Here is a 57,671-nt window from a genome sequence, read left to right on the forward strand (position 1 = left end):
TCCAGAAATGGCCTAGAAGATGACCTCGGAGAGGTCTATCATCATCTGAAAATGCTTCAAAGCCAATAAAATTCAAAAAAGAGGTCCGGAATGAGACTATTCCGAACCCTTTTGTCTACAAACTGAACAACCTTTTTAAAGGTTGTTATTCAGCGATTTCACTCGTATGATTCATTGGCCGTTTTTTCACCCAGGCGGTAATGAAGCTGGTCTGCATGTATTTCCTCAAGTGCTTTGCCCACATTTTTATGTGATTTGTATCTTTCAAGCTGCGGTCTGGCATTGAGCTGAAGCTTGCGTGCACGCTTGGCAGCAACTGAAACAAGTGAATATTTGGAGTCAATCTTTGTCATTAGGGAATCAATAGAAGGATAAAGCATATTTATTCTACCTCCAGCATTTTTTTATATTTAGGTTCTACACGTTCCCTGCGGCAGTGTTCAGCTACCACTATGGATTTTATTCTTTCACAGGCAAGATCGATTTGATCATTCTCTACAACATAATCATATAGATTCATCATTTCAATCTCTTCTCTCGCGGCATTCATGCGATTGTTAATGATATCTTCTGTCTCTGTCCCTCTCGTGACGATACGGTTCTTAAGCTCTGACAGACTAGGAGGAACCAGGAAGATGAACAGGCCGTCCGGAAATTTCTCCCGTACCTGGCGGGCACCCTGAACTTCAATTTCAAGGAAAACATCTTTGCCGCGGTCGAGTGTTTCTCTTACATAATCAACCGGTGTGCCGTAGTAGTTCCCGACAAACTCGGCATATTCAAGCAGCTTATCCTGCCTGATGAGCTCTTCAAACTCCTCACGCGTCTTGAAAAAATAATCAACTCCATTGACTTCTCCCTCTCTCGGAGATCTCGTTGTCATTGAAATAGAATATTCAAACGCAGTATCAGGCTGAGCAAATATCTCTTTTCTTACTGTTCCTTTTCCTACACCTGAGGGCCCGGATAGAACGATTAATAACCCTTTTTCTTTCATTTATAAAATCCTACCCTTCCTCAATAATTTCATCACGGTCATTTAATCGGTGTGCGACGGTTTCCGGCTGGACCGCAGACAAAATGACATGGTCACTGTCCATAACGATAACTGCACGTGTGCGCCTGCCATATGTAGCATCTATTAAAGAGCCCCGGTCCCGTGCGTCCTGAATAATCCGTTTTATAGGGGCAGATTCGGGACTGACTATTGATATAATCCGGTTGGCAGATACAATATTGCCAAAACCGATATTGATCAGCTTAATTGACATTTGGGTCCTCCAATCATCAGTTATTTAGTTTGACCCCCAGAGCCGGAATCTAAACAACTGCTATTCAATATTTTGAACCTGTTCCTTCATTTTTTCCAATAAACTCTTTATTTCTACCACTTCGGCAGCTATATCTGCACTATTTGCCTTAGAGCCTATCGTATTGGCCTCCCGGTTCATTTCCTGCAGAATAAAGTCGAGCTTTCTGCCTGCCGGTTCTGTAAGCTGAAGTGTATGCTCAAACTGGCTTATATGGCTTTGCAGCCTTATTAGTTCTTCACTGATATCCGCTTTATCAGCGAATATTGCTACCTCTGTCAAAATTCTCGATTCATCCACCTGGCCATCAAGAAATTCCTTCATACGCTTTTGCAATCTTTCCCGGTAAAGCTGTGCAACCTTTGGTGCATACTCTCTCAGTTTGATGACACTATTGCTTAAAAGACTAAGATGGCTGCGAAGATCACTTTCCAGCTCATCACCCTCAGCTATCCTCATTTGCATTAACTGCAGGCATGCCTCTTCAGCTGAAGAAAGGACCAGCTGGGTCATTTCCTCATTGCCGGACTCTTTCTCTTCAATGTTAATCAATTCTTCGCGAATGACATCACCGATGGATAGTTCCGTCTGAATTTGATACTTTGCTTGAATTGCAGTTATGTATTGATAATATTCATCTAATAGTTCCCAGTCAACATTTACTTTTCGGCTGGCCAGGACATCACCGTCAACGGTGATAAAAACCTCGATTCTTCCTCTTTTGATATGCCTGTTAAGCTTTTTCTTTATTTTGTCTTCAATATGCATCAGCTGTCTGGGCATTCTTATTTGAAATTCGGTAAAACGATGATTTACAGTTTTGATTTCAACCGTAATGGAGCCTTGCCCGGAATCTTTCTTGCTTCTGCCATATCCAGTCATGCTTACTGCCATTTCTCACACTTCCTTTAGGGAAAAGCACAGCTTATAAAAAGCACTTACTTTCTGTTAGCGGCATGGCGCCTGTGCAGTTTATGTATAAAAATCAAGTAGTGATGGAGATTTATATGTTTGTGCAAAAAAAGAAAGGTAATAGAGTTCTTCTCTACTACCTAAAGGATTATAACATATTTTATTTTGTTTTTCTTGCGAAAAATGTGCCTGCCAGTAAAAATGTTGGAATGGCTGAAAGTCCTGTGATCATAAACCAGTCGCGCAATTCAATAGGGACAGTGTGGAAAATTGGCTGAAGCGGCGGATAGTATATGACGATTAGCACTAAAACAAGGGAAGAGATGACTGCCCAGACTAAATATTTATTGCCAAATGGATTTCTTGAGAACACTGATTTTTCACTGCGGCAATCAAATACATGGATCAGCTGAGCCATAACCAATGTGGCAAATGCTACTGTCTGTGCATATGCAAGATGATCCGGATTTGCCCGGTATGCAAAAATAAACGCCAGTAATGTCACAAGGCCAATTAAGAATCCCCTTGAAACCACTTTCCAGCCAAGCCCTCTTGAAAAGACACCTTCCTTAGGACTCCTTGGTTTTCGCTTCATCACATTCTCCTCAGGCTGATCAAGTCCCAGAGCCATTGCAGGAAGCCCATCCGTAACGAGGTTCACCCATAGAATCTGAATTGGCACTAATGGCAGCGGAAGGGCCAGAAGCATAGCAAACAGCATTACCAGTATCTCGCCAACATTTGATGCAAGCAAATACCTGATGAACTTGCGGATATTTTCGTATATATTTCTTCCTTCTTTTATCGCGGCTTTTATGGTAGCAAAATTATCATCAAGCAATACAAGTGCAGATGCCTCTTTAGCAACATCTGTGCCTGTTATGCCCATGGAAATGCCAATATCCGCTGCTTTAATGGCCGGAGCATCATTGACTCCATCTCCTGTCATGGCAACGATATGACCTCTATTCTGGAGAGACTTGACAATTTTTAATTTATGCTCGGGAGATACTCTGGCAAATACCGCGACATCCTCAACCACATCTTCGAGGTCTTCTACAGACATCTCCGCAAGGTCTTTTCCTTGAAGTACTTTGGAATCTTCTGTTAAAATACCTAACTGTTTGGCAATAGCCTGTGCTGTAATCGCATGATCTCCTGTGATCATGATCGTTTTAATTCCTGCTTCCCTGCATTCCTTGACTGCTTCTTTAACCTCCGGCCTTGGCGGATCAATCATCCCCTGCAGCCCAATAAAAGTTAATCCCTTTTCCGCCTCTTTTTCATCAAGAATGACATTCTTAGACGGGATTTCTTTATAGCCAATCGCGATCGTTCTTAATGCTTGTGAAGCCAAATCTTCTATGGCTGCCTGAATTTCACCTGAAAGCTCCCTCGAAAGAATCTTGCGCCTTCCCTCCCAAAGAACAGATTCACTTTTCCCGACTAAGACATCGGGAGCACCTTTGGTAACAATAAATTGTCTTCCATTATGATCCTTTACCACAACACTCATCATTTTTCTGGAAGAGTCAAACGGAAACTCATTAATAATCTGAAACTGATTCAGCAGACTGCTTCTGTTATAGCCGGCTTTCATGGCTGCTACAAGGAGAGCACCTTCAGTTGGGTCACCATCAATTACAAACTCATTATTTTTCTGCTGTATTTCCGCATGATTGCACAGCATGCCAAACATCAGCATCTGCTGGAGCGCTTTATCACTTTTCGGTTCAATCTGGCTCTCATTTCGATAAAACTGCCCTTGCGGTTCATACCCTACTCCGTCTACTCTCCATTCTTTTCCTCCGCTCCAGAGATGGGTTACGGTCATTTTGTTTTGGGTCATGGTTCCGGTTTTGTCTGAACAAATAACAGATGCACAGCCAAGTGTTTCAACTGCAGGAAGTTTCCGTACGATTGCCTTTTTCCTGATCATCCTTTGAACACCAAGCGAAAGCGCCACCGTGACAATGGCAGGCAGCCCTTCGGGAATTGCCGCAACAGCTAATGAGACACCGGCAAGGAACATTGTATATAATTCCTGTCCCTGCATCACACCTGCCGCAACAACGAGAATTGTAAGGAAGATCGCTGCCGTAATGAGGATTTTGCCGAGCTGTTCCAATCTCCGCTGGAGCGGTGTGGTCATGGTTTCGGCATTTTGCAGAAGATCAGCAATTTGTCCCATAGCGGTATTCATCCCGGTTCCGACAACCACACCCAATCCATTGCCGCGGGTCACCATTGTACCCATAAAAGCCATATTTTCCATATCGCCAATAGCGAGGTTAGGCGTTTTCAGGGATCCGGTCCTCTTTTGAACAGGCAGCGACTCTCCTGTTAAAGCAGACTCCTCAATCTCAAGGCTATTAGATTCTACTATTCTTACATCTGCACCCACTCTGTCGCCCGTAGAAAATTTAAGCAGATCCCCGACTGCCACTTCTTTGGAAGGAATTTTCCTCCACTCTCCATCCCGAAGAGCAATTACTTGAGGAGCGGATAACTCTTTAAGTGCACTCAGCGACTTTTCCGCTTTCCTTTCCTGAAAAAAACCCAGAAACCCATTTATGATCACAATTGCAATAATGGCAATTGCATCAATATATTCACCAAGCAGCCCCGAAATCAAGGTGGCAGCTAGTAAAACAAGAACCATGAAATCTTTAAATTGACTAAAAAATAAGAGTAAAGCAGACTGCTTTTCTCCCTCTTTCAATTCATTAAAGCCATATTGTTTGTGGCGTTTTTTTACATCATCCTCTGTTAAGCCTGCCTTAATGTCTGTATTTAAGGCCTGCTCAACCTCCCTTTCATTCATTTCATGGAACTTCATCCGGACATCACACTTCCTCCTTTGTGGTTTGAGAAAAGCCATGAGTGCCTGGGTGCAAGGGAATATACCCGAGAATAATGCTTAAGCACTCACAGCCAGACTTTAAGGGCATCCGCCAGATGGCAGACTATCCTCTTCTGCTAAAACAAGGCAGAGTTGTCCAATCTCACTCTAAAGAAAGCATATTCAGCCCTGTCCAAAAAAATGCTATTATTAATAAGAAAAGCTCCAGGCGCCCGCTTATCGGCGACAAGCATAAGACAAGCCGGCATGAAGGTTGTTTTTTAACCTTCTTGACGGATTGACTTATGACCTCGAGCCGATGGCGCCTGGAGCTAGACAGCATTAGAAAAGCTCCAGGCGCCCGCTTATCGGCGACAAGCATAAGACAAGCCGGCATGGAGGTTGTTTTTTAACCTTCTTGACGGATTGACTTATGACCTCGAGCCGATGGCGCCTGGAGCTAGACAGCATTAGAAAAGCGGAAGGCGCCTGAAATATGAAAAACCAAGCAGTTAAACTTGATTTTTATATAATAAATGAAAGAATAATGTATATCTAATGTAATTTTTATAGAAGAGGATGTTCCGATATGTCATTTGATGGTTTGTTCACAAGAGCTATGACGAAAGAGCTCATAGATACTTTAAAGGGCGGCAGAATCAATAAGATTCAGCAGCCATATAAAAATGAAATTATTTTAGTTGTGAGGGCAAATGGGAAGAATAACAAGCTTTTGCTGTCTGCCCATCCAAGCTATGCGAGAGTGCAGCTGACGAATGAAACACACGAAAACCCTTCAGAGCCCCCGATGTTCTGTATGCTTTTAAGAAAGCACCTGGAAGGCTACATACTTGAAGATGTCCATCAAATCGGGCTTGACCGTATTATCGTGCTTGAGGTGAAAGGCAGGAATGAGATTGGCGATACATCTTATAAACAGCTGATTGTTGAGATTATGGGCAGACACAGCAATATTACGCTGGTGGATAAAACCCGGAATATCATTCTCGACAGCATCAAGCATGTTTCTTTTGCCGTTAATAGCCATCGTGCGATTTTGCCAGGACAGGAGTACATTCTCCCTCCATCTCAGGATAAAATGGATCCCTTCGAAGCGGATGAAGAAGCTATACTGCGTAAGATTGATTTTAACAGCGGGAAAGTTGATAAACAGCTTGTGGCGGGTTTCTCCGGAATCTCACCGCTTTTTGCAAAAGAAGTGTTACACCATGCAGGTCTTGTAAACAGGACCACTGTTCCTAAGAGTTTCCGGCATTTTATTGACTTGCTGAAAGTCCATAGAATAAGGCCGGCCATTACAGAAAGGGAAAATAAAGAAAGCTTTTATTTATTGCCCCTCCAGCATCTAAAAGGAGAAAGCCGGGAGTTTAGTTCCCTAAGTGAAATGCTGGACCGCTTTTATTTTGGCAAAGCAGAGAGAGACAGGGTCAAACAGCAATCCAATGATCTTGAACGGTTTATAGTAAATGAGAAAGAAAAGAATGAAAAGAAAATTGATAAGCTGAAAAAAACCCTTCATGAAGCGGAAAATGCCGATAAACATCAATTATATGGGGAATTGATCACGGCAAATATTTATGCGATTCAAAAGGGGATGAAGGAAACGAAAGTCGTCAATTATTACGATGAAAATGGCGCTTCAGTGACGATTCCTTTGGATCCTCAAAAGACTCCTTCCGAGAATGCCCAAAAGTATTTTACAAGATACCAAAAAGCAAAGAATGCCGTAATTGCAGTAAAAGAGCAAATTAAAAAAGCAGAAGAGGAAGCCGCATACTTCGAGTCTCTTCTTCAGCAGGTCGAGACAGCATCACCAAGAGACATTGCCGAAATAAGAGAAGAGCTTGCAGAAGGCGGTTATATTCGTGAAAGGCAGAAAAAGGGAAACAAGAAACAGCAAAACCTAAAGCCTGTTTTGGACCGCTATACCGCCACGGACGGAACGGAAATACTAGTTGGGAAAAATAACAAGCAAAATGACTATTTAACGAACAAATTAGCCGGAAGGGATGAAATCTGGCTGCATACAAAAGATATTCCTGGTTCGCATGTGGTTATACGAAGCAAGGAGCCGGCAGAAGAAACAATTCTTGAAGCTGCATCCCTCGCGGCTTACTTCAGCAAGGCCCGCAATTCCAGTTCCGTACCCGTGGACTTCACCCAAGTCCGGCATGTGAAAAAGCCAAGCGGCGCGAAACCTGGATTTGTTATATATGACAATCAGCAGACTGTTTACGTTACTCCTGATGAAGAAACCGTTCTATTCTTAAAACAAAATCTTTAAATAAATAAAAAAGCAAGCTCCGATTGGACTAACCTAATGAAATAAGACAATATAAAACACCTTCGAAATGTACACTGTAGACAGTACATTATCGGGGGTGTTTTTGCATGGGCAAAAACGTATATTCAAGTGAAATAAAATGGGCGGCTGTAAGAGATAAGCTTGAGGGTAAATTGACGACCAAAGCAATAATGGAGAAGTATGGGATAAAGAATAAATCACAGATCGAGACCTGGGTTCGCTGGTATAAGAAGGGAGAAATTCACCGTTTTGATCAACCGATTGGTAAACAGTATACTTTTGGCCATGGTCCTCAATTTTCTAGTGAGGATGAACGAAAAAACAACCAAATCACTCGGAATGAAATCCTAAAAAAGTACTTAAAGATGAAAAAGGAGTGGATAAAAGAGTAGTAGTGAAAATGGTGGAGGAATTAAGTAAGAAGTACACGGTTACATCCATATTAAAGATTCTAAAAGTAGCACGTTCAAGCTATTACCGTTGGCTAAAGGGATTTACCAAGCACAAAAATGAGCATGAAGATTTAATTATTGAAATCTGTAAGGAAACAAAATATCGAAATGGCCATCGTAAAATTAAGGCTATCTTAAAACGTCAGTACAATATTGAACTAAATCGAAATACAGTGCAAAGAATTATGCAAAAGAACCATATACAATGTAAGGTGAAGCCGAAAAGAAAGTGGAAGTCCCAAGGTGAAAGTGAAGTTATAGCCCCTAATCTTCTAAATCGTGATTTTACTGCAAGTAAACCTAATGAAAAATGGGTTACAGACATAAAGTATATTCAATATGGGAGCGAACCATTGTATCTTTCAACGATTATGGATCTGTATAACAATGAAATCGTTGCATATAAACTATATAATCACCAACAAGTTCCTTTAGTAATTGATACTTTAGATGAAGCTTTAACAAAAAGGAATAATCCCGAGGGGATTATTATCCATACAGACCAAGGAAGTGTCTATACTTCGTATTCATATCAGAACGCTTTAAAGAAAAATCATTTAGTTAGCAGTATGTCCAGACGTGGAAACTGTTGGGATAACGCTGTTATAGAATCGTTCCATTCTAATCTAAAGACTGAGGGATTTCAATATATTAAATTCAATTCTATATCAATCCTTAATGTTATTTCTAAAATTGATCAGTATATGTCTCATTATTATGAGGGCAGAATACAAGAAAAATTAGGCTGCTCTCACTCCAAAGGAATTTGGAATGAGAGCAGCCTAATAGTGGTGTTTTATATATGTCTCATTTAACTAGGTAAGTTCAGATGCTTGCTTTTTTTATTTGACTAAACCTGAGATACCTTCCCCCACTCAGCAGGGTCTTTTCTCCATTCAAGAAGTTTCTTCATATCCTCTTCCTGGATAAAGCCCTTTTCAACTGCTACTTCTGTGAGAGCTTCAATATCAGTCAGCGTATATGCTTTGATGTTCTCTTCAGCCAGCATTTCTTTTCCTTTTTCAAGCTGGTATGTGAAGATTGCAGCCACGCCCAGTACTTCACAGCCTGCTTCCCTTAAAGCTTTGACAGCAGTTATGGCACTTCCTCCTGTTGAGATGAGATCTTCAACAACAACAACCTTTTGGCCCTTGACTGCTTGTCCTTCAATTTGCTTTCCTTTTCCATGGCCCTTTGCCTTGGAGCGGACATAGCACATTGGCAGTTCCATCTTGTCACTGACCCAGGCTGCATGCGGAATGCCAGCCGTGGCAGTTCCTGCAATTAGTTCTGCTTCAGGAAATTCATCCAGAATGATAGCCTGAAGACCTGCTGCAATTTCCTTTCTGACTTCAGGAAAAGACAGTGTCAGACGGTTATCACAATAGATTGGGGCACGCAGCCCTGAAGACCAAGTAAACGGATCATTTGGGTTTAACGCTACAGCCTTTATATCCAGTAATTTTTCTGCTATTTTATGCTTCATTCAGAACACCCTCCCAGGATTGTTTGCATTGAATATACTTTTCGAAAGGATTTTCCGCTCTGGTAATCGACCTACCCACTACAATGGCAGAAGCCCCTTCTTTTCTTGCGAATTCAGGTGTGGCCACTCTCTTCTGATCTCCATTATCGTCTGATGACAGGCGTATTCCCGGTGTTACAGTCAAAAAGGCAGAGCCTACTTTCGAAGCTATCGCACTTGCCTCAAAGCTTGAACAAACTACACCATCAAGTCCGGCTTCTTTGGCGAGTTTTGCATAATGAAGAACAGATTCGTTTAATGAAACAGGAATTAATTGCTCTGAATTCATTTGCTTTTCCGATGTGCTTGTCAGCTGTGTCACAGCAATACAAGATGGTCTTTCTCCTGTGCTGCCTGCCTCCAGTCCTTCACAGGCTGATTCCATCATGGCTTTTCCCCCTGCGGCATGCACGTTAACCATATCGCAGCCAAGCCCTGCAAGACGCTTCATGGCACTTTTTACTGTATTAGGAATATCATGAAGCTTGAGATCAAGGAAAATATCGTGCCCTTGTTCTTTTAAATCATGAACAATGGAAGGTCCCTCCTGGTAAAACAGCTCCATGCCGACCTTAAGAAATAATTTTTCATTTTCAAAGTTTTTCAGAAACTGATGAACTTCCTGTTTTCCTGGAAAATCAAGAGCAATAATGAGAGGTTTTTTCAAATTTATTCCAGCTCCTTCCTGTGCATTCTGAAATATTTTCATACCCCAGCTTACCAATAAGTTCCGGCAGTTCATCGATAATTTTCGGACACACAAAAGGATCTATGAAGTTAGCTGTTCCTACCGCTACTGCACTTGCCCCAGCGTAGAAGTATTCGATGACATCCTCCGCAGATTCAATTCCTCCCATGCCGATGATTGGAAGGGATACCTGCTGGCTCACTTCATAGATCATCCGAAGTGCGACTGGCTTAATGGCTGGCCCTGAAAGCCCGCCTGATTTATTTGCAAGAATCGGCTTGCCGGTTTTTAGATCGATTCTCATGCCAACAAGCGTGTTGATCATCGTTAAACCATCAGCTCCACCATCTTCTGCTGCTTTAGCCATTTCTACAATATTTGTGACATTTGGTGAAAGCTTCACATAGACAGGTACCTCAGAAACCTCTTTTACTTTTTTCGTTAAATTTTTTGCAATTTCCGGAATAGTGCCGAATGCCATTCCGCCTGTTTTCACATTCGGACATGAGATGTTAAGTTCAAGCGCATGTACATTCCGGTTTGCAGATATTTTCCTGGCAACCGCAATATAATCTTCTTCCTGCGAACCGGCTACATTGGCAATGATCGGTACATCGTATTGTTCAAGCCATACCAGTTCTTCATTTACCACTTTATCCAGACCGGGATTCTGCAGCCCAATTGCATTTAGCATCCCTGCAGATGTCTCCGCCACTCTTGGTGTTGGATTTCCAAATCGGGGCTCTAAAGTCGTCGCCTTTATCATGATTGCGCCCAATTTACTCAAATCATAAAGCTGGCTGAATTCCCTGCCGAAGCCAAAGCAACCTGATGCAGGCATGATTGGATTTTTCAATTCCAGTCCAGGCAGACTGACGTTTAATGAATTCATAGAACTACCTCCCCTGCTTTAAAGACCGGTCCGTCACTGCAGACTTTTTTATAGCTGTATCCTTCAGGGTCATCCCCTGTATGGCATACACATGCAAAGCATGCCCCAATGCCGCATCCCATTCGTTCTTCCAATGACAGAAATACCTTTTTATGAGGGAATTGATTTTCAAGCGCCTTCAGCATCGGCGTCGGACCGCAGGAATATAAAACATCGAAATCAATATTCAGCCTTTTAATAACATCTGTAACAAAGCCTTTCGTTCCTGCGCTTCCATCAGCTGTAGCCACGAAGGTCTCGCCCTGCCGCGCAAACTTTTCTTCATAGAAAACTGCACTGGCCGATTGAAAGCCCAGGACGTGAATTACCTTAACGCCGCGGTTTACAAGCTGTTTGGACAGTTCATATAAAGGGGGAACTCCGATTCCTCCCCCTACAAGAAGTGCCGTCTCTCCTCGGCCAGCTACGCTGATCGGAAACCCATTTCCAAGCGGTCCCAGTACATCAGTGTAATCACCAGGTTTTTTTTCTGAAAGCAATGCCGTTCCTCTTCCTTCAGCACGGTAAATCATTTTAAACTGGCTTTCATCAGGTAAAATTTCTGCAATGCTGATTGGCCGTCTCAGCATCGGGTCATAGCCCTCAGATATTTTCAAATGAACAAACTGCCCAGGTTCTTTCATTTCATGAACAAGCTCACCTTGAAGGGTGAGCTCGTAAATGTTTTCGGCCAGTTTTATTTGTGATATTACTTTACATTGTTCCTGTCTTATCAAGATAAAACCGCCTCCCGGACTTCTTCTGGTTTATCCATAGCATCTGCTGAAAAGTTCATTGATTCCATCACTTGAAGTATTGCTTCTGCCGTATCAAGAGAGGTTAGGCATGGCACGCCATTTTCCACTGATTCGCGGCGGATGCGGAAACCATCTCTGGCAGGCTGTTTCCCTTTTGTTAGAGTATTAATAACAAATTGTGCTTCGCCATTTTTTATGACATCCAGAAGGTTAGGGCCATCCGAGCCAATTTTTCCGGTCACTTTTACAGGAATGCCTTCAGATTGCAGGTATAGAGCTGTTCCGCTTGTCGCCATTAGCCTGTAGCCGATGGATACAAATCTTTTTGCCAGCTGCAAAGCTTCTTCCTTATCCTTGTCAGCGACAGTCATGAGTACAGTGCCATACGGCTGGATTTTCATACCGGAAGCAACAAGGCCTTTATAAAGGGCTTTTTCAAGCGTGGAGTCTTTCCCCATCACTTCACCGGTAGACTTCATTTCAGGTCCTAAAGTGATATCTACTCTTCTTAATTTTGCAAAAGAGAACACCGGCACTTTTACGTACACGCCTTTTCTTTCCGGTAGAAGACCTGAACCAAAGCCCTGCTCTGCAAGAGTTTGCCCCATGATAACCTTTGTGGCAATTTTGGCCATCGGCACATTCGTAATCTTGCTCAGGAACGGAACTGTCCGGCTTGAACGCGGATTGACTTCCAAGACATATACTTCTCCTTTAGCCACTACATACTGGATATTCAGAAGACCTATAATGCCAAGGCCTTTGGCCATCTTTCCGGTATACTCGACAAGCTTGTCTTTAATAGCTTCCGAAATATTTTGGGGAGGATAGACCGCAATGGAATCACCTGAGTGAACCCCAGCTCTTTCGATATGCTCCATGATGCCGGGTATAAGGACATTTTCACCATCCGAGATAGCGTCCACTTCAATTTCCTTCCCAGTTAAATATCGGTCTATTAATACTGGGTGTTCGGGATTCACTTTTACAGCATTTTCCATATAGTACAGAAGCTCATCTTCTTTATATACGATCTCCATGGCTCTTCCGCCAAGTACATAAGATGGACGGACAACCACCGGATATCCAATTTCACTGGCAATTGCTACTGCCTGTTCCACAGATAGGGCAGTCTTTCCCCTTGGCATCGGAATGCCAAGGTCTGTAAGAGCATGTTCAAATTTATCCCGGTCTTCTGCCCGGTCTAAGCTTTCGAGAGACGTTCCCAGAATTTTTACTCCTCTTTCAACAAGATCTGCTGCAAGGTTAATCGCCGTTTGTCCTCCAAATTGCACAACTACACCTTCCGGCTTCTCAAGATCGATGATGTGCATGACATCTTCTATTGTAAGCGGCTCAAAATATAACTTATCGGAGATGCTAAAGTCAGTAGAGACTGTTTCAGGATTATTATTAACTATGATGGCTTCGTATCCTGCTTCCTTAATGGCCCATACTGCGTGTACAGTTGAGTAATCAAACTCCACTCCCTGCCCGATACGGATTGGTCCTGAGCCGAGAACGACAACACTTTTGCGGTCAGTTACTTCCGATTCGTTCTCATCTTCATAAGTTCCATAGAAATACGGAGTTTCCGATTCAAATTCCGCTGCACATGTATCAACCATTTTATAAACCGGTACAATCGCATGTTCTTTTCTCCAGCTGTATACTTCCAACTCATTTGAATCCCACAGCCTGGCAATTACCAGATCGGCAAAGCCCATTTCCTTTGCAGCTTTCCCTGTTTCAGGGTCAAAAGGATTTTGAGTTAGTACACTCTCAAAATCTATGATTTTCTTAATCTTATAAAGGAAGAATAAATCAATTTTGCTCCATTCATGGATCGTCTCGATCGTGACTCCTCTTCTGATTGCTTCCCCGATATAAAACAGACGCTCATCTCCAGCTTTCCGGATCCGCTTTTCGATTAATTCATCAGAAATTTGGCTGGAATCCTTCAGCTCAAGGTGATAAATGTTGGCTTCAAGTGAGCGGACTGCTTTCAGGAGAGATTCTTCAAATGTTCGTCCTATCGCCATTACTTCTCCTGTAGCCTTCATTTGGGTGCCAAGCGAACGGTTCGCAGATTCGAACTTATCAAACGGCCAGCGCGGGATTTTTGAAACAATATAATCCAATGCAGGTTCAAAGCAGGCATATGTTTTTCCTGTCACAGGATTCATCATTTCATCAAGTGTCAGCCCCACCGCTATCTTGGCTGCCAGTTTGGCAATCGGATAACCTGTTGCCTTGGATGCCAGTGCTGATGAACGGCTGACACGCGGGTTAACCTCAATGATGTAATAATTGAAGCTTTCTGGATCAAGTGCCAGCTGGACATTGCACCCTCCTTCAATCTCGAGGGCACGGATAATTTTTAAAGAAGTGTTTCTGAGCAGCTGATACTCTCGATCACTCAAAGTTTGGCTTGGAGCTACCACAATTGAATCACCTGTATGGACACCTACCGGATCGAAGTTTTCCATATTGCAGACAACAATTGCATTGTCATTGGAGTCCCGCATCACTTCATACTCAATTTCCTTAAAGCCTGCAATGCTCTTTTCAAGCAAACACTGTGTAACAGGGCTATTCTTTAATCCGCTCGTCACAATTTCAATTAACTCTTCTTCATCATGGCAGATTCCCCCGCCTGTTCCCCCTAAAGTGAAAGCAGGGCGTACAATGACCGGATAACCAATTCTGTTAACAAATTCATATGCTTCATTCAGGTTATGAATAATTTCACTTTCAGGCACCGGCTCGCCAAGCTCGTTCATCAAGTTTCTGAAAAGATCCCGGTCTTCCGCTTTTTGGATAGCTGATAATTTTGTACCGAGGATTTCAACCCCGCATTCTTCCAATACACCTGATTCCGCAAGCTCCACTGCCAGGTTTAATCCCGTTTGTCCCCCAAGAGTTGGAACAAGCGCATCAGGGCGTTCTTTCCGGATAATGCGACTGACAAATTCCAGCGTAAGCGGCTCTATATATACCGCATCAGCAATCTCAGTATCTGTCATAATGGTAGCAGGATTTGAGTTTACAAGGATTACGCGGTAGCCTTCCTCTTTCAATGCAATGCACGCCTGTGTTCCGGCATAATCAAACTCTGCTGCCTGCCCGATGACAATTGGTCCTGATCCGATTACTAAAATGCTTTTTATATCTGTACGCTTTGGCATGCTGCAGCACCTTCCTCTTTGTGTGATTCAATCATTTGCAAGAATTGTTCAAATAATCCGTTTGCATCCTCCGGTCCAGGTGAAGCTTCGGGATGATATTGCACAGTGAATGCAGGGACTTCTTTATGCTTTAAGCCTTCAATTGTTCCATCGTTTAATGCGATATGTGTTACTTCAAGCGGAGTACCTGTAAGTGAATTTTCTTCTACTGAGTATCCATGATTTTGAGATGTTAAAGCGACTTTTCCGGTTTGCAGGTCTTTTACTGGATGGTTTGAACCGCGATGGCCGAATTTCAGTTTTTCTGTATTGGCACCGCAAGCAAGAGCAAAAAGCTGATGGCCCAGACAAATTCCGAAAATCGGTACTTTTCCAAGCAACCCTTTAATCATTGTGATGGCTTCAGGAACATCTTTCGGATCTCCAGGACCATTTGAAAGCATAACTCCATCCGGGCTCATGCTGAGTATTTCTTCAGCTGCTGTGTTATAAGGCACAACAATTACATCACAATCCCGTTTGTTCAATTCTCTTAAGATCCCGTGTTTCATTCCGAAATCTACAAGGACTACCCTTCTGCCACGGCCAGGGCTCGGATAAGGTGTCCTAGTAGACACTTGCTTAACCTGATCGTTTCGCAGCTTGGTTGCTCGCAGTTTTTCAATGATGACTTCCGGGTTTTCACTTATACTGCAAATTGCACCTTTCAGCGTACCATGCTGCCTGATAATTCTTGTTAATTTCCTGGTATCAATGCCAGCAATTCCAGGGATATTTTTCAACTTAAAATATTCTTCAATCGATTGTTCGTTTCTCCAGTTTGACGGAAACTCGCAGGCTTCTTTCACAATGAAACCCGCGATTGCCGGGGAGATCGATTCAAAATCGTCTCTGTTTATCCCATAATTACCGACTAAAGGATATGTTAAGGTTACGAGTTGTCCGCAGTAGGATGGGTCAGACAGTATTTCCTGATAACCCGTCATTCCTGTATTGAAAACTACTTCTCCAATCGAATTCGTATCACTGCCGAGTCCTTTTCCAATAAAAATTGTTCCGTCTTCCAGAATCAGCTGTTTTTTCATGCTTTTACACTCCCTCTGTTCCAAACAATTTTTCCGCCTGCTATAGTTACTATCGGCCAGCCTTTACAATCCCAGCCGGTAAATGGCGTATTTTTCCCTTTTGATAAGAACTGAGCAGGATCAATCTTTTCCTGATGGTTTAGGTCAAGCAGGACAAGATCTGCTATTTCACCAGGTTCCAATTTCCCTGACTGAATGCCGAATGCCTCTGCTGGTTTTATTGTTAAGTAATCAATTAGCTGCTTTAGTGTGAATATCCCCTTCTCAACGAAGCAGGTGTAGAGAAGCGGAAAGGCAGTTTCAAGTCCGACAATCCCGAAAGGAGCCAGCTCCATCCCTTCTTCTTTTTCTGCTGCTGTATGTGGTGCATGGTCGGTGGCAATAAAATCTATAGTGCCATCCAGCAATCCTTCGATTAGGGCCGCTCTGTCATCTGCTCCTCTTAATGGAGGATTCATTTTAAAGTTAGCATCCATACCCGGGATATCATCTTCACAAAGCAGGAGGTGATGAGGTGTTACCTCGGCTGATACATTGATACCTGCACGCTTCGCATCTCTTACCACTCTGACAGACTCTTTCGTACTGATGTGGCAGACATGATAATGGCAGCCAGCAGCTTCGGCTAGAAGAACGTCCCTTGCGATTTGCACTGATTCACAGACGGAAGGAATACCATTCAAACCGTTCTCTTTAGCAAAAACACCATCATGTACGGAGCCTTTGTTAATGAGGGTATTTTCTTCGCAGTGGGCAACAATCGGCATCCTGAGTTCTGCGGCATTCCTCATTGCCTCAAGCATCATGGCTGCTGATTGCACCCCAACTCCATCGTCTGTAAAAGCAAACGCCCCGGCTTCCTTCAAAGCTTTAAAATCGGTTAATTCCTGACCAAGCTCACGGATTGTAATCGACGCATAAGGCAGAACATTGACCGCCGCTGTCTCAACAATACGGCTGTTCAATTTTTCAAGCTGCTCCTTTGTATCAGGTACCGGCCGGGTATTCGGCATCGCTGCAACGGTAGTGAAACCGCCTTTAGCAGCTGCTCTTGTGCCAGTTTCGATTGTTTCTTTCTTTTCTCCGCCTGGTTCACGCAAGTGGACGTGCAGGTCTATAAAACCTGGAGCAACCAGCAATCCTTCTGCATCAATCACTTGCTGTGCCTCTTTCCCCACACCTGCACCTATCTCAGTGATTTTTCCTGACCCTATGTAAATGTCTGTTTTTTCAAAGTTTCCTTCCTTAGTAAGCAACTGGCCATTTTTTATCAATGTTGACATGTTTAGCTCCCCCTTCAATATGTTCAATTGATCGTTTTAATACAGCCATTCGGATGTACACACCATTTTGCATTTGCTTAAAAATTCTGGAGCGCCCGCATTCAACTAAACAATCAGCTATTTCAACACCCCGATTTACAGGCGCCGGATGCATTATAATGCTGTTTGACTTCATTTTTCTTTCACGTTCTTCTGTAAGGCCGTATGCCAGATGGTATTCTTCAGCCGTTTGGTCAGCTTTTGATGCATGCCGCTCATGCTGTATTCTCAACAGCATGACAACATCAGAAGTTTCCATAGCTGTGTCAACATCTTCATACATTCCATTCTCAAGTAATTCTTCATTAAACCATTCTTTTGGACCTGAAAAAACAACCTTCGCACCAAGCCGGACAAGTGCATCTGCGTTGGATCTTGCGACACGGCTATGTGCGATATCACCGATGATGGCTACTTTTACTCCTTCAAAGGATCCAAATTCCTGTTTAATCGTCAGCAGATCCAGCAATGATTGTGTTGGATGGTGCCCGCAGCCATCCCCAGCATTCAGGATGGACACACCGCTTTTGTCTGCCAATCCGTCAAAGTAGCGATCCTCGCTGTGGCGGATGACGACTGCATGCACACCGATCGCTTCCAATGTTTTGACTGTATCGTATAGTGACTCACCCTTGGATACACTTGATGTGCTGACTTCAAAAGGAATTATGTCCAGTCCAAGCCGTCTTTCCGCCACTTCAAAGCTGCATTTAGTTCTTGTGCTATTCTCAAAGAAAAGATTAGCGACAAAAACCTTTTGTTCAGGGGTCCATTTTCCGCCGTTTAAAAAATATTGCGCATCCGCAAGTATTTTATTGATTTCATTAATTTCCAACTCTGAGGTAGTAAGCAAATGTTTCATTTTTTTCCTCCTCTTCAAAAAAAGCACCCTGCCGATTAGGTCAGGGTGCTGAAAAGTTGAGGCAGCCAGATATACGGATACACTGATACCGAATAGCCAGGTTTGCCGCCAACACCCTTTTAAGCCTCTCGGACTTAGTTAAAAAGCATTAAGCTACATTATTTTTTTTTTCGTTTTCTGTATCAAATATATCCTCTTTTGTCTCTTCCCTGCCAGGGAGAATCAGGTTTAGGAGAACACCGCTGATTGCTGCCAGTGCCATTCCTTCCAGTTTGAATGACCAGATCTCGATATGAGCTCCGCCAATTCCCAGGACAAGGATGACTGATGCGATAACCAGATTGCGGTTGTTTCCAAAATCCACTTTGCTGTCAACCAGCATTCTTAATCCTGATGAAGCGATGATTCCGAACAGCAGGATCGATACGCCGCCCATTACTGGTGTAGGGATTGAGCTGATCAGCGCTGTTACCTTACCAATGAATCCAAAGATGATGGCGATGACTGCAGCACCTGCAAGTACGTAAACACTGTAAATTTTCGTAATGGCGAGTACTCCAATATTTTCACCGTAAGTTGTCTTTGGCGGACCCCCGATTAATGCAGAGATCATTGTTCCTGTTCCATCAGCAAGGATGGAGCGGTGAAGACCCGGTTCTTTAATGTAATCTTTTCCAACTACTTTTCCAAGGACAAGCTGATGGCCGATATGTTCAGAGATTGTCACAACAGCTACTGGAATCATTAAAAGCGCAAGATCCAGGGTTATCCTCACTTCATAATCTGCGAACGGGAATAAGAATTCCGGCATTTCAAACCAGGCTGCTTGCTGTACAAGCGAGAAGTCGATAAGTCCCACAGCCAGTGAGTAAACATAGCCAATGATGATCCCTGCCAGAATCGGCACCATACTGAGCATGCCTTTTGCATAGATGGAAAAGATGATTGTTGCACCTAAGGTGATAAGCGCTGCTGAAAAATGAAGCATGCTGTATTCACCAGTTTCAGGATTGTTCATAGCCATCCCGACTGCTGTCCCTGCTAATGCCAATCCGATTACAATAATCACAGGTCCTACCACAATTGGCGGAAGCAAATTCATAATCCAGCGGTAGCCTGCTTTTTTGATGATCAGGGCTACTCCCCCATACACAAGCCCAGCCATAAAGCTGCCGATCATAGCAGCACCCGGGCCACCGGCTGCTTTGGCAGCTATGATCGGGGCAATGAATGCGAAGGATGAACCAAGATATGCCGGCACCTGCCATTTTGTAATGATTAGAAAGGCTATCGTTGCCAATCCGCTTGAGATTAGCGCAATGGCAGGATTTAATCCTACTAAGTATGGTACAAGTATAGTGGCTCCGAACATTGCGAATAAATGCTGTAAACTTAATGTCAGCCAATGGGCTGGTTTTGGAATATCCTTTATATCTAAGATAGGCTTATTCATTACGATCTCTCCTCTGCATTTTATTAAAAAACCCTCTTTGCAGGAGTGCAAAGAGGGTGCAAGAGCACAGCAAAAGACAGACCGGTTCTGCTGTGTTCCCCTTTGCCAGCCTCTCTGGACTGCATTTAAAAGGGCTATTTAATTTTCAAATATACTCACCTGGTCGTTTTCATCCACTTCCTTCAGCTCGACCACAATTTTTTCCGAACTGGAGGTTGGAATGTTCTTTCCTACATAATCAGCTCTTATCGGAAGCTCCCTATGGCCGCGGTCTACAAGGACTGCAAGCTGAATCTGAGAAGGCCTCCCTATATCGATCAGCGCATCAAGGGCAGCTCTAACTGTTCTTCCTGTATAAAGAACATCATCAATCAGGATCACCTTCTGATCGTTAATATCTTTTGGAACATCCGAGCCTTTGACAAGCGGCTCCTGATTTTCAGTCTTTTTCGTTAGATCATCTCTATAGAGAGTGATATCAAGTTCGCCTACATCAATTTTGGCTCCCTCGATTTGTTCAATTCTTTCCGCCAGGCGGTTCGCCAGGTAAATTCCCCTGGTTCGGATGCCAATCAGAATGCAATTTTCTATTCCTTTATTTTTTTCTATGATTTCATGAGCAATCCGGGTCAGCGCTCTCCTGATTGCCTGGTCATCCAAAACAATTGCTTTTTGCTGCGGCATCATGATCACCCTTATTATCAGATTTTATATACAAAAAACCTCTCACCGATCAGGTGAGAGGGTAAACGACTTCTTTCTGCAGAGTAAGGACACAATTCTCCTTATTCGATCCGTTTCCTTCCCAGCCTCACGGGACTGTTTTAAAGGACTTATTCAGCTATAGCCATCATATAGCACTATTGGACAATTGTCAACGGTTATTCTCCAGGTTCTCTACCAGTTCCTTAAAATAAGCAGGTGCAGGTGCTTCAAATTCAAGATACTCGCCAGAACGTGGATGTTCAAAGCCAAGAACGCCTGCATGAAGTGCCTGTCCCCCGATATCAAGGGTTTTTCTGGGACCGTATTTAGGATCCCCTGCAAGAGGATATCCAATGTATTTCATATGAACACGGATTTGATGTGTTCTTCCCGTTTCCAGCTGGCATTCCACCAGTGTGAAATCCTTGAATCGTTCAATGACCTGAAAATGCGTAACTGCATGTTTTCCATTGTCGACAACACTCATACTTTGACGATCTTTGGGGTCGCGGGCGATTGGCGCATCTATAGTACCGTAGTCGTGTGGAATAACTCCATGGACAATAGCCCGGTACTTACGTGTAACGGTTTTGTTCATCAGCTGGTTCACAAGACTCTCATGTGCCACATCATTCTTTGCAACCATGAGAAGCCCCGACGTATCTTTATCGATTCTATGGACTATTCCGGGCCTCATGACCCCATTAATTCCTGATAAGTCTTTGCAATGAGCCATAAGACCATTTACAAGTGTTCCTGTTCCGTGCCCGGCAGCAGGATGAACAACCATTCCTTTCGGTTTATTTACAACGAGGACATCCAGGTCTTCATAATAAATATCCAAATTCATTTCTTCAGGAACTACATCCAGTTCTTCTGGTTCTGGAATTGATATTTCAATTTTATCGTTTGTGGAACATTTGTAATTAGTTTTAGGCCTTTGTCCATTCACTAAAACATTACCATCCTTGATCCATTGCTGCACCTGTGTTCTTGACCAATCCGCATTCAATGTAGATAACACTTTATCTATTCTTTCTCCTGCCTGTTCATCAGGAATGATGTGTTCCATTTTCTCCATAAGATTTCTCCTTTTTCTTTGCTTCTCTCTCTTCAAGCAGCATCTGAATCATCAATAGTCCTACGCCAATGACCAGCGCCGAGTCAGCAATATTGAAAACAGGAAAGTCATAGCCAAAAATATAAGTGTTTACGAAATCCACCACTTCTTTTCGAAATACCCTGTCAATAAAGTTTCCAATTGCTCCGCCCAGCATCAGGCCCAAAGAGACTCCAAGAAGCAATTTGCCTTTGACTGCTTTTTGAATGTAATAAATGATACCAATTATGACAATAACGGTTATAACGTAGAAAAACCACATTTGCCCCTGCAGGATGCCCCAGGCAGCGCCACGGTTGCGGTGCGATGTAATATAAAGAAAGTCCTCAATAACTTTAACACTTTCCCCTAATTCAAAGTTCTTTACAATCAGCCACTTCGTAAACTGATCAAGTGCGATAACGAACAATGCAATTATGTAATAAAACACAAAGGCAACCCCCAAATCTCATATCATTACCTTTGCATTTTAGCACAATCTGAATAAAAAACACAGCACACTCATAAACTCAGTGGAAAATAGACTTTCTGTAGAAATTCCCCAGTCTGCTGCAATCTTCCATTGTTTTTAAAGTAGGAATCATCTGCAGCAAATCCTCAGGCAGCAGCTCACCCGAAATTTCACACTTTCCGAAATTACCTGATTCCATTTTGGTGAGTGTTTGTTCAATATCATGCAACTCTTCCAATAAAATAGGCTTTATCCACGGGGAACTGTTGCCCTCCATAAGCTTTTCCAATATTTCCTGTCTTGTATTACGGAGTTCTGTATATAGCCCTTCTGCTTTTGCATCCATGCTTTTTCCTCCGTTCTGAGATGTTTACTTTATTATTTTCTCGGAACGGAATTCAGACACGGACAAACTTTTAGCAAACGGCACAACATTTAGTGAAGGTGGAATTATTTATAAAAAAGGATTTGAAAAAGTTAATTAAAAACAGCCCCCCAATATTTGAGGGACTGCCGGTATTTAAGCCAAGTGGCTATAATTATTTTTTACAACATCAGCACAGCGTGGGCAAAGTGTGTCATATCCTTCTGTTTTGCCAACTTCTGGAGTGACTGTCCAGCAGCGGTCGCATGTTTCGCCTTCTGCTTTAGAAACAACAATAGCAGTGTTTTCAAATTTCACGGCATTTTCAGGAGCATCTGAAAGGCTGCCTGCTACTTCGAATCCAGATACGATAAAGAGCTGCTGAAGATTTTCCTGAATTGAATCCAGAAGGCTCTTGGCTTGATCATTTACATAAAGGGTTACTTTAGCAGTAAGTGATTTGCCGATCACCTTCTCATTACGTGCTTCTTCCAATGCCTTAAGGACATCATTGCGAAGCTTCATGAATGCAGTCCATTTATCTTCCAGCTGTTTAGCGTTCGGAAGCTCTGTATATTCAGGCATATCTGTTAATTGAACACTTTCTTCTTTCACGTTCGGTATAAAGTTCCAAATTTCATCAGATGTGTGGGAAAGAATAGGTGCAACAAGCTTCGTAAGAGCAATCAGGCTCTCATAAAGAACCGTTTGGATTGCACGGCGTTCTGCATTATCTTTTGCTTCAATATAGAGGACATCTTTTGCAAAATCAAGATAAAATGCACTAAGGTCCAATGTGCAGAAATTGTTGACAGCGTGGTAGATGCTGGCAAATTCATAGCGATCATAGGACTCGCGAACACTCTTGATCAGCTTGTTCAACTTCGCTAGCATAAACTGATCCACTTCACGCAGGTTCTCAAAGGATACCAAGTTTTCTGCAGGATTAAAATCATCCAGATTTCCAAGCAAGAAACGGAAAGTATTGCGAATCTTTCTATACACTTCTGCAACCTGCTTCAGAATAGCATCAGATACCCGGACATCAGCCTGATAATCAACTGAAGCCACCCATAAGCGCAAAATGTCAGCACCAAGCTGGTTCATGACTTTTGCCGGAACAACTACATTTCCGATGGATTTACTCATTTTCCTTCCTTCACCATCAAGGGTGAAACCGTGGCTCAGTACCCCTTTGTAAGGCGCTTCCCCTGTCACAGCTACCGCAGTTGAAAGTGAAGAGTTAAACCAGCCTCTGTATTGGTCAGAACCTTCTAGATATAGATCTGCTGGACGCTGTAAATCGTCACGCTCTAAAAGAACTGCCTGGTGGGAAGAACCGGAATCAAACCAAACATCCATGATATCCGTTTCTTTTGAAAACTGGCCATTCGGGCTTCCTGGATGTGTAAAACCTTCAGGAAGCAACTCTTTCGCTTCTTTCTCAAACCAAATGTTTGAGCCGTGTTCACGGAAAAGATTTGAAACATGTTCAATCGTCTCATCTGTGATAATTTCTTCGCCATTTTCCGCATAAAAGACCGGAATAGGCACTCCCCATACACGCTGGCGGGAGATACACCAATCTCCGCGATCCCGGACCATATTAAATAGTCTGGTCTCACCCCATGCAGGATACCAATTTGTTTCTTTAACAGCTTCCAAAAGCTCATTGCGGAAATCCTTAATGGATGCAAACCATTGGGCAGTAGCACGGAAAATAACAGGCTTTTTCGTTCTCCAGTCATGCGGATATGAGTGAGTAATAAAAGTCAGTTTTAATAATGCTCCTGCTTCCTTAAGTTTCTCAGTTATCGGCTTATTGGCTGCATCATAGAATAACCCTTCAAAGCCCGGAGCTTCATTTGTCATGTTTCCTTTATCATCTACCGGGCATAATACGTCAAGACCGTACTTCATGCCGATTTGGAAATCATCTTCCCCATGTCCGGGAGCAGTATGAACACATCCTGTACCGGCATCAGTTGTAACATGATCACCAAGCATTACAAGTGAATCACGGCCATAAAGCGGATGTTCAGCAATTACATTCTCCAGATCAGTCCCCTTAACTGTCTGGACAACTTGATAACCTTCCCATTCAAACTCCTTAGCCACAGCTGCCAATAAGTCTTCTGCAACCATAAACTTTTTGCCGTTTGCCTCCACTACAGTATAAGAAAGGTCGGGATGAACTGAAATTCCAAGGTTTGCTGGAATGGTCCATGGAGTTGTAGTCCAAATAACGATATAAGTATCTTGATCCAATACTTCTTTTCCATCCTTTACTTTAAATGCAACATAAATGGATGGCGAACGTTTGTCTTTATATTCAATTTCCGCTTCTGCCAAAGCAGATTCAGATGATGGAGACCAATAAACAGGCTTTTTGCCTTTATAGATATAGCCTTTTTTCGCCATCTCCCCGAACACCTTAATTTGCTGAGCTTCATACTCAGGCTTAAGTGTGATGTAAGGGTTCTCCCAATCACCACGGACACCTAAGCGCTTAAATTGTCCGCGCTGGCTGTCAATCTGCTCATATGCATATTCTTCACAAAGCTCTCGGAACTCAGCAACACTCATTTCTTTACGCTTTACGCCTTTGTTTGTCAGCGCCTGCTCAATTGGCAGACCATGAGTATCCCAGCCAGGAACATAAGGTGCATTATAGCCAGTCATAGACTTAGAGCGTACGATGAAATCCTTTAAGATCTTGTTTAGCGCATGGCCGATGTGGATGTCGCCATTCGCATATGGAGGGCCATCATGCAGTACAAACATCGGACGCCCTTTTGTCCGTTCCTGGACTTTTTCATAAATGTTCATTTCTTCCCATTTCGCCTGGATTTCAGGTTCGCGCTTTGGAAGATTGCCGCGCATTGGGAATTCAGTTTTTGGCATTAATAAACTATCTTTGTAATCCATTCCTTTTCCTCCTGTTTATAACTCATTAAATACCATGATAGCCAATGAGACCTTAGAAAAACCTCGGGAAAATACAAAAAACCCTCTCATCCCAAAAAGGGACGAGAAGGTTTTATTCTCCCGCGGTACCACCCTTGTAGATGAAATATAATGAAATTTCATCCGCTCAAAGCATTCTTAACGTGAATGATCCGCCTTGGCCTACTGATTTTGTATGTTCGGCAAGGAACTAAAGGGTGATTTTCCAGCTTTTGCTTATACCCGGGCTTCCACCATCCCCGGCTCGCTTTCAGAGTGAATATTCGCCTCTGATCATAAGCTTTTTTGTAAAGACTGTACTGTCCCTCTCATTGTTGATAAACATTGTATTTACTTTGTTTTAAAATTATATGCGATATTTCCGGCTTTCGTCAAGCCAGTGATTCTTCTTCTTCTCTTAATGATTTCAATTCAGTGGAATCCAGCTTATATTCCATTAAATGATCCCAATCATCGTTATTCAGCATATCGAGCTGAGCTTCAACAAGCATTTTAAAGCGTGTCCGGAATACTTTGGACTGTTTCTTTAAATCTTCAATATCCAGTGCAATTTTTCTTGCTTTGGACAGGGATTCATTCACAATTCTGTCAGCATTTTTTTCAGCTTCTTTGATGATAAGCTTTGCTTCTTTGTGGGCATTGCGTTTTAATTCTTCTGCAGCTTCCTGTGCAACCACAATAGATTTATTAAGTGTTTCTTCAATTGTGGTAAAGTGGCCAATGCGGTCATTCGTTTCGCTGAGCTTATCTTCTAGCTCTTTTTTTTCCCTGATCAGGATTTCATAGTCCTTTATGATTTGATCGAGAAATTCGTTAACTTCATCTTCGTCATAACCCCGAAATCCTTTGCTGAATTCCTTGTTATGAATATCTAACGGTGTTAATGGCATGAGTGCCACCTCCCAGGTCTGTTGATCTTATGTAAATTGGTTTGAGCCTGCTGGTTCTATTTAATTATAGCAGACTCCGTTGTCTTTTGATTATTTATTCGACAGGTTGTTTCAAAATCCTTCAAATTTAAATTATTTCTTTTAACTGTCTTTTAATTGTTTTTGGCTTTTAAAAGTAGCCGGTTGCTTTCCGCAGAGCGGGCGCTGCTCCCGCCGGTGTCATATGCCTTATGCTCAAATCAACTCAGCAGATGAACAATATTTACATTTTCAATGTGGGTTTGTTAAAACTCTCTCCTACTTTACTATCTCTGTCTCCCGGCAATTATTCTCCATTTGTCTTTTTTTGTTTTCCCATCTATTTCTATAATTTTGGATCGACCTTGTCCCCTGACTGAGATGATGTCGCTTTGCTGGCATTCAAATGAGGGGTTTTCTATTTGCATCCAATTGACTTTAACGTGTCCCTGTTGGATATAGAGCTGGGATTTCTGTCTTGAGATATTGTAGATGGATGAGATGACTGTGTCCAACCTCAGAGATGAAGAGGTGATGGAGCTTTCTTTCCACACTTCTGGTGATTGAATCGCCTGTGAAAAAGGCTGTATTTTCAAAGATACCGAAGCTCTGCCAATTGACTGAAGCTGCAGGCTGATATACTCTTCAATTTCTTGAGCGGCAAAAAACTGGATTCTGTCCTCTCCAAACAGGATGTCACCAAATTTCCCTCTTTTTAGTCCCAGTGACATCAGGCTGCCGAGGACTTGAGGGTGTTCAATGGTAACAAACTTCTTTGGATATTCCAATTCAAACAGCCGAATTTTAAAATCTTCTTCCTCGTTTTGATAATAATCCGGAAATATCAGTGCTCTCTTTCTCTCAGCCCCCGTTGTTCCGCCAAAAAAAGCAAATAATATTCCTGAATCCTGTCCTATAATGCTTTTTAAGATTTGCTGCTCCCTTGGATCAAGAAAATCAGTAAGCTTTGGTGCATATGTATTTTCCACAAGATTTTTCCAGTTAAGGACCTGATCAATAAATTCTCTTTCTTCTGGTCGAAAGTGCTGATAAATAGACAAATTCGGGCCTCCTTTCACACAAATAAAAAAGGGCCATCATGATAGCCCAGTTTTTTGTCAATCTTATGAAATCCAATAAAAAAGCTGATGCAAGCCTCCAGTGGCAAAACGCAAAACTAAGATAGCCACAATCGGAGAAATATCAATCATTCCGAGCGGGGGAATGATTTTGCGGAAAGGCTCCAGGTACGGTTCACAAATCCTTGCCAGAAACTGGCCAAAAGCTGATTCCCTTGCATTTGGGAACCAGGACAGCAGAATATATATAATCAGTGCCCATGAGTAATAATAAATTGCAGATGACAATATTCCAAATACTAATTCCATTAAGTACTACCACCTCGTATTTTCTAATTCTTGTTCTTTCATCAGCTGAGAGATGTTCCCTGATACTTCAACATTGTCAGGTGTACACAGGAAAATATCAGTGCCAATCTTCTGAATGTCTCCCCCGATGGCATAAACGGTCCCGCTTAGGAAGTCAACAATGCGCTTTGCCTGATCTTTTTCAATTCTCTGCAGATTGACTACAACAGCTCTTCTGTTCTTCAGCTGATCTGCAATATCCTGTGCTTCAGCATATACCCGCGGTTCAACAAGAACTACTTTAGAAGATTTTTGCACACTTTGAAGGCTGACAATGTTCTGTTTTTGAACTGACTGCTGCTGTTTCTGCACCTGCTTCACCGGCTCACTTTCTTCTTCGATGATTTCCTCTTCCTTATAGTCATATTCATCATCCAGGAAGAAAAATGTTTTAAATTTTGATTTTATACTCATTTTATTTAACCTCCTGACCCTCTTGGCCAACTAAAGCTGTCCCAATCCTTATCATTGTGGCACCTTCTTCAATTGCCAGAGAAAAATCATTGGACATGCCCATTGAAAGCTCAGTGCAGGGAGCAAAATCAAATCCAAGATTTTTAACCTGTTTTTGAATGTCCTTGAGTTTCCGGAAACAGGCACGCAGTAAATCCTTGTCTGATGTATGCGGCGCCATTGTCATCAGGCCTATGATATTGAGATTTTTATATTCAGCCAGGCTTGAAATAAAGTCAGCTGCCTCTTCAGGATTTATTCCCTGTTTCGACACCTCGCCTGAGACATTGACCTGTACAAAGCAATTTATCTTACGATCTGCCCGCTTGTTGATTTCCTTTGCAAGGGATAGCCTGTCCAATGAATGAATATAGTCAACTTTATCAATAATATTCTTTACTTTGCGCGTTTGCAGTGTTCCGATAAAATGCCAGGTTGGCCTGTCCTTTAAAACTTCCCATTTAGCAAGAAGTCCTTCATCCCTGTTTTCACCTAGATGATGAATTCCTGCTTCCAAGGCTTCTTGTGCCCTATCAGCTGAAACGTACTTAGTAACGGCAATCAAGGTAATTTCTTCCGGCTCGCGGTTCGCCTTTATGCACGCTTCGTGGATGGCTGTCTTTATTTGCTTTAAATTATCCTCTACTCTCATTTAGTTCCCTGCTTCCTCCTTCCAGCCAATAAAACTCATCATTCTGCCGGTATTCCCCTTATTTCTTCTGTGGGAAAAAAAATAGTCTGCATGACAGCTTGTGCAAAAATCAGTCATCATGATATTTTCATAAGGAATCCCCGCATTAGCAAGGATTTTCTTATTTAGTTCTTTAAGGTCAAGCTGGAATTGATTGTCACTAATTTGATTATATGGCTTTATATCGACATCTTCTAGTATTTTTTGCACTTTTGAAATAACACGATCATCAACAATATAACAGTTACCGCAAATGGAAGGGCCAATCACAGCTTGGACCTCTTTTAAGTTAATGCCTTCACAAGAAAACAGTTCAGTCATATTCCTGCCGATCCCGCCAACAGTGCCTTTCCAGCCGGCATGGGCAATGCCTATGGCTCCTGTATTCTCATGCAGGAAATAAAGGGGCACACAATCGGCATAACACAGGGTCATCAGAACACCTTTTGAATATGTGAAAAAGCCGTCGGTACCTGAAAAGGAATCATCGTACACCAGAGCTCCTTTTCCTTTATCATTTTCAGTAACTTTTTTTATATTTACATCATGTGTTTGTTCAGCACCGACCCAATTTTCGATAGAAAAGCCAAGCAAGTCAGCCACATGCTGCCGATTTTGACTGACTGCTTCAAAGCTGTCATTCACATGTAATCCTACATTCAGAGTTTCATATTGATTGCGGCTGAAGCCGCCATTTTTTGTTGTAAAACCAGCCAATATAGTAGGAAAACGATCCGCCCAATCTTTTATGACAAAGTACTCTTCCTTGTTTAAAGAAAATGGTTCCATGCGATTAACCCCATTTTATTTTTCTATAGTTTACCACAAGGACGGCAGTGATGACACCATTAACAACTCTTAAGCTTCATCCTCTATATATTTAGGCTCAATCGCATCCTGATAGCGGACAAGTATGACATCTTCACCGATTTTTATAATATTTTTCCAGGGAATGACAATATCTGCGTCCCTGCCAAAGAATCCTAATACTTTCCCCGCTCCTCCGATAATGACTGCTTCAATTTTTCCTGTATTAATATTAATATCTATATCCCCAATATTTCCAAGTTTTTTGCCGTCAGCTACATTTACAACATCCTTCATTTGAAATTCAGATATTTTCACCATCGACACTTCACTCCCAATTTATGTTCTAATTCAATATATGTTTGCTTCTATTAGAAAAATGTTTGGTAAATATAAAAAGCAGCCAATTTGGCTGCTAGCTTTGAATATTCTTATTCATTTGTTTGATGGCTGCTTTTTCAAGCCTTGAAACTTGTGCCTGGGAAATGCCGATTTCCTCCGCCACTTCCATTTGAGTTTTGCCCTGAAAGAAGCGTTTTCTGAGAATCAGTTTTTCCCGTTCATTCAGTCTCCTCATTCCTTCTTTTAGCGCTATTTCCTCAATCCATTGAATATCTTTGTTTCGCTCATCACTAAGCTGATCCATCACGTAAATTGGATCCCCGCCATCATTATAAATCGGTTCAAATAATGAAACAGGATCCTGGATGGCATCCAGTGCAAATACGATTTCTTCATGAGGCACATCCAGCTCTTTAGCTATTTCTTCAGCTGTAGGCTCTCTGGACGTTTTACTCATGAGACGTTCCCTTACTTGCAGAGCTTTATAAGCAATGTCCCTTAAAGAACGAGAAACACGGATCGGATTATTATCACGCAGATACCTACGTATTTCCCCAATAATCATCGGAACGGCATAGGTGGAAAACTTAACGTTTTGACTTAAATCAAAATTATCAATAGATTTCATCAGACCGATACAGCCGACCTGGAAAAGGTCATCAACAAATTCGCCTCTGTTGTTAAAACGCTGAATCACACTCAATACGAGACGCAAATTGCCGTTGACGAGTTTTTCCCGTGCGGTTATATCCCCCTTATGCATTTGCTTGAAGAGCTCTCTCATTTCTTCGTTTTTTAAAACTGGAAGCTTTGAAGTATCAACACCGCAAATTTCTACTTTATTTCGAGTCAATCCATTTCCCTCCTCACAGGAGCTGCTGTACAAAAAACAGTATCTCCTTGGAAAGGAAAAATATGCACCGGCTAATCCGGATGAAAGATGGGGAAATGGTCAAAGCATTATTAATACTAGGTTTTCACCTTGCAAAATTCTGTAAAAAATATTGTCTGCTTTAAAATTCTAAACCATCTTATTAAATTCTTTTTTTAGTCTTTTGATTATTCTTTTTTCCAGGCGTGAAATATAGGATTGGGAAATTCCCAGCATATCGGCTACATCCTTTTGAGTTTTTTCTTCGCCAGACCCGAGGCCAAACCTGAGTTCCATGATCTGTTTTTCTCGATCTGAAAGCTGATGCAATGCCTTTAACAGCAGCTTTTTATCAACATTTGCTTCGAGATCTTTTGTTATGATGTCATCCTCAGTGCCCAGAACATCAGATAGAAGAAGTTCATTGCCATCCCAATCAATATTTAGGGGTTCGTCAAAGGAAACTTCAGAGCGAATTTTGTTGTTCCTTCTTAAATACATAAGAATTTCATTCTCAATACAGCGGGATGCATATGTAGCCAGTTTGATTTTCTTCTCCGGGTTAAAAGTATTTACTGCTTTAATAAGCCCAATCGTTCCAATACTGATTAAGTCCTCAATATTAATACCTGTATTTTCAAACTTTCTGGCAATATACACAACAAGCCGAAGATTTCTTTCAATCAAAATGGACCTTGCCGCTTTATCACCTTTTGGAAGCTTAATCAGGAGCATTTCTTCTTCTTCCTTACTGAGTGGAGGAGGTAATGCTTCGCTGCCGCCTATATAATATACTTCATCTGTTTTAATCCCCAGCTTAATCAACAATTTATACCAATAGTAGGATAAGCGAAGTTTTAACTTTTTCATGAATTGTCCTCCTTCTAAATTATGTTCTTGCAGAGTATAGTATATTAACTTACTTTTGCATCGGGCTTTATTGTACTTCTGCCTGTAAGCATCTTGGGGTGTACGATACACTGAAACGAATCGTCTGATGAAAGCTGCTGCATGGAAAATGATATTAACCCGCGTTCTGCTTCTATTATTTCATTCTCTTTTTCAAAGAGAATCCGGTCAGGCTTGAACCCTATGATTAATTGGTGTTCTTGTCCAACTACCTTACATGGAATGACCCTCATTTTATGCTCCCAATCCGCTCCAATTGACTCGCTGCCCATAATGATATCCTCTGGGTTTCCTGCCATTTTGCTAATTTCAGGAGGAAACTCATCCAGCCTGTCTTTTATGGATATGAACATTACAGGCATTTTCGAAATGGGATCGTATAACTGGTTGCCACTGTCAATCAGGCCATTAAAACAATATTCTGCTTCATTAATTACAACACGCACCAGGATTAATGAGTCATAATGAATTTTTGTCATCTCAATACCCTCAACATTTCTCTTTGAAAAATGCCAGGCAAGGGGAAACCCAATAACCACGAACAGCCAGCTGATTGGATCACCAAAGCCTTTAATACTGGCCATCATGACAGATGAAGAAAGCGTAAAATCAAAATTGATAAAGTAATGAATTCCAATTAAGGAGCCTCCAACTAAAAAAGTAGCAAAATAAAAAGTCATGAGAGCTTTTACAAAATAACGTAAACGTTTATAGCCGAAAACAGCCAGTACCATTACAATCGAGAATAGCAGCTTAGTGAACGGATGACCTGAATATTCATTAAAAGGTGTAAATGCTAATAAAATAATTACGGAGCCTATGAAGCCGCCCGCAAAAATTTTCCATAGTCCTGTTTCTCTTTTTAGAATTATGGCTGTTAAATAAAGGAGGAGGCTGTCAAACATAAAATTTAATGCCCATATAACATCCAAATAGACCGTCAATTATCTTCCTCCCTTATAAAAATTAGAATCTGATAGATTGACGTGAGGTTCCAAAACTCTCATATAGTTAAAGTGCTATGATTCTGTTAGAAAAAAGTATAGCGCATTTCAGTAAAGAAAGTGTGTCGCTTTCTGTATGCAAAAAGATAGAAATTTTCCCTATTCACAACGGATTTTGTCATTATTTTTCTATTCATTGCCCCTCCTATTTTCACTGGGTGTGATTTATATCACATTTTTTGTTTTCAATATCAACTATAATGACAGTGAAAATATTAAAAAGGAGTTTTGCTGATATGCTAGACACAAAAACAATCGAAATTATTAAAAGCACCGTCCCTGTACTTGAAAAACATGGTGAAGATATTACTAAAACCTTCTATAAACTATTATTTACAAATCACCCTGAACTGCTGAACATTTTCAATCACGCAAATCAAAAACAGGGCCGTCAGCAAAAAGCACTTGCAAACTCAGTATATGCTGCTGCTAAATATATCGATAACCTCGAAGCTATTATTCCGGTTGTCACACAAATCGCACATAAACACAGATCATTAGGAATTAAACCTAAACATTATCCAATTGTGGGAGAACACTTAATTCTTGCTTTTAAGGAAGTACTGCAGGAGGCAGCAACTGAAGAAATAATTGAGGCGTGGGTTAAAGCATATGGTGTGATAGCTGATGCTTTCATCGGATTGGAAAAAAACCTTTACGAGGATGCAGCACATAAGCCAGGAGGCTGGGATGACTTCAGAACTTTCACCGTTGCCAAAAAGGTGAAAGAAAGTGATGTGATTACATCCTTCTACTTTACACCGACTGATGGAGGAAATATTTCCGGCTACCTTCCGGGTCAATATATTAGTGTGAAATTAACGATTCCTGGTGAAGAACACACACATATTCGCCAATATAGCCTATCAGATTCCCCGGAAAAATCTTATTACCGGATTTCTGTAAAGAAAGAAGAAGGCTACTCTGAACAGCCGGACGGTAAGGTTTCTAACTACCTTCATAATGATCTTAACGAAGGAGATCAGATAAAGATTAGTGCTCCTGCTGGAGAATTTGTTCTGGAGAATGCGGATAAGCCTGTGGTTTTGCTTAGCGGCGGTGTAGGCATAACACCAATGCACAGCATGTTGCGTCATCTTGATGCATCAGGAGTAAATCATGAAACTATTTACGTTCATGCTGCACTTAATGGAAATGTACATGCCTTTACCGGCGAAGTTCAGGAGATTGAAAAGAATAATGCATTAGTTAAAACATATTTCTGCTATGAAAGGCCAACAGAAAAAGATAAAACCGAAAAAATCTACAGCAAAGAAGGCTATATTACTGCTGATTGGTTAAAAACAATCGTGCCAAATAAAGAAAGTATTGTTTATATGTGCGGTCCAGTTCCTTTCATGCAGGCCATGTATGAAGCATTACTTGATGCTGGTTTTAAAAAGGAAAATATCCGCTATGAATTCTTCGGTCCATCAATGCAATTAAAGGAAACTCAATCAGTTTAAAAATGTTATAAGCATGGCTCATTACTTTGAGCCATGCTTTAATGTGAAAAACATTAATGACAACTAAAAAAACACCTGGAATCGAGGCTGATTTTCCAGGTGTTTTTCTTCATATATTATCTTCTGCGGTTGCGATTACGCAGGAACGTTGGGATATCCAACGTTTCTTCCGGCTGATGAGATTGGCTGCTCCTAACAGTTTCCTGTTGAGCTTCCTCTCGCTTTGGCTCACGCTTCATACTACTTCCCATATTTGGAGCAGGTTTAGGCTGGCCGAATGATGGCCTCGTAGGCTTAGGCTGGATCACTTCTTCATTAAATCCCGTTGCAATGACCGTAACTACGATCTCATCTTTAAGATTTTCATTTATAACGGAACCGAAGATCATATTTACGTCCTGATCTGATGCCGAAGCAACAATATCAGCAGCTTCCTGCACTTCATAAAGGCTTAGATTCGACCCGCCGGTAATATTCATTAGGACACCTTGAGCTCCATCAATGGATGTCTCAAGTAAAGGAGATGAAATCGCTTTTTTCGCGGCTTCTGCTGCACGGTTTTCTCCTGCAGCAACACCAATTCCCATTAAGGCTGAACCTTTATTTGACATGATTGTTTTCACATCTGCAAAGTCAAGGTTAATTAATCCCGGGACAGCGATTAAATCAGAAATACCCTGAACACCCTGGCGAAGAACATTATCCGCTTCGCGGAATGCTTCAAGCATTGGAGTGCTTTTATCAACGATTTCTAATAGCCTATCATTTGGAATGACGATCAGTGTATCAACCGCTTCCTTCATAGCAGCAATTCCGCCGGCTGCCTGAGTGGAACGCTTGCGGCCTTCAAAGGTGAATGGACGTGTAACGACACCTACAGTAAGAGCTCCTAAATCGCGAGCGATCTGGGCAATGACTGGCGCTGCTCCTGTGCCAGTTCCTCCTCCCATACCAGCTGTAACGAATACCATATCCGCACCTTTAAGTGCTTCTTCAACCTGCTCTTTACTTTCTTCTGCTGCTTTTTTTCCTACCTCAGGGTTAGCACCAGCCCCAAGTCCTCTTGTAAGCTTGCCTCCGATTTGCATTTTCACTTCTGCTTTTGATAAATTCAGCGCCTGTGCATCAGTATTAACTGCAATAAACTCGACACCTTGAACACCATGCTCAATCATTCTGTTTACTGCATTGTTACCGCCGCCTCCAACGCCAATGACTTTTATAGTTGCTAATGAATCCAAATTTGTATCAAATTCCAACATGACTTATCCTCCTAATTCGTCGACATTCCTAAGAACACCCTTATTTGATTCGCTTTTTAACGCACTCCCATAATAGGGCTGCAGTGCTTTTTCTATCTGCCGTTTGGCTTTGATTCCGTTTCCCTAACCCTTGCGAATCAAATCAAGTTATTCGAAAAAGTATCCGAGGAACTTTTTAACTCTTGATGTGATCTTTTCTTCCGGCTGTTTTTCCGGCTTTGTTTTCGGTTGCGGTTGCGGTTTTTGCACTCGGTTTTCTTTTGCTTCAGGGACAGTCACTGGCTGCTCCATTTTTCTGCCCTGTATTTTAGCATTTTTATATGCGAACTTAATTAATCCAACAGCAGTTGTGTACTGCGGTTCCCTTACTCCAATATAATCTGGAATGGCAATGCGGACTCTGTTCTGGAAAACATCCTGTGCCAGTTCAAGGATCCCCTGAGTGTTTGCAACCCCGCCGGATAATACATAGCCGCCAGGAAGATCTTTTGCACCCAAACGCTTCACTTCGTGTTGGATAAGATCGAAAATCTCTTCCATTCGCGCTTCAATAATATCTGAAATTTCCAGCTGATTAAATTGCTGATGCTGATCACTTCCGATGATGGGCACACTGAATACCTCATCTTCAGATGCATGATCATAGAAAGCATAGCCATACTTTGTTTTAATTTTTTCTGCATCTTCTGTAGAAGTACGTAGCCCGATTGATAAGTCTTTTGTAATATGGTCTCCACCTACAGGAAGGACACTCGTTGCTTTTAAATAACCATTTTCAAATATGGCAATGGTTGTGGAGCCGCCCCCAATATCAACAAGTGCAACTCCAAGATTTTTCTCATCCTTGGATAATGCGAATGCACCTGCCGCCAGAGGCTGAAGTGTAATATCCATGATTTCAAGGCCAGCTCGTTCCACACAGCGCAGAGTGTTATGTAAAATCGTTTTTGATCCGGTAATAATGGTGCCTTCCATTTCCAGACGCACACCAATCATTCCTCGGGGATCACTGATCTCGTCCAATCCGTCGACAATAAACTGTTTTGGAATGACATCAATTATATCCCTTTCCGGCGGGATCGACACAACTTGTGCCGCATCTATAACTCTAGCAACATCCTCGTCTGTTATTTCCCTATTTTCACTAGAGACCGCGACAACTCCATGAGATGGCTGAAGCATAACATGATTGCCTGTTATTCCCACAATCACATTTTTTATTTCCATACCTATCATTCTCTCAGCCTGTTCGATTGCCTTTTTAATAGAATGAACTGTTTCGTCTATATCAACAATAGAGCCCTTGCGCAGACCCTCTGAATGTACATTGCCAACACCAATAATATTTAAAGTGTCATTGACCATTTCCCCAATGATTACTTTTACACTGGATGTACCGATGTCAAGACTAACATATATTTCATTGCTGTTCATTCTCTGGCACCTCCTTTTTTTTGCTATTCCGAATATTGAACAACAATCATTTTTTGCTGTAATTTGTTTTAATAAGTTAGTTTATCTATAAAATTATTCGTCAAAACTAATATTTTCCCTTTTTTAAATATCATTTTTTTCTGTTTTTTCTCTGTTTTGAGACCACTTTGCAATCAGTATTCTTCTGATGACCGCAATATTCTGGAATAGCCTGACCCCAAAAGCAAAGACTGCTGCTAAATACAAGTCTACACCAAGATACACACCTAGAAAAGCTAAACTTGCTGCCAGCAGGATGTTAAAAAAGAAACCGGAAACGAAAACTTTTTCATCATAAATGTTTTGAAGCTGCGCCCGAATACCGCCGAATAGAGTATCCAATGCAGCAAGAACAGCGATGGACAGATAATTCGAGTATTCATCCGGCACTTTTATATCTGTCATAAGTCCAAGTATCACACCTATGATCAATCCTAAGACGGGAAGCCACATTATGATTTGCCTCCTTTATCAGGTTTCACAGGCTCCATATATCTGATTCTCAATGTCTCGTCATATGCAGGAACAGTAATTGGCTCTGCAGACTTTTCCACCTTTAACCGGAGATTGTCAATAAAGAATTCTTCTGCAGATTTCGATACCTGCATGCGGTTAAAAAGCTTCTCTGCAGATTGAAAGTTCTCAGTGATTACTTTCACTTCAATAGGCAGGGATTTTAAGGCATATCCGTCTATCATGGTCTCCCTGTTAATGTCCCTTATGACGGTAGTGTTGATGACCCTTCTGCCTCCAATGGATATGTGCTTGGCATCATACATGTTTAACTCGTTGACCAGCCGCTTAAGTAAATCAGGGGAAACAGAATCAGCCTGCTTGCCCAGGAGCAGTTCCTCATATACGGGTTCTATGGTTAAGATTATGCCAGGTCCAGACACTTCAGTTAATCCGGCTTCCATTTTTAATTCATCGAGCGTCTCACGAAGCACTTGTTCTTTGCTTTGCTTGCGCTTTGTTTCGTATTGGGCAATTTTTTCTTCGTTTGAACTGATTTCACGCAAAAGTCTTAATTGCAGTTCCTTTTCTTTAAGGATATCAGCTCTAAGCTCCCAGGTATCTCTCGTATCCCGGACAGCAGGTTCCTTAACTGTTTGAAACTGTATGGCAATCATAAAGCCAATAACAACTGTTATAAAGGCAAAGCTGAACTTCTTTTTGCTGTCCACTTCAATTCCACCTTGCTTTCCCGAATAAATTATTCTGTGGACAAATTATATACGAATGCTGGTTTGGCTTTACGAACCCAGTAATGGTTCAATGATAATTTCGCCCTTTTCCTCTAAAGTGAATTGGATGTTTTCATCTACCAATGTATCTTTCACTCCGCCTGTCAGATTCAGGGCTGAAGAAAGAACTTCGGCATCACCTATAGCAGTAATGACAAAAGGGGCAGGGTGCTGATATCCGTCTACTTCTATCACAGGCCCATTGCATACAATATATGAACTGTGAGAAAGCCTCTGCCCGTTTATGGCAACTGCGGAGGCACCGGAAATATAGAGCTCATTAATTACTTTAAAGACATGGTGTTCATGTACAATATAATTATTAATGTTATCTTCATCAGGATCATAATCGCCATCTGCAAGAGTAACTTCAACACCCTGGCCCTTTACTTTAACTTTCCCCAGATGCATCCTGTACTTCTCGGCATCCTCGGCTAGATTAAAATAAACCTGCGCTTCCTTTGCTAGCTCCTTTTCAATATCAAGAACGCTTTCCTGCTTTTCATTTAATTCTTTTTGAAGAGCTCTGTTTTTTTCCTCTAGTTCAACAAGCTGATTACGCAGCTCCAGGTCTCTTTCCCATTGCTTCCCGCTTAATGCAGGCTTTTCTTCTTCTCCCTGTGTAAGGTGATAGGAAAAAGCCATCATGTAACCCAGCACGAGAAAGACCAGGGAGAATATTACATGATTACCCTTCACCTTCATTTTCTTCTTCAATCTCTTCAGCTCCCTCTTTTTCATAAGCTTTAAAATAAGAGCCTACTTCCAAGTCAATGACTCCCTTTTTTTGGGGATCCAGCTGGCTTATGATAGAAGGGTAGTGTGCCATTTTTTCTGAAAAACTTCTTAGTGTAGCGCTGACTTCAAAACCATCATTCATATACAAAGTAATATGATTGGAATCTGTTTTTTTTGGAGAGTGGTGGACTTCCGAAATTGAATTTAATACCTCTTCGGGCAGTGTTTCCAGTTCTGCGATCATCATATCAAGGATGTCACCCTCAGAAAAGCCATTTAGGATTGGTGCATTAACAGGGATCTCTGCAGCTTTTTCATCCTTTAATATGCTTCCATTCTCCATAACAGGAAGGTAGTGCTTCTCTTTCGCTATGTAGGCAATGCGCTTTAATTCATCTACCTGTATAATTATTGTACTAGGCAGCTGAATCTTAACAGTTGAAGATTTTATTTCAGGCAACTCTTTAAGCCTACCCTCCATACCCTCTTCATCAACCTTCCAAATATTTGTTTTTTCAGTAACACCGCTGATCTGGATAATTTCTTCTTTATCATAAATTGAATTGCCGGATACTTTAATTTGTTTAATATGACTTAAGGGCGATTGAAAGTAGATAACTAAAACAATCAGCGAGAAAAAAAGCAGCAGCAAAATAATCAGTCTCCTGTTTGCTTTCTTTTTTCTTTGCTGCTTAAGCTTCGGGATTCGATCCTCAAGCGAGACAACCTTACTTTTCTCCACATTTATCACCCCATCAAGAAAAGCGCAAGGACAATAAATTAAATTAATCAAATGGCTTGTCCAGCACAATTTATGCAACCAAAAAATTAGGGAAGAGAACGGCATGTGACACATGCCGTTAACACTGCATACACTGTTATCTAATTAATCATTATATCACAATAAATGGTATCTGTGAGGTATTATTTCCCGTTACTTTCGACCGATTATTTCCACTTCTGTCTCCATTTTTACTCGGTACATATCAAAGATTGTATCCTTAATATGCTGAATAAGCGCCAGGACATCTTCCGCTTTTGCATCTCCCGCATTCACGATGAAATTCCCATGCATATTGGAAATTTGAGCTCCTCCAATGGAGTGGCCTTTCAAACCGGCTTTCTCAATGAGCTGACCCGCATAATCAGGGAGCGGGTTACGGAAAATACTGCCTGCACAAGGAAAGTTCCACGGCTGTGTTTCCTTCCTGTAATCCTTATTCTTTTGCATTGCGGAGGATATTTTTTCACGGTCTCCCTCTTTAAGCTGAAAAACGGCCTCAAGAACAATTCCTGGACGCTTCTTTTGAAGAACGGACGTTCTATAAGAAAATTCCATTTCTTCATTTGTGAGCCAGCCCATCTTCCCATCTTCAAAAAGAACATGAGCCTTTGTAAGAATTTGTGAAATATCTGAACCGTGAGCACCTGCGTTCATATAAACTGCTCCGCCTACCGACCCGGGAATTCCGCTGGCAAACTCAAGTCCTGACAAGCCTTTTTTGCTGATTATGGTGGATAGAGCTACTAAAGAATAACCGCCGCCAACTCTCAGCTCCGTTCCCTTAACATCCATGTGGTCCATCCCGCGGCCTAATTTAATGACCACGCCTTCTATGCCGCCATCAGATACGAGCAGATTCGATCCTCTTCCAATCGCTCTCCAGTTCAATTCAAATTGACGGATCAATTCCATCGCTTTTGCCAGTTTTTCTATGGAAGAAGGCTCAATAAACAAATCGGCGGGACCGCCAATTTTCATTGTTGTATGATTAGCCATTGGTTCATTTTCTTTGATTATTCCAATGTTTAATTCTTTAAGCTTGCTGATAAATTCGTCCATATTTACCTCCCTTTCTATTGATTCCAACCTAAATTTATTTATTCTATGCAAATTTACGATACAGGGCTACTTCCTGCTGCCTGAAACCAATTCTGCCATTAATTTGTAAAGTCTATTTGATGCATCCCGGATTCCCAGTTTTCTTGAAGCTTCCTTCATGCTATCCATTTTATCTTTATTGAGTATAATTCGGTCAATGCTATCAATAAGCTTTTTGCCTGTTAACTCTTTTTCAAGCAACAGCTCTGCAGCACCATGTTCACTAAGCGCTCTTGCATTTTTCTCCTGGTGATTATTTGTAACATATGGGCTTGGGATTAATATACTTGGTATGCCTAAAGAAGTTATTTCTGCCAATGAAGTGGCTCCTGCACGTGATACGACAAGGCTGGCTCCGGCCAGCACTTCTGGCATATTATGAATAAATGGTTTGATTATCACGTTTTCAGGATTCCCCACGAGTTCTACTTCTTTTTGTACATCTTCATAATGTACATCACCTGTTATATAAAGAACCTGATATGGCTTTTCACTAAGCTCAGCCAGTGTTTTTAATACTGCATCATTTATTGGTCTTGCTCCTCTGCTGCCGCCAAAAATTATCACAGCAGGAACACCTGTCTTTAATCCTGCAGACAGCCTTCCCCTGATTCCATCCTGTCCCAAAACCTCTGATGCACGCGGGTTCCCTGTCATTACGGTTTTAGTTTCCGGAAAAAATGCCTTTGCTTCTTCAAAACAAACTGCAATTTTATCTACATATCTGCTTAAGAATTTATTGGTTAGTCCCGGGACGCTGTTTTGCTCATGAATAATGGTTGGAATCCCAAGCTTGGATGCGGCATACACTACAGGTCCGCATACATATCCGCCTGTTCCGATAACAACATCCGCCTTAAATTCCTTAAGCATCTTTTTGCTGTCACGAACGCCTTTCAGGAACCTTAAAACAGTTTTCACATTATCCAAAGAGATTTTTCTTTTAAAACCGGTTATATGTATTGATTTAAAAGGGATATTTTCACGTTTCACAATCGTGTTTTCAAGCCCTTTTTCAGTTCCAATATATAAAAATTCTGCATCCTTATGTTCTTTCTGAATTTGTCTTATAAGCGCAAGTGCCGGATATATATGACCGCCAGTTCCTCCGCCGCTAACAGCAATTTTCATTCTTTCACCTCATAAAAGAGTAATAATCTTAGTATTCCCTTGGTAAATAATTATGATGGCCAACAGCGCGTTGGAGTGCAAACACTCCCCCTTAATTCCCTATTCTACTATATTCAAAACAAATAGATAGGAACGAACATCATAATGTTAAAGAAATGTAATAATGTGCAAAATTGCAAAGAAGTTTGATAATTCCACGTGCAGGACTTGTTGTTGCTTCCAAAAAAGAAACCCTGCTTAACAGGGTTTCCTAAAATGCATGTTATTAATGCGCTAGTACCTTGCATATCTGCTAATATTAAGCAGGACCCCTATAGCCATTAGCATCAGTGTCAGGGAAGATCCCCCGTAGCTCAGAAATGGAAGCGTGATTCCCGTAACAGGCATCAAACCTGTTACAACCCCTATGTTGATCATTACCTGTATAGCCACCATCGCTATAATCCCAACAGCCAAAAAACTCCCATATAAATCAGGGGCGCCAAGAGCAATGCGGATGCCACGCCATAAAAGGAGGGCAAATAACAATATAACAAAAGATCCGCCAATAAACCCAAGCTCCTCAGCTAAAATGGCAAAAATAAAATCTGTCTGCGGTTCAGGAAGATAGAAAAACTTTTGTCTGCTCTGTCCCAGACCAAGGCCGAACAGCCCTCCAGGCCCAATTGCATATAAGGATTGGATAATCTGGAAACCGCTGCCCAGCGGATCCTCCCATGGGTCAAGAAAGGATGTTATCCTCTTTATTCTATAAGGGGCTGACAGAACCAGTGCCACAAATCCGGCCAAACCAGCAAGGGCAAACCAGACAAAGTGGCTGATTCTGGCCCCTGCAATGAAAATCATGACAACACAGGTCCCCACCATTACAGTTCCTGTCCCTAAATCAGGCTGCAGCATAATTAATCCAAATGCTAAAAACACCAACCCTAAAGATGGTACAAGGCCTTTTCGGAAAGAAGTGATCAGCTTTTGTTTTTCGGAGAGGAATTTTGCCATAAACACAATCATGGCAAGCTTCATAAACTCCGATGGCTGTATTGAAAATGCACCAACGCCAATCCAGCTCCTCGAACCGTTTCTCACGTTTCCTACACCCGGAACCAGCACCAGAAGCAAAAGCACAAAACAGATGATGATTAACACTTTTGCCCAAGTTCTCCATGTCCAATAATCCACATTCATAATAAAAAACATCGCAATAATTCCAACTCCGGCAAAAAGCAATTGCCTTTTCGCAAAAAAGAAAGAATCGTCAAATTTATAATCTGCCCAAACTGCACTGGCACTGTATACCATAGTCAATCCTACAGCAAGCAGCGTTAAGGTGACGATCATTAATATAAAATCGGGAGTGGTTTTTTTAGCCGGCAACGAAAACACCTCGAATGCAAGTTTTAGGGCTGTCAAAATAGAACAATATGCCCTGCCCAAATAAGCTTATCCACTTTCCGGCAGTCTTTTGTATCTATTTGAAGCTCTAAATGCCACGCGAGGAAGTTAAATGTCTTTGCTGAAAGTTTCTTAGTCCCGCAGACAAGCCCTTAACTAAGTTTATGCACCGCATCTATAAACATGTCTCCACGAACCTCAAAAGTTTTATACTGGTCCCAGCTTGCACAGGCAGGAGAAAGCAGAATCACATCTCCCGGGTCTGAAAGCCTGAAGGCTGCAGGTACGGCGTTTTCAACATTATCGACACGCTCTATTGTTTTTATTCCCGCCTCCATTGCTGCTTTTTCAATCTTTTCAGCAGTTTGGCCAAAGGTTACCAGAGCCTTTACCTTTTTAAGAGATGGAATGAGTTCATCAAAGCTATTTCCGCGGTCTAGGCCTCCTGCGAGAAGAAGAACAGGCTGATCAAATGCTGCGACCGCATTCTTCGTTGCAAGGATGTTCGTTGCTTTAGAATCATTATAAAATTTCCTGTTTTGGTATTTCCCAACATATTGCAGGCGATGCTTTACACCTGTAAACGAACCCAGAACCCGCCTGATGGCTTCATTCCCGACTCCTGTCAGCTTGGCAGCAGCCACTGAGGACAGGATATTCTCAAGGTTGTGCTCCCCTGGCAATGAAACTTCTTTTCTTTCGATCACTTGTTCATCATTAAAATAAATCCAGCCATCTTTCACATATGCACCTTCAGACAGCACTTTGGAAGTCGAAAAAGGAATGATCTGAGCCTTTGAGCGGGCAGCCGCTTCCAATACTTTATCCTGGTCGGCATTGACAATGAAATAATCCTGTTCAGTCTGATTCATCGTAATGTTTGCTTTGGCTGCATGGTATTCTTCTCTTGTGCCATGGTAATCCAAATGGGCATCATATAAATTGGTCAAAATGGCAATTCTCGGCCTGAAATCCCGAATCCCCATCAGTTGAAACGATGAAAGCTCAATCACGATATGGTTTTCTTCCGCGGCATCCTGGGCAACTTCGGAAGCTACTGTACCAATATTTCCAGCGATCAGCGGCATCTTGTTCCCTTCCTGAAGCATTTCAAACACAAGTGTTGTGGTTGTCGTTTTTCCGTTTGTACCAGTAATCGCAATAAAAGGAGCTTCAGAAACCTGGTAGGCAAGCTCCACTTCTGTAATAACCTGTATGCCCTTTTCAAGGGCTTCTCTTATCATTGGATTATGATATGGTATACCGGGGTTTTTTACGATCAGCTCAAACCCCTCTTCAAGGAGTTCAATGGGATGCCCGCCGCATATAACCGTAATCCCCTGCTCAAGCAGTCCTTGTGCTTCAGGATTCTCTGCAAGCGGCTTATAATCATTGACAGTCACAAATGCTCCTAGCTTATGTAAAAGGGAAGCTGCACTCACTCCGCTTTTCGCCAGTCCCAATACTAATATTTTCTTATGTCGATAGCTATTGATTTCTTTCACTTACACCCACACCTCAATATAAATTCCTAAGATTGCAAACAATAAACCAACCGTCCAGAACGTAACAACAACCCGCCATTCTGACCAGCCTACCAATTCATAATGATGGTGCAGCGGGCTCATACGGAAAATCCGTCTGCCGGTGGTTTTAAAAGAGGCAACTTGCAGAATAACGGATAAGGTTTCAATAACAAATACCCCGCCGATAATAATCAAAATGATTTCAAGCTTTGTCAGGATGGCTATGGTCGCAATAGCACCCCCAAGAGCCAGTGAACCTGTGTCTCCCATAAACACTTTTGCAGGATGGGCGTTAAAGACAAGGAAACCCAATACTGCTCCAACTACTGCTACAGAAAAAATGGATACTTCAAATTGGGATTGATTCCAAGCCAGTACTGCGAATGCTCCAAAAGCGATTGCGGCCGTCCCGGAGACAAGTCCATCAAGTCCATCTGTCAAATTGACAGCATTCGAGAATCCGACCAGCCAGAAAATAATAAATAAAACATATCCCCAGCCCAAATCAACCGAAATATCCGTCAGGGGAATATGGACTTCTGTTGATAAGTCATTCTGCTTATAAACAAAGTAAAAAATCACGGAAATAATAATCTGGCCCAGGAGCTTCTGCTTTGAAGTCAGGCCTAGATTACGCTTCAATACCACTTTTATAAAATCATCCAGAAAACCGAGGAGTCCAAACCCCAGGGTAACCAGAAGCAGTAAATATGTTTCTACTGCAGGCTGTGAAAATTTACCGGTCATAAATAAAGTGGTCACCGTGACCGAAAGAAGAATCATAATTCCGCCCATTGTCGGAGTACCTGTCTTCTTCATATGGGATTTCGGGCCTTCTTCACGGATGCTTTGCCCAAATTTCAACCTTCTCAGGAAGGGAATAAATATGGGAGACAGCAATACCGTAATTAAAAAACCTGCCAATATTGTGAAAAAAACAACTTGCTCCATCATACTTATCCCCTCCTTTCGCGTTTGTCATGACCCGCAGTTTCCGCTAATCTTGCTGCCATTACAGCAATATCATATGTCGTTTCTTTTTCTTTAAGACTTTCTTCATCCGAAATAAGGAAATTAGTTGTGTTCATCTTATCTTCTGCTTTACTTATTTTATTAATATATAAGTCCATGATATCCTTTAAACCTTTCGTTAAGTCGTTAGTATAAAAAATAGGGAAATGATTTGGAGTATATGGCGGCGTTTCGGCATTCTTATTCCAGATTGCAGCAACAGCCCCTCTTTCAATAGCTTCCTTCAGATTTCCTTCTTCCTCGTAAGGAATATAAATTCCTTTTGGCTGCAGGTAAGAAGAGGACGATGCCACGGTATGAAATTCCAGCTCATGATCCTTTATTCCTTTGACTGCTGGAAACAATTCCGCTAAATCCTGATACGTCAAATACATTTTATCGCTCCTCTATAGCCTCTTTTGCCACAAGACGGTCGTCAAAATCAAAAACATGGCTGCCTACAATCTGATAGGTCTCATGACCCTTTCCTGCTATTAAGATAACGTCTCCTGCACTGGCTTTTTTTACCGCATAGTAAATAGCTTCTTTTCGATCGACGATTATTTTATAACTTTCTTCTTTTACTCCCTCTTCCATATCCCTCAAGATTTGGATCGGGTCTTCACTTCTTGGATTGTCTGAAGTAAAGATTGGGTCTGTACTGTACTGGCATGCAATTTCAGCCATAAGCGGACGTTTGGATTTGTCTCTGTCTCCTCCGCAGCCTACGATGGCAAAAATGCGCTTCTGTGCAAATTGCTTTACTGTTTCCAGTGCATTTTTCAGGCTGTCCGGAGTATGTGAATAATCAACGATCACAGAAAAATCCTGGCCTGCATCTACGGTTTCAAATCTGCCGGCTACACCTTTAACTTCTTCTGCAGATTTAATGATTTGAGAGATTGAAATCCCTGCAGCGATACCTGCTCCAATACTGGCAAGGACGTTATAGATGCTGAACTTGCCTATCATTTTTAAAGAAACTTTATGCTTTCCAAATGGAGAGATTAAGTCAAATTCCGTACCGGCAGCAGTCATTTGAATATTAACGGCCCGCAGATTTGCTTCCTGATCAATTCCATAGGAAATGACATGAGCAGCCGTCGATTTTTCATATTCTGCAGAAGCAGGGTCATCTGAATTTAAAATGGCATACTTCGGTTCTCCATGATTATAGGCGCTTCCAAGCTGGGCAAACAGCAGTCCTTTTGCTCTTCTGTATTCATCCATCGTTTTATGATAATCCAGGTGATCCTGTGTCAGGTTCGTAAATACGGCTATATTAAAATCACAGCCATGAACACGGCCTTCAACAAGTGCATGAGAAGACACTTCCATTACAGCTGAATCCACACCGGCATCTGCCATTTTTCTAAATGTACTTTGCAGAGTCAGGCTTTCAGGAGTAGTATTTTTAACTTCAAAAGTTTCATCGGCAATCTTCGTATACATCGTGCCAATCAAGCCGGTCTTTCTTCCTGCGTCTGAAAGAATCTTTTCAATTAAATGACTTGTTGTTGTTTTGCCATTAGTCCCTGTTATGCCAATTAAATGAAGCTGTTTGCTCGGCTGTCCATAAAAAGCATCAGCCAGCACTGCCAGCGCCCTTTTTGTATTTTTAACTACTATAACCGGGATATCCAAATCCAGTTCTTTTTGTGCAATAACAGCTGCTGCACCTTTTTCGGCAGCAGAAGCTGCAAAATCATGGCCATCTACCGTATAGCCCTCAATGCATACAAACAGACTTCCAGGCAGAGCTTTCCGGTTATCGTTAACAATCGCTGTGATTTCAGGATTTTCACATTTATATGTCATATAAGGCTGTAAAAATCGCAGCAGTCTATGTAATTCCATCTTTACCATTCCTCTCATGTTAAAACAGAGCAAACTATTCCCTTTTTTAATGAAACTGGTCAAAATAAATAAATATAATCAAAACAACATTCTAAATGATGGCGATATATATTGTACAGGATAATTGCTTTTTTAGCTATTTTATATATAGAAGCAGAACCACGAAAGTATGTTACAGTTTCCTTACAAACAAAAAAAATTCAGGCGGCGCAGAGGAAGCCGCCCTCATTCCTTATCTTATTTATTATCAAAATACAGGCGGATCGTTGAACCTTCTTTTAATTTAATGCCCGGCTGAGGCGATTGTTTAACCACCGTATTCCCTGTCCCGCTGGCATCAATTTTCAGGTTAAGATATAGTTCCCCAAGGTCTTTCTTTGTCATACCTACCATATCAGGAACCTCAATCATTGGAGAATCCATCCATGTCAGCTCTTTTTCAATTTGATTTTTGCGGGGCTTTACACCCATCGCACGCAGGCTGTCACCCATTATTTCCCCTACAATCGGAGCAGCTACTACACCGCCAAATTGAACGGTTCCTTTTGGATTATCCACAGCCACATACACGACGAGTTGAGGATCATCAGCAGGTGCAAACCCTATGAATGATACGATATGGTTATTTTCCAGATACCGGCCATTTTGCGCTTTTTGTGCAGTCCCCGTTTTCCCCCCAACACGATATCCGTCAACGAACGCTTTTTTTCCTGACCCTTTTGCCACAACTGACTCAAGCGCTTTACGGATTTCATCAGATGTTTCCTTTGAAATTACTTTTCTTTTTGCATCAGGCGATTTTTTCATCAATACCTCACCTGTTGCTGGATTTATAAGCTCTTTTGCTATATAAGGCGTATATAAAGTTCCCCCATTAACTGCAGCTGAAATGGCTGCTACCTGCTGAATCGGAGTAACGGAAACCCCCTGACCAAAAGCAGTGGTTGCCTGCTCTACTGGACCAACCCGATCGAGATTAAACAGGATTCCTTTCCCCTCTCCCTGAAGGTCGATGCCGGTCTTTTCGCCGAACCCGAAGTCACGGATATATTTAAATAGTGACTCTTTGCCTAATCTTTCACCCAGCTCTACAAAGCCGGGATTACAAGAATTTTGTACTACTTCAAGATAAGTCTGACTGCCATGTCCGCCTTTTTTCCAGCATCTCAGTCTGGCACCGCCAACTTCAACAGAGCCCGGGTCGTGGAAATGATCCTTTTCCAAATTCACCTTCCCCTCTTCTAATGCAGCTGCCAGAGTAATGATTTTAAATGTGGAACCCGGCTCGTATGTACTCCATATCGGCAGATTACGGTTGTAGATCTCAGGAGGAACATTTTTAAAATTCGCCGGGTCAAAATCCGGTCTGCTGGACATCGCAAGAACCTCTCCATTATTTGGATTCATGGCAATCGCAATTATTCCATCAGGATTATATTCCGCCTGAGCTATATCAAGCTCCCTTTCTACAATAGTCTGTATCTTCGAATCGATAGTAAGCTTTAGATCCATTCCATCAACAGGCGGCTTATAATCATCCGCCATATCGTTCATGCGCTCTCCCTTTGCATTCGCATAAAACTTAACAGATCCCTTTTTCCCTTTTAGCTTTTCATCATAATATAACTCAAGGCCCATAAGACCCTGATTATCAATTCCGGCAAACCCCAGAACATGCGATAGGTAATTACCGAAAGGATAATGGCGTTTTGAATCTTCACCAATGTAAATTCCTTCAATACCCAATGCGCGGATTTCTTTCGCTTTTTCATGGGAAATCTTTCTGCCTTGAGGAATCTTCACACTAGATGCCCTTTTGGTGATAAGCTCGTAGGCTTTTTCCTTTGACATATTCAGTACTGCAGCCAATTTCTCTGCAGCATCTGCGGGATCTTTGATTTGTCTGGGTACAACATAGACAGTCGGAGCACTGACATTCGTAGCCAGCGGAACACCATTTCGGTCAACGATTTCTCCTCTTTCAGGTTCGAAGGGGATATCTCTGCTCCAGAGCTCCTTTGCGCCATCTGTAAGCATATTCCCTAAAAAAAACTGAACATATCCCAGACGCAAATCAATTATAAAAAAAACGAGAATACCAACAAACAACGCTGCAGTCAGCCGTTTTCGAACGGTTACATTTGAAACACGCATCTACGGACGAACCTCCTTAAATTATGGCTCGTTCCAATATATGCTTGTACCAAAACGAATAGAACGCACTGCCGCACATCCGGCAGTACGTTCCCAAATTAATCAAGCACTGCTTCCTCTTCTTCCTGCTGCTCTTCTGATTTGAGGTCTTCCTCATTATATTTCTCAGCAGGATGCTCTAGTTCAACTATTAAATAGTCACCATCCCTAAGTACAGAACCGGCTTTTAGATTTTGTTTCACCACATATCCGCTTCCAACAGTATTAAGCTTTAAGTCAGCAAGCTTCGCTACCTTCATGACGTCCCTTAGAGACCATCCAGACATATCAGGCACTGTTAATTCACCATCTGTCTTTAGAATCACTCGTTCGCCTTCAAGCAAATTGTACATATTGCCAGGGACCTGCCTTTGTATCTTGGTGCCCTTTCCCAGCACAATTGCTTCAAATCCGGACTTTTTTAAATATGCTTTTGCTTCCTCAACTGTTTTCCCTTCAACTTCAGGCGCATGTTCCGAGTTTGCCTTTAGTTTTTTTGCCGGTTCTATATTTAAATACTGCAGACTGCTTTTCATTACCGGTGTAAAAATCTTAGCAACAGGTTCTGCACCATTTGTACTGAGGTCTATTTCCGGCTGCTGGACCGCTACATAGATGATCAGTTCAGGATCATCTTTAGGAGCCATTCCTAAAAACGAGAAAATGAAATTTTCATGACCAGTTAAGTAGCCCCCGCCATTTGGATCGGGAATTTGGGCAGTCCCCGTTTTTCCGGCAACCTCGTAGCCTTCGATATTATACCTTTTATAACCTGTTCCTTTTTCAGAGGAAACAACTGTTTCCAGGATATCCCTAGTTTTCTTTGCCGTTTCTGCAGAAATGGGATTTCCATTCACCTTCGGCTTTGTTTTTTTCACGACTTCCTTTTTATCGCTATCAACAATGCTGCTGATTACATGCGGCTGCATCATTTTGCCGTCATTCGCGATGGCAGTGGCTGCCTGTATCTGCTGAATAGTCGTAATGGCCGAACCTTGTCCAAATCCCGTAGTCACCTTATCGAGCGGCCATTCATAAGCGATTTTCCCCCCCGTTTCATTCGGCAGGTCAATTCCCGTCGGATTTTCAAAACCGAACTTTGTTATATATTCCCTGTATTTTTCATACCCAAGTTTTTCTTTCACTATTTTGGCAAAAGCCACATTCGATGAACGCTGAACACCTTCAAGATAAGTAATCGATCCCCAGCCGCGTCCCTGATTATGGTCCCGTATAGCCGGTGAATTTTCGGTCACTTTATAACTCCCTGATTTATACCATTCATTCGGATCAAACTCACCCTCCTCAATGGCAGCAGCCAAAGTAAAAATCTTCATGGTTGATCCGGGTTCAAATGAGTTTTCAATCACTTCATTATGCCAGGTGTCTTCGATGCCTTCCTTTGTTTTAGGATGAAAGGACGGCCTCTGTCCCATAGCCAAAATTTCACCTGTTTTAGCATCAGCGACTACTGCAACCATTTTTTTCGGCTGATATTCCTCGTCTACTTTATTCATAGAATCTTCGAGAAAAGTCTGGATCTTCTTATCGATTGTAAGATACACATCTTTGCCATTTTGAGCAGGCTGGATTTTTTGATCTCCATTAGGGAGCAGATAGCCCCATATATCACTTTTATAGCTGAATTTCCCATCTTTTCCTGTGAGCACCTTATTTAAGCTCTGTTCGAGGCCCAACATCCCGACTGTATCAGTCCTATTGGTTTTTGATTTTTTCTTTTCAACATACCCGACTAAATGCGAAGCAAAGACCCCATTTGGATAAAACCGCTTGGAATCTGTTATGAATGTAATTCCGGGCAAATTCATATCTTCTATTTCTCTTTTTGTTTTTAATGGAAGATCGCGACCCTCTTTTCCAAATTCAACCTGGAATGGTTTATCTCCGTCTTTTGTTTTCTTTGTTAAAATCCTGTAAATCTCTGACTCTTCCAGGTCAATAGCTTTCGCAAGCGCGGCTGCTGTTTTTCCAGGGTCTTTCACATAATCAGGCTCCATGCTTTTGTCCAGTATTGCTACAAGCTTGTAAGAAATCGTATCCTCAGCAATGACCTCCCCATTCCGGTCATAAATGGAGCCCCTTTTTGCCTGTATGGTCTTTTCGCGTTCGTATTTCTGCTGAGCTTTAGCCGCAAGTGCGTGGCCTGCTGCCTCACCTGTTGCCTGAATAGAAACAAAGCGAAAAATTAATACAAAAAAGAGCAGGCTGAATATTAAAAATAATATCGCTGCTCCCAAATTGATATTTGGCTGTTTCTTCATTAATCTTCCACGACCTTAACATTTTTTCCGCTGAATGTGAGACCCATTGCTTCAGCTTTCGCTTTAATGCGTTCGTATGTACTTAATTCGCTCACTTGCATGCTAAGATCCGTATTCACTTTGGTCTGCGTTTGGATTGCTTCTTCTGTTTGCTGAATTTCTTTGTTTACTTCGTAAATTGCCGCCTGATTTGAAACCATTTGCACTGCACCAAAACAAACAATGCCAGTGAAAGCAAGTCCCAGTATTTTCTCACCGGGTGAAAGCCAGGACTTTTTTGTTTTTAATTTCTTTGGGACATTTACGGGCTGGGTTTGAACATCAAATTGTTTTTCTTCCTGTATTTTTCGGGCTAAATTGCTCATAATTCCCCTCCTGTATATTTTCTCTATTCAATTAAAGCTTTTCTGCTATTCTCAGCTTTGCGGACCTTGCTCGATTATTATGTTCCAGCTCTTCCTCTGAAGGCAGAATCGGCTTTCTGTTAATTAGCTTTAAGATTGGCTTATATTCATCTGGAATAATCGGTAGCCCAGGAGGCAGATTTGGTGTTTCGCTGGCTTTTTTTAAGGCAGCTTTACAAATTCGGTCCTCCAGTGAGTGAAACGTAATTACGCTGATTCTTCCCTTGGGATTTAATATGTCAATAGCCTGGTTCAGAGAATCTTCAAATACCCCTAGTTCATCATTAACAGCTATTCTGATTGCCTGAAAAACACGCTTGGCGGGATGTCCGCCTTTTCGCCTGGCAGGTGCAGGAATGGCCTCTTTAATAATTTCTACCAGCTGACCTGTTGTTTCTATTGGAGAAACTTCCCTTGCCGCTTCTATTTTCCTCGCAATTTGCTTTGAGAATTTCTCTTCTCCATACCTGAAGAAGATCTTCACAAGTTCACTATATTCCCAGCTGTTTACCACATCATAAGCGGAAATATCAGCACCTGTATCCATTCTCATATCAAGCGGCGCATCATTATGATAACTGAATCCTCTTTCAGGTGTATCCAGCTGAGGTGAAGAAACACCAAGATCATATAAAACACCATCAACTTTAGAGACACCAAGGATTTCAAGCTCTTCCTGAAGATACTTAAAATTACTTTTGATAATCGTGATTCTGTCACCATATTCAGCCAGTTTTTCTTTCGCGTGTGCAATTGCTGTGTCATCCTGGTCAAATGCGTATAGCTTTCCTTTTTCTGACAGCTGGGAAAGAATTAACTTACTGTGGCCTGCTCCGCCCAGCGTACAATCGACATACACACCATCTGGATGGATGTTTAAGCCTTCTACTGTTTCTTTTAATAGTACTGTTGTATGTTCAAACATTGTTGAATAAATCCACCTTTCCAATCAGAGAAGCACAAGACGCATGTAAGCATCCGGAGCTAACCAAGTATCTTTGTTTCAAGGGAAATTATATTACTAAAACATTCCCATTATATATCAAACCCAATCATATTTTCCGCAATATCAGCAAAAGATTCCTCTGATTCTGCAAAATAATCTTCCCAAAGATTCTTGCTCCATATCTCGATTCGATTGGAAACGCCCAGCACTACACATTCTTTTTCCAACTTTGCATATTGCAGAAGCGGGGAAGCAATATTTATTCTTCCTTGCTTATCTATTTCACATTCAGTGGCACCTGAAAAGAAAAAACGGGTAAAAGCACGGGCATCTTTTTTAGTAAGTGGAAGGCCTTTTAATTTCTCTTCAAGCTGCCTCCACTCATCCATGGGGTAACCAAACAAACATTGATCAAGCCCGCGTGTCAAAACAAATGTTTCACCCAGGTTATCACGAAACTTGGATGGCACGATGAGTCGGCCTTTGTTATCAACGTTGTGATGGAACTCACCCATAAACATACCCACTGCACCCACTTTCTAACTCAAATGTACCACAATCCCCCACTTTCCTCCACATGTTTTTAATTATTCTACCACTACATTAAAAATCCTGCTTCCCATAAGGTATTCACGCATTTTCCGTTCGTCTTTTTATTACATTTTCTTTAAACTCTTTACTGTTTTTTCACAAGGTCTTTAAAGGGGGAAATTCCAGGTGATAAAGAGGTTTCATCTTCTTATTCATATAAAAAAGGACCTTATCCGAATGGAAAAGGTCCTAAGAATAATGGCGAATATTAAATTTTTATGACTTTGTGTGTCCCATCAAAATCAAACGATAAATGGAGTAATTCTTCAAGAAAATCTTTCCCATATTTATTAAGGTAATACAGAATATTCCACACTCTCTCCTGAGGAATGCCACCCGGTCTCAGGGAGTTTTCAGCTTTTTCATATTTTTTTATGACCACATCATATTTTTGCTGTATGGATTTCTGTATTTTATTCTCCATGAAATCTATCTGCTTTAATAAAAGCTCTTCATTTTTCTTCAACAGTGGAAGCATGGCACTGACATCTTTTAATGTAAGCTCTTCAATAAGCTCATAATTTTGTTTTAACTGCTCTTTTGTTTTACGGAACTGGTCTTCTATGCTTGCATTTTTAGTACTCTCTAAATAAACTTCCTTCACTTCTTCTGTTCCTGAAATGAGCACAGACTGTAAATCAAGACCTAATTCGTCTAAATCACTTTCTACAAACCGTTCTAAAAAAGTTATATTTAAACGTGGCATAATAGGAGGCATTTTCATCCCAAACCATTCAAATGCCAATTTCAGTTCTGCCCAATAAGCAATTTCGCCAGGCCCGGCTATAAAGCCAAGAACCGGAAACAGGCATTCCTGAGTGATCGGTCTTGTCACCACATTATTGCTAAGTCTTTCCGGATGAGTTTCCGCCATCTCCAGAAGTTCATTCATGGTAAATTCATGGAAGCATTCTTTACCCGTAAATACCTTTTTATCCTGATTGAATTCCAGAAGAATCCTTTCTTTATGCTTTTCATCATAATAGAACAGGTTGGCAGCATTATCACTTAAATCAATGGCATTTGGAAATCCCGAATTCTCCAGGTTTTGCTGCTGGCTTTTCACACGGTTTGTGATTTCTTTAAAGCCTTTAATCTGTTTGCCGAAAATACTGCTTTCAAGTTTGCGGAGCCTTTGGTCACCCGAATCAACCAGAAGAAGCCCTGTTTCTTTAAATAGATGCATGATAATGCCTGCAAAGAAATCCACATACGTTTGGGAGTGCATAATTATTTCTTCTAATTCCAAAAGGAGATTTTTTGTATGCTCCGTCTCTCCAAAAGTTTCAATGATGTCTTCCACCCATGCCCTGCACTTTTTACCGTTCAAAGGAACATTTGATACCATTTTCTTCTCTAGGACCTTTTCAGGATAAGTCATTTTTTCCAATTTATTATTCTTCTCGATGAAAATGTGATTTACTTCCTGATAGTCATGATCCTCGCCAGCAATCCAGAAAACAGGTACCACTGGAATACCCAGCTTACTTTCCTGCTGTTTTGCAAGATGAATGATTGAGATGATTTTATGTATAGTATAAAGTGGTCCCGTCAAAATCCCTGCCTGCTGCCCTCCGATAATCACAGCACTATTTTCTTGCTTAAGCTTATTTAGCGAGTCATGAACTGCCGAGGAAGAAGGAAAACGATCCATAAACTCTCCAATATAATGAGAAAGTTCTTCTCTCATAAACGAACGGCCCTTCAGTTCAGCTAACCTTGCTTTATAATCAGAATCCGAATTATAACGATAGTGGAAAAACTGCATAAGTTCTTCTGTTTGTGCAATATAATCTGTTGCAAACCGGTTTGTTGCCGGTAATGAGAGATTAAGAATCTCCATTAATGAACTTCCTTTCTCATAGCTGATCAATTTTGATTTTCATCTTATGAGTATAGCATTGTCTTAATTGAAAAGAAAAAAACTTTGCTTACCTAAATGCTTCAATTCTAAATGTGAACCATATTGTTTACTAAGGTATGAAAACAACGGAAGTTACCCTTTGAACAAGACCGATTAGCATCAAGATGATATAAGCAGTTAAATAAAGCAGAAAATTAAATCTCCAGAATCCTTTAAATAAAATACGCATATTAATTTCATGCTTAATTCTCCAATGAATGATAATAAAAATGACAGCTGTAATGAGCAGGGATAGAATAATCATCCAGAGAAAAGATTTGTCCCAGATAACAATTATTAAATAGTGAACCGACAATATAAATAAAAACGTGCTTACATCCAAGGCAATATGTACAGATTTTTTATGTTTTTTTGTAATTTGTTTGCTGATAATAAAAACAGCCAGATACCCGAGCAGCGGTATAGTCACCAGTGTTGCAATCAAGCTTGAGAACACAGTGTTCAACTTACTTCCCCCTCTCCCTGCCTTTAATCTGACAATAAAGACTTTCTGTATACGGAGCAGATATCTTCTTCATTTCAGCTTCCTTAAGGATATAGCCTAAAATAGCATCTATCTCGGTTTCCCTGCCTTCTTCAATATCCTTAAGCATGGAGGATCTGTTCATCGCTGTTTCCTCACAAATACTTTTCACGTGGCTTAAAGCAGCTGTCTTATCAGTGATATCTAATATGGCACTAACTTCGTCAAACAACTTTAAAAATAGCTGATAATAATATTTATTCGAAAGCAGTTCACCATTTCTAACACGGAGAACTGCAGTAAGAGGGTTGATCAGACTGTTGACGATTAATTTTTGAATTAGCATTTCCAGATGATCTCCGAGGAAGGTAAATGGAAAAAAGCAAGATACCGAAATGGATATTTCCCTCAAAAAATCCAATTCTCCCTTTAATGCTGCCACTTTTGTGACTCCTATCCCAGTATGCAGCACCGTATCAGCCTCCGTTTTTAAAGCACCATGCTCAACGCTGCCCACAAAAAGGTTATCAGCTTCCAGCATTTCTGCCCACTTCAAGTGCCCCATCCCATTTTGCAGAAATAAAAATGATCCGGATTTGCAAGCATTCATCCTCATTAAATCTTTTGTCAATTCAGGAATACTGTATTGCTTAACCGCAATGATTGTTAAATCCTCTTCTCCCTTCCATTCACTAAAATGGCATGCTTTAACGCGGGTATTGAAGAGGATTCCATTTCTCCCGATTGTAAGTCCATTTTTTCGAAGCATATTCAGCTGATTGCTGTTTCTCACATAGATAAGCACATCATGATTTTCATTTAAGTAATGGGCAAACAGAAGGCCGACAGCGCCTCCTCCGATAATAGCTATTTTCATAACAGACTCCACCATTTTTACTTTTTAAACATATTTTAACAAAATAAGATAAATTCATGGGTAAAATGGAATATATTTTTAACATGAAATCTAATAGTTAATTCTTAATTCCATTTTTCATCAGTTAAATCCTTTAAAAAAATCCCTTTTTCGAAAATCGAAAAAGGGATTTTTAATGATGAGTATTATACCGGATAAACTGGATGTTTCCGGACGCTAAATGTTAGTTCTTTAGTCTCATAAAGAGTATATCGGTTAATTAAAACATTTCTTAAATCTGAAGGTGCAACAATATCGTCAACAATCAATTCAGAGGCAAGCTTGTAGATATCGATT

At 41.4% G+C, this 57,671-nt stretch carries 53 protein-coding genes, 1 pseudogene and 1 other annotated feature (1 of these 55 running past the window's edge); of the genes and pseudogenes, 3 read left to right on the top strand and 51 right to left on the bottom strand.

The window, feature by feature from the left end:
• Positions 1 to 158 precede the first annotated feature (158 nt).
• The 5 genes from rpoZ to M3205_RS10240 form a co-directional block, all read right to left on the bottom strand.
• Positions 159 to 380: a DNA-directed RNA polymerase subunit omega gene (gene rpoZ, locus M3205_RS10220; RefSeq protein WP_035328865.1), complete on the bottom strand. Its 222-nt coding sequence runs from the start codon at positions 378 to 380 to the stop codon at positions 159 to 161.
• Between the two features lie 2 nt (positions 381 to 382).
• Positions 383 to 997: a guanylate kinase gene (gmk, locus tag M3205_RS10225; RefSeq protein ID WP_251169813.1), complete on the bottom strand. Its 615-nt coding sequence runs from the start codon at positions 995 to 997 to the stop codon at positions 383 to 385.
• A gap of 10 nt (positions 998 to 1,007) precedes the next feature.
• The gene (gene remA, locus M3205_RS10230) at positions 1,008 to 1,271 is read right to left on the bottom strand and encodes an extracellular matrix/biofilm regulator RemA (protein ID WP_026585597.1); all 264 of its coding nucleotides are present in this window, start codon (positions 1,269 to 1,271) and stop codon (positions 1,008 to 1,010) included.
• 60 nt (positions 1,272 to 1,331) lie between these two features.
• Positions 1,332 to 2,204: a YicC/YloC family endoribonuclease gene (locus M3205_RS10235; RefSeq protein WP_251169814.1), complete on the bottom strand. Its 873-nt coding sequence runs from the start codon at positions 2,202 to 2,204 to the stop codon at positions 1,332 to 1,334.
• Positions 2,205 to 2,382: 178 nt separating this feature from the next.
• Positions 2,383 to 5,061 (bottom strand): calcium-translocating P-type ATPase, SERCA-type, encoded by a 2,679-nt coding sequence (locus M3205_RS10240; RefSeq protein WP_251169815.1) that lies wholly within the window; start codon positions 5,059 to 5,061, stop codon positions 2,383 to 2,385.
• Positions 5,062 to 5,653: 592 nt separating this feature from the next.
• Here M3205_RS10240 and M3205_RS10245 point away from each other — a divergent pair.
• Positions 5,654 to 7,369 carry an Rqc2 family fibronectin-binding protein gene (locus M3205_RS10245; RefSeq protein ID WP_251169816.1) on the top strand — a complete coding sequence of 572 codons (1,716 nt, stop codon included), beginning with the start codon at positions 5,654 to 5,656 and terminating at the stop codon, positions 7,367 to 7,369.
• Positions 7,370 to 7,476: 107 nt separating this feature from the next.
• Positions 7,477 to 8,628 (top strand): annotated as a pseudogene (locus M3205_RS10250) (IS3 family transposase).
• A 64-nt stretch (positions 8,629 to 8,692) separates the two neighbouring features.
• Here the strand turns inward: M3205_RS10250 and pyrE are convergent.
• The 24 genes from pyrE to spoIIGA all read right to left on the bottom strand — a co-directional run bounded on the left by pyrE (position 8,693) and on the right by spoIIGA (position 32,613).
• On the bottom strand, positions 8,693 to 9,328 hold the full coding sequence (gene pyrE, locus M3205_RS10255; RefSeq protein ID WP_251169817.1) for an orotate phosphoribosyltransferase: 636 nt from the start codon (positions 9,326 to 9,328) through the stop codon (positions 8,693 to 8,695).
• Positions 9,318 to 10,034 (bottom strand): orotidine-5'-phosphate decarboxylase, encoded by a 717-nt coding sequence (gene pyrF / locus M3205_RS10260; protein WP_251169818.1) that lies wholly within the window; start codon positions 10,032 to 10,034, stop codon positions 9,318 to 9,320. Before pyrF ends, pyrE begins: the two co-directional genes overlap by 11 nt.
• Complete coding sequence (locus M3205_RS10265; RefSeq protein WP_251169819.1) at positions 10,006 to 10,947, bottom strand: dihydroorotate dehydrogenase; 942 nt, start codon at positions 10,945 to 10,947, stop codon at positions 10,006 to 10,008. Before M3205_RS10265 ends, pyrF begins: the two co-directional genes overlap by 29 nt.
• Positions 10,944 to 11,720: a dihydroorotate dehydrogenase electron transfer subunit gene (locus tag M3205_RS10270; RefSeq protein WP_311315723.1), complete on the bottom strand. Its 777-nt coding sequence runs from the start codon at positions 11,718 to 11,720 to the stop codon at positions 10,944 to 10,946. The genes M3205_RS10265 and M3205_RS10270 overlap by 4 nt, the downstream gene beginning before the upstream one ends.
• Positions 11,720 to 14,932, bottom strand: a complete 3,213-nt coding sequence (carB, locus tag M3205_RS10275; RefSeq protein ID WP_251169821.1) for a carbamoyl-phosphate synthase large subunit — start codon at positions 14,930 to 14,932, stop codon at positions 11,720 to 11,722. The genes M3205_RS10270 and carB overlap by 1 nt, the downstream gene beginning before the upstream one ends.
• Positions 14,911 to 16,017, bottom strand: coding sequence for a carbamoyl phosphate synthase small subunit (locus M3205_RS10280; RefSeq protein WP_251169822.1), 1,107 nt, complete (start codon positions 16,015 to 16,017; stop codon positions 14,911 to 14,913). The genes carB and M3205_RS10280 overlap by 22 nt, the downstream gene beginning before the upstream one ends.
• Positions 16,014 to 17,300, bottom strand: coding sequence for a dihydroorotase (locus M3205_RS10285; RefSeq protein WP_251169823.1), 1,287 nt, complete (start codon positions 17,298 to 17,300; stop codon positions 16,014 to 16,016). The genes M3205_RS10280 and M3205_RS10285 overlap by 4 nt, the downstream gene beginning before the upstream one ends.
• Positions 17,263 to 18,201 (bottom strand): aspartate carbamoyltransferase catalytic subunit, encoded by a 939-nt coding sequence (locus M3205_RS10290; protein ID WP_251169824.1) that lies wholly within the window; start codon positions 18,199 to 18,201, stop codon positions 17,263 to 17,265. Before M3205_RS10290 ends, M3205_RS10285 begins: the two co-directional genes overlap by 38 nt.
• Positions 18,202 to 18,349: 148 nt before the next feature.
• Positions 18,350 to 19,654 carry a solute carrier family 23 protein gene (locus tag M3205_RS10295; protein WP_251169825.1) on the bottom strand — a complete coding sequence of 435 codons (1,305 nt, stop codon included), beginning with the start codon at positions 19,652 to 19,654 and terminating at the stop codon, positions 18,350 to 18,352.
• Between the two features lie 138 nt (positions 19,655 to 19,792).
• Positions 19,793 to 20,338, bottom strand: a complete 546-nt coding sequence (gene pyrR / locus M3205_RS10300; RefSeq protein WP_076255660.1) for a bifunctional pyr operon transcriptional regulator/uracil phosphoribosyltransferase PyrR — start codon at positions 20,336 to 20,338, stop codon at positions 19,793 to 19,795.
• A 190-nt stretch (positions 20,339 to 20,528) separates the two neighbouring features.
• Positions 20,529 to 21,440 carry an RluA family pseudouridine synthase gene (locus M3205_RS10305; RefSeq protein ID WP_251169826.1) on the bottom strand — a complete coding sequence of 304 codons (912 nt, stop codon included), beginning with the start codon at positions 21,438 to 21,440 and terminating at the stop codon, positions 20,529 to 20,531.
• Positions 21,412 to 21,909, bottom strand: coding sequence for a signal peptidase II (lspA, locus tag M3205_RS10310; RefSeq protein WP_251169827.1), 498 nt, complete (start codon positions 21,907 to 21,909; stop codon positions 21,412 to 21,414). Before lspA ends, M3205_RS10305 begins: the two co-directional genes overlap by 29 nt.
• Before the next feature lie 79 nt (positions 21,910 to 21,988).
• On the bottom strand, positions 21,989 to 22,276 hold the full coding sequence (locus M3205_RS10315) for a hypothetical protein (protein WP_251169828.1): 288 nt from the start codon (positions 22,274 to 22,276) through the stop codon (positions 21,989 to 21,991).
• Positions 22,277 to 22,450: 174 nt separating this feature from the next.
• Positions 22,451 to 25,222, bottom strand: coding sequence for an isoleucine--tRNA ligase (ileS, locus tag M3205_RS10320; RefSeq protein ID WP_251169829.1), 2,772 nt, complete (start codon positions 25,220 to 25,222; stop codon positions 22,451 to 22,453).
• A gap of 94 nt (positions 25,223 to 25,316) precedes the next feature.
• Positions 25,317 to 25,582: a binding site (T-box leader), on the bottom strand.
• 50 nt (positions 25,583 to 25,632) lie between these two features.
• The gene (locus M3205_RS10325; RefSeq protein WP_251169830.1) at positions 25,633 to 26,151 is read right to left on the bottom strand and encodes a DivIVA domain-containing protein; all 519 of its coding nucleotides are present in this window, start codon (positions 26,149 to 26,151) and stop codon (positions 25,633 to 25,635) included.
• Positions 26,152 to 26,456: 305 nt separating this feature from the next.
• Positions 26,457 to 27,230, bottom strand: a complete 774-nt coding sequence (locus M3205_RS10330) for a YlmH family RNA-binding protein (RefSeq protein ID WP_251169831.1) — start codon at positions 27,228 to 27,230, stop codon at positions 26,457 to 26,459.
• A gap of 63 nt (positions 27,231 to 27,293) precedes the next feature.
• Positions 27,294 to 27,557 (bottom strand): YggT family protein, encoded by a 264-nt coding sequence (locus M3205_RS10335; RefSeq protein WP_251169832.1) that lies wholly within the window; start codon positions 27,555 to 27,557, stop codon positions 27,294 to 27,296.
• A 6-nt stretch (positions 27,558 to 27,563) separates the two neighbouring features.
• Entirely contained in the window at positions 27,564 to 28,010 is a 447-nt protein-coding gene (locus tag M3205_RS10340) for a cell division protein SepF (protein ID WP_251169833.1), read from the bottom strand.
• A gap of 1 nt (position 28,011) precedes the next feature.
• Positions 28,012 to 28,701, bottom strand: coding sequence for a YggS family pyridoxal phosphate-dependent enzyme (locus M3205_RS10345; RefSeq protein ID WP_251169834.1), 690 nt, complete (start codon positions 28,699 to 28,701; stop codon positions 28,012 to 28,014).
• Complete coding sequence (pgeF, locus tag M3205_RS10350) at positions 28,702 to 29,529, bottom strand: peptidoglycan editing factor PgeF (protein WP_251169835.1); 828 nt, start codon at positions 29,527 to 29,529, stop codon at positions 28,702 to 28,704.
• Between the two features lie 69 nt (positions 29,530 to 29,598).
• Positions 29,599 to 29,868 (bottom strand): YlmC/YmxH family sporulation protein, encoded by a 270-nt coding sequence (locus tag M3205_RS10355; protein WP_095242286.1) that lies wholly within the window; start codon positions 29,866 to 29,868, stop codon positions 29,599 to 29,601.
• A 94-nt stretch (positions 29,869 to 29,962) separates the two neighbouring features.
• Positions 29,963 to 30,742: an RNA polymerase sporulation sigma factor SigG gene (sigG, locus tag M3205_RS10360; RefSeq protein ID WP_026041699.1), complete on the bottom strand. Its 780-nt coding sequence runs from the start codon at positions 30,740 to 30,742 to the stop codon at positions 29,963 to 29,965.
• A gap of 168 nt (positions 30,743 to 30,910) precedes the next feature.
• On the bottom strand, positions 30,911 to 31,630 hold the full coding sequence (sigE, locus tag M3205_RS10365) for an RNA polymerase sporulation sigma factor SigE (RefSeq protein ID WP_009330857.1): 720 nt from the start codon (positions 31,628 to 31,630) through the stop codon (positions 30,911 to 30,913).
• Between the two features lie 44 nt (positions 31,631 to 31,674).
• The gene (gene spoIIGA / locus M3205_RS10370; protein WP_251169836.1) at positions 31,675 to 32,613 is read right to left on the bottom strand and encodes a sigma-E processing peptidase SpoIIGA; all 939 of its coding nucleotides are present in this window, start codon (positions 32,611 to 32,613) and stop codon (positions 31,675 to 31,677) included.
• Positions 32,614 to 32,909: 296 nt separating this feature from the next.
• Between spoIIGA and hmpA the strand changes: the two genes are divergently transcribed.
• On the top strand, positions 32,910 to 34,139 hold the full coding sequence (gene hmpA / locus M3205_RS10375) for an NO-inducible flavohemoprotein (protein ID WP_251169837.1): 1,230 nt from the start codon (positions 32,910 to 32,912) through the stop codon (positions 34,137 to 34,139).
• A gap of 116 nt (positions 34,140 to 34,255) precedes the next feature.
• Here hmpA and ftsZ read toward each other — a convergent pair whose 3' ends face one another.
• The 22 genes from ftsZ to M3205_RS10485 all read right to left on the bottom strand — a co-directional run.
• On the bottom strand, positions 34,256 to 35,401 hold the full coding sequence (gene ftsZ / locus M3205_RS10380; RefSeq protein ID WP_251169838.1) for a cell division protein FtsZ: 1,146 nt from the start codon (positions 35,399 to 35,401) through the stop codon (positions 34,256 to 34,258).
• Positions 35,402 to 35,548: 147 nt separating this feature from the next.
• Positions 35,549 to 36,835 (bottom strand): cell division protein FtsA, encoded by a 1,287-nt coding sequence (ftsA, locus tag M3205_RS10385; RefSeq protein ID WP_251169839.1) that lies wholly within the window; start codon positions 36,833 to 36,835, stop codon positions 35,549 to 35,551.
• A gap of 123 nt (positions 36,836 to 36,958) precedes the next feature.
• Positions 36,959 to 37,327 carry a small basic family protein gene (locus M3205_RS10390; RefSeq protein WP_251169840.1) on the bottom strand — a complete coding sequence of 123 codons (369 nt, stop codon included), beginning with the start codon at positions 37,325 to 37,327 and terminating at the stop codon, positions 36,959 to 36,961.
• Positions 37,327 to 38,058: a DUF881 domain-containing protein gene (locus M3205_RS10395; RefSeq protein WP_251169841.1), complete on the bottom strand. Its 732-nt coding sequence runs from the start codon at positions 38,056 to 38,058 to the stop codon at positions 37,327 to 37,329. The genes M3205_RS10390 and M3205_RS10395 overlap by 1 nt, the downstream gene beginning before the upstream one ends.
• Positions 38,059 to 38,127: 69 nt before the next feature.
• Positions 38,128 to 38,859 carry a DUF881 domain-containing protein gene (locus M3205_RS10400; RefSeq protein ID WP_251169842.1) on the bottom strand — a complete coding sequence of 244 codons (732 nt, stop codon included), beginning with the start codon at positions 38,857 to 38,859 and terminating at the stop codon, positions 38,128 to 38,130.
• Positions 38,807 to 39,598 (bottom strand): cell division protein FtsQ/DivIB, encoded by a 792-nt coding sequence (locus tag M3205_RS10405; RefSeq protein ID WP_251169843.1) that lies wholly within the window; start codon positions 39,596 to 39,598, stop codon positions 38,807 to 38,809. Before M3205_RS10405 ends, M3205_RS10400 begins: the two co-directional genes overlap by 53 nt.
• A gap of 192 nt (positions 39,599 to 39,790) precedes the next feature.
• Positions 39,791 to 40,699, bottom strand: coding sequence for a UDP-N-acetylmuramate dehydrogenase (gene murB / locus M3205_RS10410; RefSeq protein WP_251169844.1), 909 nt, complete (start codon positions 40,697 to 40,699; stop codon positions 39,791 to 39,793).
• Positions 40,700 to 40,765: 66 nt separating this feature from the next.
• On the bottom strand, positions 40,766 to 41,869 hold the full coding sequence (gene murG / locus M3205_RS10415) for an undecaprenyldiphospho-muramoylpentapeptide beta-N-acetylglucosaminyltransferase (protein ID WP_251169845.1): 1,104 nt from the start codon (positions 41,867 to 41,869) through the stop codon (positions 40,766 to 40,768).
• 273 nt (positions 41,870 to 42,142) lie between these two features.
• Positions 42,143 to 43,243, bottom strand: a complete 1,101-nt coding sequence (spoVE, locus tag M3205_RS10420; RefSeq protein ID WP_251169846.1) for a stage V sporulation protein E — start codon at positions 43,241 to 43,243, stop codon at positions 42,143 to 42,145.
• 170 nt (positions 43,244 to 43,413) lie between these two features.
• A complete protein-coding gene (murD, locus tag M3205_RS10425) occupies positions 43,414 to 44,766 on the bottom strand; it encodes a UDP-N-acetylmuramoyl-L-alanine--D-glutamate ligase (protein ID WP_251169847.1) in 1,353 nt (450 codons plus the stop codon).
• Positions 44,767 to 45,741: a phospho-N-acetylmuramoyl-pentapeptide-transferase gene (gene mraY / locus M3205_RS10430; protein WP_251169848.1), complete on the bottom strand. Its 975-nt coding sequence runs from the start codon at positions 45,739 to 45,741 to the stop codon at positions 44,767 to 44,769.
• A 2-nt stretch (positions 45,742 to 45,743) separates the two neighbouring features.
• On the bottom strand, positions 45,744 to 46,193 hold the full coding sequence (locus tag M3205_RS10435) for a hypothetical protein (RefSeq protein ID WP_251169849.1): 450 nt from the start codon (positions 46,191 to 46,193) through the stop codon (positions 45,744 to 45,746).
• Position 46,194: 1 nt separating this feature from the next.
• Positions 46,195 to 47,655, bottom strand: a complete 1,461-nt coding sequence (locus M3205_RS10440) for a UDP-N-acetylmuramoyl-L-alanyl-D-glutamate--2,6-diaminopimelate ligase (RefSeq protein ID WP_251169850.1) — start codon at positions 47,653 to 47,655, stop codon at positions 46,195 to 46,197.
• 237 nt (positions 47,656 to 47,892) lie between these two features.
• Entirely contained in the window at positions 47,893 to 49,809 is a 1,917-nt protein-coding gene (locus M3205_RS10445; protein ID WP_251169851.1) for a stage V sporulation protein D, read from the bottom strand.
• Between the two features lie 98 nt (positions 49,810 to 49,907).
• A complete protein-coding gene (locus M3205_RS10450) occupies positions 49,908 to 52,130 on the bottom strand; it encodes a penicillin-binding protein (RefSeq protein ID WP_251169852.1) in 2,223 nt (740 codons plus the stop codon).
• Positions 52,130 to 52,495: a cell division protein FtsL gene (gene ftsL, locus M3205_RS10455; protein ID WP_251169853.1), complete on the bottom strand. Its 366-nt coding sequence runs from the start codon at positions 52,493 to 52,495 to the stop codon at positions 52,130 to 52,132. The genes M3205_RS10450 and ftsL overlap by 1 nt, the downstream gene beginning before the upstream one ends.
• 31 nt (positions 52,496 to 52,526) lie before the next feature.
• Positions 52,527 to 53,459 (bottom strand): 16S rRNA (cytosine(1402)-N(4))-methyltransferase RsmH, encoded by a 933-nt coding sequence (gene rsmH, locus M3205_RS10460; RefSeq protein ID WP_251169854.1) that lies wholly within the window; start codon positions 53,457 to 53,459, stop codon positions 52,527 to 52,529.
• 110 nt (positions 53,460 to 53,569) lie between these two features.
• Positions 53,570 to 54,001, bottom strand: coding sequence for a division/cell wall cluster transcriptional repressor MraZ (mraZ, locus tag M3205_RS10465; RefSeq protein WP_009330903.1), 432 nt, complete (start codon positions 53,999 to 54,001; stop codon positions 53,570 to 53,572).
• 278 nt (positions 54,002 to 54,279) lie between these two features.
• Positions 54,280 to 55,914 (bottom strand): bacillithiol biosynthesis cysteine-adding enzyme BshC, encoded by a 1,635-nt coding sequence (gene bshC / locus M3205_RS10470; protein WP_251169855.1) that lies wholly within the window; start codon positions 55,912 to 55,914, stop codon positions 54,280 to 54,282.
• 130 nt (positions 55,915 to 56,044) lie between these two features.
• Positions 56,045 to 56,431 carry a DUF3397 domain-containing protein gene (locus tag M3205_RS10475; RefSeq protein WP_311315724.1) on the bottom strand — a complete coding sequence of 129 codons (387 nt, stop codon included), beginning with the start codon at positions 56,429 to 56,431 and terminating at the stop codon, positions 56,045 to 56,047.
• A 10-nt stretch (positions 56,432 to 56,441) separates the two neighbouring features.
• A complete protein-coding gene (locus M3205_RS10480) occupies positions 56,442 to 57,335 on the bottom strand; it encodes a 2-dehydropantoate 2-reductase (RefSeq protein WP_251169856.1) in 894 nt (297 codons plus the stop codon).
• Positions 57,336 to 57,520: 185 nt separating this feature from the next.
• Positions 57,521 to 57,671, bottom strand: partial view of an acyl-CoA carboxylase subunit beta gene (locus M3205_RS10485; protein WP_251169857.1) — the 3' end only. The gene runs 1,391 nt beyond the window's last position; only the last 151 of its 1,542 coding nucleotides appear in the window; its start codon lies beyond the right edge, outside the window — the gene reads right to left on this strand; its stop codon occupies positions 57,521 to 57,523.

Source organism: Cytobacillus firmus, assembly GCF_023715565.1.
Classification (GTDB): domain Bacteria; phylum Bacillota; class Bacilli; order Bacillales; family Cytobacillaceae; genus Cytobacillus; species Cytobacillus firmus_C.

Coding starts and splice junctions, on each gene's coding strand:
- rpoZ (WP_035328865.1), bottom strand. CDS start 380: ATGCTTTATCCTTCTATTGATTCCCTAATGACAAAGATTGACTCCAAA.
- gmk (WP_251169813.1), bottom strand. CDS start 997: ATGAAAGAAAAAGGGTTATTAATCGTTCTATCCGGGCCCTCAGGTGTA.
- remA (WP_026585597.1), bottom strand. CDS start 1,271: ATGTCAATTAAGCTGATCAATATCGGTTTTGGCAATATTGTATCTGCC.
- M3205_RS10235 (WP_251169814.1), bottom strand. CDS start 2,204: ATGGCAGTAAGCATGACTGGATATGGCAGAAGCAAGAAAGATTCCGGG.
- M3205_RS10240 (WP_251169815.1), bottom strand. CDS start 5,061: ATGAAGTTCCATGAAATGAATGAAAGGGAGGTTGAGCAGGCCTTAAAT.
- M3205_RS10245 (WP_251169816.1), top strand. CDS start 5,654: ATGTCATTTGATGGTTTGTTCACAAGAGCTATGACGAAAGAGCTCATA.
- pyrE (WP_251169817.1), bottom strand. CDS start 9,328: ATGAAGCATAAAATAGCAGAAAAATTACTGGATATAAAGGCTGTAGCG.
- M3205_RS10265 (WP_251169819.1), bottom strand. CDS start 10,947: ATGAATTCATTAAACGTCAGTCTGCCTGGACTGGAATTGAAAAATCCA.
- carB (WP_251169821.1), bottom strand. CDS start 14,932: ATGCCAAAGCGTACAGATATAAAAAGCATTTTAGTAATCGGATCAGGA.
- M3205_RS10280 (WP_251169822.1), bottom strand. CDS start 16,017: ATGAAAAAACAGCTGATTCTGGAAGACGGAACAATTTTTATTGGAAAA.
- M3205_RS10285 (WP_251169823.1), bottom strand. CDS start 17,300: ATGTCAACATTGATAAAAAATGGCCAGTTGCTTACTAAGGAAGGAAAC.
- M3205_RS10290 (WP_251169824.1), bottom strand. CDS start 18,201: ATGAAACATTTGCTTACTACCTCAGAGTTGGAAATTAATGAAATCAAT.
- M3205_RS10295 (WP_251169825.1), bottom strand. CDS start 19,654: ATGAATAAGCCTATCTTAGATATAAAGGATATTCCAAAACCAGCCCAT.
- pyrR (WP_076255660.1), bottom strand. CDS start 20,338: ATGCCGCAGCAAAAAGCAATTGTTTTGGATGACCAGGCAATCAGGAGA.
- M3205_RS10305 (WP_251169826.1), bottom strand. CDS start 21,440: ATGGAGAAAATGGAACACATCATTCCTGATGAACAGGCAGGAGAAAGA.
- M3205_RS10315 (WP_251169828.1), bottom strand. CDS start 22,276: ATGGATGCAAAAGCAGAAGGGCTATATACAGAACTCCGTAATACAAGA.
- ileS (WP_251169829.1), bottom strand. CDS start 25,222: ATGGATTACAAAGATAGTTTATTAATGCCAAAAACTGAATTCCCAATG.
- M3205_RS10325 (WP_251169830.1), bottom strand. CDS start 26,151: ATGCCATTAACACCGTTAGATATTCATAACAAGGAATTCAGCAAAGGA.
- M3205_RS10335 (WP_251169832.1), bottom strand. CDS start 27,557: ATGGAATTAGTATTTGGAATATTGTCATCTGCAATTTATTATTACTCA.
- M3205_RS10340 (WP_251169833.1), bottom strand. CDS start 28,010: ATGAGTATAAAATCAAAATTTAAAACATTTTTCTTCCTGGATGATGAA.
- M3205_RS10345 (WP_251169834.1), bottom strand. CDS start 28,701: ATGAGAGTAGAGGATAATTTAAAGCAAATAAAGACAGCCATCCACGAA.
- pgeF (WP_251169835.1), bottom strand. CDS start 29,529: ATGGAACCATTTTCTTTAAACAAGGAAGAGTACTTTGTCATAAAAGAT.
- M3205_RS10355 (WP_095242286.1), bottom strand. CDS start 29,868: ATGGTGAAAATATCTGAATTTCAAATGAAGGATGTTGTAAATGTAGCT.
- sigE (WP_009330857.1), bottom strand. CDS start 31,630: ATGAAAAAGTTAAAACTTCGCTTATCCTACTATTGGTATAAATTGTTG.
- hmpA (WP_251169837.1), top strand. CDS start 32,910: ATGCTAGACACAAAAACAATCGAAATTATTAAAAGCACCGTCCCTGTA.
- ftsZ (WP_251169838.1), bottom strand. CDS start 35,401: ATGTTGGAATTTGATACAAATTTGGATTCATTAGCAACTATAAAAGTC.
- ftsA (WP_251169839.1), bottom strand. CDS start 36,835: ATGAACAGCAATGAAATATATGTTAGTCTTGACATCGGTACATCCAGT.
- M3205_RS10390 (WP_251169840.1), bottom strand. CDS start 37,327: ATGTGGCTTCCCGTCTTAGGATTGATCATAGGTGTGATACTTGGACTT.
- M3205_RS10400 (WP_251169842.1), bottom strand. CDS start 38,859: ATGAAAAAGAGGGAGCTGAAGAGATTGAAGAAGAAAATGAAGGTGAAG.
- murB (WP_251169844.1), bottom strand. CDS start 40,699: ATGGACGAATTTATCAGCAAGCTTAAAGAATTAAACATTGGAATAATC.
- murG (WP_251169845.1), bottom strand. CDS start 41,869: ATGAAAATTGCTGTTAGCGGCGGAGGAACTGGCGGTCATATATATCCG.
- mraY (WP_251169848.1), bottom strand. CDS start 45,741: ATGATGGAGCAAGTTGTTTTTTTCACAATATTGGCAGGTTTTTTAATT.
- M3205_RS10435 (WP_251169849.1), bottom strand. CDS start 46,193: ATGTATTTGACGTATCAGGATTTAGCGGAATTGTTTCCAGCAGTCAAA.
- M3205_RS10440 (WP_251169850.1), bottom strand. CDS start 47,655: ATGGAATTACATAGACTGCTGCGATTTTTACAGCCTTATATGACATAT.
- M3205_RS10445 (WP_251169851.1), bottom strand. CDS start 49,809: ATGCGTGTTTCAAATGTAACCGTTCGAAAACGGCTGACTGCAGCGTTG.
- M3205_RS10450 (WP_251169852.1), bottom strand. CDS start 52,130: ATGAAGAAACAGCCAAATATCAATTTGGGAGCAGCGATATTATTTTTA.
- ftsL (WP_251169853.1), bottom strand. CDS start 52,495: ATGAGCAATTTAGCCCGAAAAATACAGGAAGAAAAACAATTTGATGTT.
- rsmH (WP_251169854.1), bottom strand. CDS start 53,459: ATGTTTGAACATACAACAGTACTATTAAAAGAAACAGTAGAAGGCTTA.
- mraZ (WP_009330903.1), bottom strand. CDS start 54,001: ATGTTTATGGGTGAGTTCCATCACAACGTTGATAACAAAGGCCGACTC.
- bshC (WP_251169855.1), bottom strand. CDS start 55,914: ATGGAGATTCTTAATCTCTCATTACCGGCAACAAACCGGTTTGCAACA.
- M3205_RS10480 (WP_251169856.1), bottom strand. CDS start 57,335: ATGAAAATAGCTATTATCGGAGGAGGCGCTGTCGGCCTTCTGTTTGCC.